This window comes from Billgrantia aerodenitrificans, from assembly GCF_021404405.1.
GTDB classification, from domain to species: Bacteria; Pseudomonadota; Gammaproteobacteria; order Pseudomonadales; family Halomonadaceae; genus Halomonas; species Halomonas aerodenitrificans.
On the sequence record NZ_JABFTV010000002.1, the window covers coordinates 115344 to 171247 of the forward strand.

Consider the following 55904-nt stretch of genomic DNA (forward strand, 5'->3'; position numbering starts at 1 on the left):
CCAGGCCCCGCTCGCGGCAGGCGCGCTCCACACCGTGCATCACCGCCACCGAGAAGGGGTTGCGAATGTCCGCCACCAGCATGCCGATCAGCCGCGAGCGGCCCCCCTTGAGGCCCCGGGCCATCTGGTTGGGGCGATAATCGAGACGCAGGGCGGCCGCGGCGATGCGCTCGCACAGCGCCGGCGACAGCTTATCGCGCTCGCCGCTGAAGTAGCGCGATACGCTGGTCTTGGAAACACCGGCTTCACGGGCGACTTCGATGATGGTGGCGCGACGTGGCATGAGGCGACTCGATGAATGGGAACGTTCCCATCATAGGTCGAGACGGTGCTAGCGACAACCGCACGACTACAGCCTGAGGTGGTGGCTCGGCGTTAACTCTCGCCCCACACGCTGCTCAGCACCTCCAGCGCTGCGGCCACGGCAGGTTCCTCACTGCGCTCTCTGCGCCAGATGAAGCACAGCGCGCAGGGCAGGCGGACGCCCTCGACCACCACCAGACCGCGCTCCTGACGCTCGGCCATCGCCAGGGCGTCGCGGGCCAGGCTCAGGCCCACGCCGGCGCGCACCAGATCGAGCATGCACGCTTCCTGATCCACCTGGGCCACGCCGTGAGGCGTCACCCCGAGCGGGTCGAGGGCGCCGCGCAGCAGGCGGTGGTGGGCCGAAAGCGTCGGTGTGACGATCCACGGCTGGGCGGCCAGGCTCTTCCAGTCGCTGCTGGCCACCCGACTGCCCCAGCCGGGTGGGGCCACTACGTGGTAGTGGAAGTGGGTCAGCTCGCGATGACCGATATCCGCTGCGTCCGGCCCGGGACCTTCGCCGGGCGGCGCGAGGAAAAAGCCGACATCGAGCTCGTCGCGGCGAATCCACTCCAGCACGCTGCCGCTCATGCCGTGCTGCAGCTCGGTTTCCAGCTGCGGTGCGCGCTCCACCAGGCGATGCAGAAAGGCGCCGAGGCGAATGAACTCGGGGTCGACGATGGTGCCGATGCGCAGCCGGCCGCGCAGGGTGCCGTGCAGGGCGCGAGCGCTCTGCTCGAAGGCGGCCATGGCGGCCAGTGCCCGCTCCGCCGCGGGCAACAGGGCGTGGCCGTCGGCGGTCAGCGCCAGGCCCTGTGGGCGACGGCGAAACAGCGTCAGTCCCAGGGCTTCCTGCAGCTGCTTGAGCTTGAGGCTGACTGCCGGCTGGGTCAGATGCAGGCGCTCGGCGGCGCGGGAGACGCTGCCCTCATGAGCCACGGTAACGAAGGCGCGAAGCGTGGGTAGGTCGTGCATGGCGGAGAGTCGGTCAGGATATAAAAGAAGCTTATATCTGGCTTTTGAATTACTCAATTGATCCTTGCTCTCGGCGCGGTAGTCTAGACAGTCACAGCCGTGTGCCTGTTCGCTGGACGTGCCGAAAGACGTGCCGTCCAACCGAGGGCAGCTTACGACAAGAGGAAGCACCCATGACTCAGAACACCATCGCCCATTATATCGCCGGACAAATGACGACCGGCGAGTCGGGTCGTCATCAGAGCGTCTACAACCCGGCCACCGGTCAGGTCACGGGGCAGGTGGCGCTGGCTTCCCGTGCCGACGTAAACACCGCCGTGGCCGCCGCCAAGGCCGCCTTCCCGGCCTGGGCCGATACCCCGCCGATCCGTCGCGCGCGGGTGCTGTTCAAGTTCCTCGAGCTGCTCAACGCCAACAAGGACGAGCTGGCCCGCGCCATTACACTGGAGCACGGCAAGGTCTTCACCGACGCCCAGGGCGAAGTGGCCCGCGGCATCGACATCGTCGAGTTCGCCTGCGGCATTCCGCAGCTGCTCAAGGGCGACTTCACCGAACAGGTGAGCAACGGCATCGACAACTGGACCGTGCGTCAGCCGCTGGGCGTGGTAGCCGGTATCACACCGTTCAACTTCCCGGCCATGGTGCCGATGTGGATGTTCCCGGTGGCCATAGCCGCTGGCAACACCTTCATCCTCAAGCCCAGCCCCACCGATCCTAGCGCCTCGCTGCTGATCGCCGACCTGCTCAAGCAGGCCGGCCTGCCCGACGGCGTGTTCAACGTGGTGCAGGGCGACAAGGAGTCCGTCGATGCGCTGATCGAGCATCCCGACGTGCAGGCGCTCTCTTTCGTCGGCTCCACCCCCATCGCCAACCTGATCTACGAGAACGGCGCACGCCACGGCAAGCGCGTCCAGGCCCTGGGCGGTGCCAAGAACCACATGGTGGTGATGCCCGACGCCGATCTCGACAAGGCCGTCGACGCCCTGATCGGGGCCGCCTACGGCAGCGCCGGCGAACGCTGCATGGCGATCAGTGTGGCGGTGCTGGTGGGCGACGTGGCCGACAAGGTCGTGCCGCGCCTGGCCGAGCGTGCCCGCGCACTCAAGGTCAAGAACGGCCTCGAGCTCGACGCCGAGATGGGCCCCATCGTCACCGCCCAGGCTCACCAGCGCATCACCGGCTACATCGAGAAGGGCGTGGCCGAGGGCGCCGAGCTGGTGGTCGACGGCCGTGAGTTCGATGCCGCCACCACCGGCGACGGCTGCGGCGAAGGCTTCTGGATGGGCGGCTCGCTGTTCGATCACGTCACCCCGGAGATGACCATCTATAAGGAAGAGATCTTCGGCCCGGTGTTGGCCTGCGTGCGGGTCCCCGACGTGGCCACAGCCATCCAGCTGATCAACGACCACGAGTTCGGCAATGGCGTGAGCTGCTTCACCGAGAGCGGCAGCGTGGCCCGCGAGTTCGGCCGTCGCATTCAGGTCGGCATGGTCGGCATCAACGTGCCGATTCCGGTGCCCATGGCGTGGCACGGCTTCGGTGGCTGGAAGCGCTCGCTGTTCGGCGATACCCACGCCTACGGCGAAGAGGGCGTGCGCTTCTACACCAAGCAGAAGTCGATCATGCAGCGCTGGTCCGACTCGATCAACGCGGGCGCCGAGTTCGCCATGCCGACCCATAAGTGAGTCCTGCTGACGGATACGCACGGCGTCAGTGAGAGGCGCCGAGGGGAGACCGAAGAGGAGGTCATTTGCCAGGGAAGGCAAATGTAGCGCCCAGGGATGGGTTCACAGCGCCTCCTCGCAGGTCTTCCCCTCGGATCAGCCTCGAACGGGCATCAACTGCCGTACATAAGAGAGAGGCTTTGCTGTCGGCTAAGGGCGCCGGTGGCATGCCGAGAGAGAGCACGCCATGGCAGAGCAGGAATTCGACTACATCGTAGTGGGGGCCGGTACCGCTGGCTGCCTGCTGGCCAACCGCCTCAGCGCCGACCCGGCCAACCGGGTGCTGCTGATCGAAGCGGGCGGCCGCGACAACTACCACTGGGTGCACATCCCGGTGGGTTATCTCTACTGCATCAACAACCCGCGCACCGACTGGTGCTTCAAGACCGAGCCGGACAAGGGGCTCAACGGCCGCTCGCTGATCTACCCGCGCGGCAAGACCCTGGGCGGCTGCTCCAGCATCAACGGCATGCTCTATCTGCGCGGCCAGGCCCGAGACTACGACGGCTGGGCCGAGCTGGTGGGCGACGACGACTGGCGCTGGGAGAACTGCCTGCCGGACTTCATGAAGCACGAAGACCACTACCGCCTGGACGAGGGCGGCGATGCCGATGCCGCCCACCGCGACTATCACGGCCACGGCGGCGAGTGGCGGGTCGAGAAACAGCGGCTCAAGTGGGAGGTGCTCGATGACTTCGCCGAAGCGGCAGTGGAGGCGGGCATTCCGCGCACGCGGGACTTCAACCGCGGCGACAACGAGGGCGTCGATTACTTCGAGGTCAACCAGCGCGACGGCTGGCGCTGGAACGCCGCCAAGGCCTTCCTGCGCCCGGTGTGCGAAAAACGCAGCAACTTCACCCTGTGGCACTCCGCCCAGGTGCACCGCCTGCTGTTCGACACCGATGAGAGCGGCAAGCCCCGCGCCACCGGCGTCGAACTCGAACGCAACGGCAGCGTCAGCCGGGTGAAGGCGAAGCGTGAAGTGATCCTGGCCGCAGGCGCCATCGGTTCGCCGCAGCTGCTGCAGCTTTCCGGCATCGGCCCGGCCGCCCTTCTGGCCGAGCACGGCATTCCGCTGGTTCACGAGTTGCCCGGGGTAGGGGAGAACCTGCAGGATCACCTGCAGATCCGCTCGGTCTACAAGGTCACCGGAGCCAAGACCCTCAACACCCTGGCCGCCTCCTGGCTGGGCAAGGCGAAGATCGGCATGGAGTACCTGCTGCGCCGCACCGGGCCGATGAGCATGGCCCCCTCGCAGCTGTGCATCTTCACCCGCAGCAGCGACGAATACGAACACCCCAACATCGAGTATCACGTCCAGCCGCTCAGCCTCGAGGCCTTCGGCCAGCCGCTGCACGATTACCCGGCGATCACCGCCAGCGTGTGCAACCTCAACCCCACCAGCCGCGGCAGCGTGCGTATCAAGAGTCGCGACCCGCGTCAGGCCCCGGCCATCGCGCCCAACTACCTCAGCACCGAAGAGGATCGCCGCGTGGCAGCAGACTCGCTGCGGGTCACCCGGCGAATCGCCGAGCAACCGGCGTTCGCCAAGTACCGTCCCGAAGAGGTCAAGCCCGGTGTGCAGTACCAGAGCGACGAAGACCTGGCGCGTCTGGCGGGCGATATCGGCACCACCATCTTCCATCCGGTGGGCACGGCCAAGATGGGCCGCGACGACGACCCCATGGCAGTGGTGGACTCGCATCTGCGGGTGCGCGGCGTCGAGGGACTGCGGGTGGTGGACGCCAGCGTGATGCCCACCATCACCAGCGGCAACACCAATTCGCCGACGCTGATGATCGCCGAGAAGGCGGCTGCCTGGATTCTCGAATCGAGGTAACATTAACGTCACCTACACAAAATAGTGTTTGACGTGTGGGGACGAAGAGCGCAAGATGCGTGCAGTTGGTTAGCAAGTCGAACATCGCAAGTGGTTATCGAAACGCTCATGGCGTCTTGATTTCCCGGTGAAAAGTTTCTTGTTTTACCCACTGCAACTCGGGTATTTCCCGGAAAATCAATGCTATTAGAGGAATTCGATAATGGCTACCGGTACTGTCAAGTGGTTCAACGACACCAAGGGCTTCGGCTTCATCTCTCCGGACGACAACGGTGACGACCTGTTCGCTCACTTCTCCGAGATCCAGGCTGACGGCTTCAAGACTCTGCAGGACGGTCAGAAGGTCTCCTTCGACGTCACTCAGGGCAAGAAAGGCCTTCAGGCTTCCAACATCAAGGTCATTGGCTAAGCTTCGGCTTACCATGAGTTGATGTGCCACCTCGGTGGCGACGAAAGGCCCGCGCAAGCGGGCCTTTTGCGTTGCTGTGCATGCGTTTCTCGTGTGCAAGGTATATGCATTTTTGGCATTAATGAATTTCTAAAAATAACTTTTTAGAATATGCGGCAGCCTTCACAATGGCTCAGCACCTTTGTGAACGGAACCCTCGCACATGCCGCTGGATGCTTGGATCTCATTGGCCGTGGTCATGGCCGTTTTCCCTTTGATGGCCTTTTCGCGCCTCGGCCCGGACATCGTTCTGCTGGGGGCGGTCATCCTGCTGCTGACGCTCGGCATCATCGACCCGAGCCAGGCCCTGGGCGGTTTCTCCAGTACCGGTCTGTTCACCGTGGCCTTCATGTACGTGCTGGTCGCCAGCATCCGTGAGACCGGCGGTATCGACTTGATCATTCGCCATGTGCTGGGGCGTCCTCGTCGCGAGGGTGGCGCGCTGGTGAGGCTGGTGGTGCCGGTCGCTGCCCTCAGTGCCTTTCTCAACAATACTCCGGTTGTCGCTACCTATATCCCCGCCGTGCTCAGTTGGAGCCAACGCCTGAAGCTGCCGGCGCATCGGCTGCTGATGCCGCTCAGTTTCGCCTCGATCCTGGGCGGCACCGTCACGCTGATCGGCACCAGTACCAACCTGGTGGTGCATGGCCTGCTGGTGGAGCGCTATCCTGGGCTGGCGATGGGGCTGTTCGATCTTGCCTGGGTGGGGCTGCCGGTGGCCCTGATCGGAGCGCTCTATCTGATCGTCATCGCGCCGCGCCTGCTGCCGGAGCGTCGTGGTACGGCGTCGGCGTTCGAGAATCCCCGCGAATTCACCATCGAGATGGAGGTTGACCCGGAGGGCCCGCTGGTAGACCGCACCGTGGAAGAGGCCGGCCTGCGCCACCTCTGCGAGCTGTTTCTGGTGGAGATCGAGCGCGAGGGCAACGTGGTCAGCGTGGTAGGGCCGGGCGAACGGCTCAAGGGCGGTGATCGGCTGGTCTTTGCCGGCACCTCCGACGGCGCCGTGGAACTGCAGCAGATTCGCGGTTTGATGCCGTCGCGCCATGGCGAGTCGAGCCTTGAAAAAGACTTCAAGGAGCGGCGGCTGGTGGAGGCGGTGGTCTCCGACCAGTGCCAGTTCGTCGGCAAGCGCATTCGCGACGGCCACTTTCGCACGCTGTATGGCGCCGCGGTGCTGGCGGTGTGTCGGGGCGGCGAGCGAGTGGCCGGCAACCTCGGCCAGGTGCGCCTGCAGCCCGCCGACGTGTTGCTGCTGGAAGCACGCCCGCCCTTCATCGAGCGTCACCGCCAGTCGCGCGACTTCCTGCTGATCAGTCAGGTCAACGGTCAGGCGCGTCCCAAGCACGAGAAGGCCTGGCTGGCCTGGAGCATCCTGGCGGGGGTGGTGGCTCTCGCCACCTTCGGCGTGATGAGCATGATGAACGCCGCCATGCTGGGCGCGGTGCTGGTGCTGGTCACCGGCTGCTGCTCGGTGGGGGCGGCCAAGCGCGGGCTCGATACTCAGGTACTACTCACCATTGCCGCTTCCTTCGGTCTGGGCGCGGCGTTGGAGAGTTCCGGTGCGGCGGCCACCCTGGCGGGGCTGGCACTGGGTGTGGCCGACGGTAACCCCTTGCTGCTGCTGATCGGCACCTATCTGCTGGTGGCGTTGCTGACCGAGCTTGTGACCAACAACGCGGCGGCGGTGATCACCTTCCCGGTGGTCATGGCCAGCGCCGAGAGTCTTGGCGTCAATCCCATGCCTTTCGTAGTGGCGGTGATGTTCGCCGCCTCGGCCAGTTTCCTCACGCCCATCGGCTATCAAACCAACTTGATGGTGCACGGCCCCGGTGGCTACCGCTTCGGCGACTTCCTGCGCGTGGGCGGCCTGCTCAACGTGCTGACGGCGATCGTCGCCCTCGTGCTGATTCCGCTGGTGTGGCCGTTCTGAGCCGCCCGGCGCTCGCCGTGGTCATGGCTTTGCGGTAGGGTGTCGGGTTGATACGAACCACGACGAAGGAACCCGCCATGAGCCATCCCGGCGAACTGATCATCGAGCCCAGAAGCGGCCGTCCGGCCGACGCCTGCGTCTTCATTCTTCATGGCCTGGGCGCCGACGGCCACGACTTCGAGCCCCTGGTGCCGGCGCTGACGCTGAAAGAGGGGCTCGATGTGCGTTTCATCCTGCCCCATGCACCGCGGCTGCCGGTGACCATCAACGGCGGCATGGTGATGCCGGCGTGGTACGACATCTACGAGATGAGCCTCGACCGCCGTGTCGATACCCGGCAACTGGTGGCCTCGGCCGAGCGCATCCAGGCGCTGGTGCAGGAGCAGATCGACCACGGTATCGACAGCCGGCGCATCATTCTCGCCGGCTTCTCCCAGGGCGGGGCGGTGGCCTATCAGGCGGCGCTCTCCTTCCCGGCCCCGCTTGGCGGCCTGCTGGCCATGTCCACCTACTTCGCTACCGCCGAGACCATCGAGCTGAACGAAGCCAACCGCGGGCTGCCCATCGAGATTCACCACGGATCCTTCGACCCGGTGGTGCCCGAAGCGCTGGGCAAGGCCGCCCAGCAGCGCCTGCAGTCGCTGGAGTATCCGGTCAACTACCGCAGCTATCCCATGGCACATGCGGTATGCCCCCAGCAGGTCGGCGATATCGCTGCCTGGTTGAATGCCCGGCTGGGCTAAGGCCGACAAGCTCCATGACGATCTCTGCGACCACGGTACAGGCCTGCCTGCGCAGCAGTCGGCCGAACTTCCTCGTCCTGGCGCCGCTGTGCGCGGGCCTGGCAATCACCGCGGCCTGGGCCGACGGCCATACGTTGGCCACGCTGGATGCCCTGCTGGTGCTGCTCGGGGCGCTGCTGGCCCATGCCGCCGTCAACCTGTTCAACGAGCATCACGACTTTCACTCCGGGCTGGATGAGCTGACCGAGCGCACGCCGTTCTCCGGTGGCAGTGGCTCGCTGCCCGAGCGCCCCGAGGCCGCCGATGCGGTGCGCAAGGCGGCCATGCTGTGTCTGACCGGTGTGGTGGCGATAGGCTTCTGGTTCCTATGGCGGGAGGGTCCGGTGATGCTGCTCTACGGCTTGCTGGGCATCGGCCTGGTAGTAGCCTATACCGCCTGGTTGACCCGCCGCCCCTGGCTCTGCCTGCTGGCGCCCGGCGTCGGTTTCGGCCTGCTGATGGTGGCGGGCTCCTACCAGGCACTGACCGGCACGCTCAGCGCCACGGCGGTCGCCGCCGCTCTCATCCCCACGCTGATGGTCAGCGCGCTGCTGCTGATCAATCAACTGCCCGATATCGACGCTGACCGGCGGGTCGGGCGCGACCACTTGGCGATACGCCTGGGGCCGCTGCGCTCGGCGCGGCTGGTGGCGCTGCTGCTGGCGGCCGCCTTCGCCGTGGTGCCGGTGGCCTGGCTGTTCGGCGCGCTGCCCGGTGCGGCCTGGCTGATGTGGCTGGCGTCGCCCGCCGTCGCTTGGCTGGTACGTGGCCTGTGGTTGCTGCCGGCGGAAGTCGAGCAGGGCGAGCTTGCAGCGCTGCTGCCGCTGATGGGGCTCAACGTCGCACTGCTGCTGGCAAGCTTGGCGCTGCTCAACATTGGGCTCTTTCTGGCGGCCTGAGACCGGCACTTCCTGATCAACCTATCCGGGCGGGGCGACAGGGACGCCGACCATGTGGCAGATAAGCTCGGACTCTGACAGGCTTAAGAACAGAAGGCCGCCTGCCTGAATTGGCCTTCCAGGGTTGAGTCAGGCAGGATAAGCCCCAAGGTATTGAAAAGAGTGCTGGTCTTAAAGGTCATTGAACACAAGGAGACTGTGATGATGCCCGATACGTCCGAAGACATTCGTCTGCCGGTGGCCTGCCCTTCGTGTGGCAGCCATCTCTATCGCGTCAATCAGGTGCGCAACCCCACCGATGAGGTGCACTGCGCTTCCTGCAAGCGTTACCTCTGCGACTATCACGAAGCCGTCGATATGCTCGAAAAAGGTCCAGGTGACGAAGCCGAGGCCTTGATCGAGAAGGTGGTCAACCGGCGGCATCACTGAGGCACTGGCCTATGCCGCCACTCCTGGATGCGCTGCTCGCACTGACCATGGTGGCATTGGCCGCATCGGCGTTGCTCGATCGCCAATTGGTGAGGGCCTGCTCCTGGTTCGTGGCTTTTGCCGTGAGCGTGGCCCTGACCTGGTGGAGCGTTGGCTTTGCCTGGCTGGCGCTGCTCGAGCTGCTGCTGGGAGCGCTGCTCACCGGTGCCTTTCTGTTTCATGCCCTGGATGTGAAGCTGTGGGCCGGAGTGCCCCGGAGGCGCCTGGTTCGCTGGCGTGATCCTGTACCGCTGACCTGGCGCCGCGGGCTGCTGCGCCTGCTGCCGGCGCTGGCAGTGTTGGCGATGCTCGGCATGGCGCTGGTAAGCCTGGCCGACAGCACTGGGCCGCTGCAGGTCAGCGGTTTGGTCCTGATCGGGCTGGGCCTGTGGGCTTTCGTGCTGCATCGGCATCTGCTGCGTCGGCTGTTGGCATTCAACATCATCGGCACCGGCATCTTTCTGATCCTGATGGGTCTGGTAGGTGAGCAGCACCCAGCTGCAGGCCATGGTTTGGTAGTGACCGGGCTGCTGGTCGCCTTGTTCGGCACTGCCCTGGGTGCGCTGCTGATCAGGCGGCTCAGCGCACTCGAAGTTCGTAGCGCGCATTGCGCTGCCGGGGCAGAGCGGGGCGGCGCATGATCGAGAGGCTGGGCGGCGATTTCAGCGTCGTGCTGCTGGTGTTGGGATTGCCGGTGCTGTTGGGCGGGCTGGCAGCGTGCTGGCAGCCTCGACGCAGCTGGCCGATCGTGGCGTTTTCTCTATTGCCGTTGCTGGCACTGGCGGGGCTGTTTTACCAGGTACTCCCACAAGGAGAGCAGACCTGGCTCATCGAGCTTGGCTCCCTGACGTTGCAGTGGCGCGCCAATGGCTTGACCCTGCTGCTGCTCTTGCTGACGCAAGTCATCACGCTCTCCAGCGCTGCTTACGCACCGGCGTACTTGATGGAAGAGATCGGGCGAGAGGGCAAGCAGGTCTGGTTATGGCCGCTGCAAGGCGTGCTGGCCACAAGCCTGTCCCTCATCTGGTTGGCCGGCGACCTATTGACCCTCTATATCGGCCTGGAATTGATGGGGCTTGCCGCGGTGGGCCTCATGCTGCTACCCGGTCGTGTGGATGCACTGGCGGCCGGCATGCGCTATCTGCTGCTGGCGCTGGTGGGCTCGCTGGCCTTTCTGCTGGGCGTGGCGCTGCTGCTCGGTGCCTGGGGGCGGCTGGATCTGGCTGGGCTGGCGCTGGCCGCGGAGCCAGGTATGGTGCTGTGGGTGGCCGTGGCCCTGCTCAGCGCCGGGCTGCTGCTCAAGGCTGCCGCTTTCCCCCTGCACGCCTGGCTGGCGCCGGTACACGGCTCGGCCTGGACGCCGGTAAGCGCCCTCCATGCCTCCCTGGTGGTCAAGGGCTCGTTCTTCATCGCGCTGCAGCTGTGGCTGGTATTGGTGCCAGAGGCTCGTGTAGCCGCCTGGCTGGTGGGCGGGCTAGGTGGAGCGGCCGTGATATGGGGCGGATTGTTGGCCTGGCGGGCGGCCAAGCTCAAGGACGTGGTGGCTTGGTCCACGGTGTCTCAGCTCGGCTATCTGCTGCTCGGCTTCTCGCTGCTGATCGGCACCGCTCCCCAGGTGGCGGAGGTGGCCTGGGAGGGCACCTGGCTGCAGTTGGCGGCGCACAGCCTTGCCAAGGCCGGCATGTTCCTGGCTACCGGCAATCTGATCTACTCCACTGGCGAATCCCACGTAAGGGGCCTGGCCGGCGCCAGCCGCCGCATGCCGCTCTCGCTGCTCAGCTTCGGTATCGCCGCCATCAGCCTGATCGGCTTGCCGCCCAGCGCCGGTTTCACCGCCAAATGGCTGTTGCTGCATGCCTCGTTGGCGGCGGGCTACTGGCCATGGATGGCGGTGCTGGCGCTGGGCACGCTGCTCAGTGCCGCCTATATCTTCCGCGTGTTTCGCTACTCTTTCGTCGAGGACGCCGAGCCGCTGGATTACCGCCGGGTGCCTTGGAGCATGGAGCTCTTCGCGCTCATGTTGGCGCTGGCGTCGCTGCTGCTGGGGCTGGTGGCGGAGTGGCCGCTGATGCTGCTGCGGGCAGCGGGAGGTGGGTCATGAGTCAGGCCTGGCTACCGCTGGCAACGCTAGCCACCTCACTGCTGGTGGTGCCGGTGATCTTCGCCTTGCCGGAGCGAGCGTGGCATGCGCGCACTGCACTCAACCTCGGTGCCGCCGTGATCAAGGTGGTGCTGGTGGCGCTGATGGTTTGGGGGCTCTATCAGGGCGAGAACTACCGCTTCAGCTTCACCGTGGTGCGGGACGTCACCTTCCTGTTGCAGGTGGACGCGCTGGGGCTGATGTTCGCCGGCCTCTCCTCATTGCTGTGGCTGGCAACTACGGTCTACGCCATCGGCTATCTGGAGGACTCGCCCAACCGCAAGCGCTTCTTCGGCTTCTTCAGTTTGTGCGTGGCCAGTACCGTCGGCATTGCCCTAGCCGGTAACCTATTCACCTTCCTGCTGTTCTATGAACTCCTCACGCTCTCCACCTATCCGTTGGTGGTGCACCGAGGGCATGCCAAGGCGTTGAATGCCGGCACCACCTACCTGCGCTATACCCTCACCGGTGGACTGGTGCTGTTGCTGGGCGTGGTAGCGCTGCACGTCATGGTAGGCGATGTGACCTTCGGCGAGCGCGAAATACTGGCCGATCTCGGTCCCGAGGCGCATGGACTGCTGACCGTGCTGTTCCTGATCATGCTGCTGGGGCTCGGGGTGAAGGCGGCGCTGGTGCCCCTGCACGGCTGGCTGCCCCGGGCCATGGTGGCGCCGGCGCCGGTGAGTGCGTTGCTGCACGCGGTGGCGGTGGTGAAGGCGGGGGCCTTCGGTATCGTACGGCTGGTGTACGATGTCTACGGCATCGGCCTGACCTATCAGTTGGGCCTGCTCACCCTGCTGGCGGTCATCGCCACCGTCACCATCCTGTACGGTTCGATGCGCGCCCTGGCGCAGCAGGAACTCAAGCCGCGGCTGGCTTTCTCCACGGTCAGTCAGGTCTCTTACATCGTGCTCGGTATCAGCCTGTTCGGACCCTTCGGTACCATCGCCGGGCTCGTGCACCTGATGCACCAGGGGCTGATGAAGGTCACGCTGTTCTACTGTGCCGGCAACTATGCCGAGGAGCTCGGCATCCACCGGATCGATCAGCTCAACGGTGCCGGGCGGCGCATGCCACTGACCAGTATCGCCTTCACCGTGGGAGCGCTTGGCATGATCGGACTGCCGCCGGTGGCCGGCTTCATCAGCAAGTGGTATCTGGGTATGGGGGCGGTGCAGGCGAACATGCCTTGGGTGATTCTCGTCCTGGTGGCCAGTAGCCTGCTCAACGCGGCGTACTTCCTGCCCATTCTCTATCGCCTGTGGTTCCGCCCGGGGCCGGCCCACGGTGTCGGCGAGTGGCCTGAGGAGCGCCATCTCGGACGCTTCGAGACCAGCGGCTGGCTGCTGTGGCCGGCGGTTGCCACGGCCCTGTTCAGCATCATGGCGGGGCTGTTCGCCGGGCTGCCGTTCAGTCCTCTGGATCTGGCCACCTTCGTGACCGCCGAGGAGTACACGCCATGATGCCGAGCCTGCTGCTGGCCGTGACGCTGCTCTGGCCGCTGGGGCTGGCGCTGCGCAACGTGCTGCTCCTTGTCGTGGAAAATGGGGCTTTGGGGCGCCCCGGCCCGCGCCCGGCACTGCTCGATTACTGGTGGATCTCCGCTCCGATGCCAGCCCTGCTGCTGGCACTATGGCCGGGTGAAGCGCAGCTGCTGATGGAAGGGTGGTTGCTGGGCGGAAATTGGCAGCTCGACGATGGCCGCCGTCCCTGGCTGTTGTTCAGTGCCTTGCTGTGGGGCCTGGCCGGCCTTTACGCCCGGGGATACCTGATTGTCGAGCAGCAGGCTGCTGAATCGGGCGATGGCGATGCCTTTCGTCGCCTGCTGGGGTTCGCCCTGTTATGGCCGTTGACCCTGGCCGGCAACCTGCTGCTGATCGTCGCCGAGGACATCCCCAGTTTCTATCTGGGCTTCGCGCTCATGACCTTTGCCGCCTACGGCCTGGTGGTGCACGCCAGCAACCGCGACGCCCACCTGGGTGGACGTGCCTACCTGATCATGGCTGTGCTCGGCGAGGGGCTGATACTCGGCGGGCTGCTGTGGTCGGCCGGTACCGCCCAGGTGCTCACCCTGACCGAGCTGCGCGCAGGTATCGCCACGGCTGAGCAGGGCGCCTGGATGGCGACGCTGCTGTGGCTGGGGTTTGGTGTCAAGGCCGGGGTGATCGGGCTGCACGTATGGCTGCCCCTGGCACATCCGGTGGCACCGACGCCGGCCAGTGCAGTGCTCAGCGGGGTGATGATCAAGGCTGGCTTGGTCGGCTGGCTGAGCACGCTGCCGCTGGGAGCGACCGGACTCGAGCCGTTGGGCAGGTTGGTGATCGTGCTGGGTCTGACAGGGGCTCTGGGCGCGGCGCTTTACGGCGTGATACAGCGCCATCCCAAGGCGGTCTTGGCTTATTCCAGTGTCAGCCAGATGGGCATGATCACGACGCTGGTCGGGGTCGGTATGGTCTCACCGCCGCTGTGGCCCGGGCTGCTGGTCGCCATCACCCTGTTCGCCGCCCATCACGGCCTGACCAAGGGTGCCCTGTTCCTCGGGGTTGGCATCAGCGAGCATCCGCCCCGGCTGCCTGGCTGGCTGGTCTGGCTGCTGCTCATGTTGCCGGCGCTGTCGCTGGCGGGGGCCGTGACCTCGGGGCTGGCGACGAAATGGACCTTCAAAGAGCTGCTTTATGACGCCGGCCATGGAGCGCTGGTCACCTGGCTCAGCGTGGCCGCCGTCGGCACCACGCTGCTGATGTCGCGCGCCCTGTGGCGGCAGTGGCAGGAGCGGGGCCGCTACCGTATCCCCTTGCACGCGCCTATGCCGCTGGCCTGGCTGGCCAGCATCGTGGCTGCCTCGAGCGTGCCGCTGTGGCTGCCTCTCGCCGGCCGGCACCCCAACTGGCCGCCGTTGGCGGAATGGCCGGGCCTGCTGTGGCCTGTTTCGCTGGGGCTGGTGGTGGCAGCGCTGATGCTGTTGGCTACCTTGCGCAGCAAACGCAGGTGGCGTCGTGCCCAGCGGCTCCTGCCGGGGGATCTCTGGTGGTGGTATGCGCAGCTGGCAAGCCGGCTGCTGAGCCTGCTCAACGATCTGGCTGAAGCCGGAGAAAGTCGCGGCTCGCGGCTGCGCGGTCGCCTGCAAAAGTGGGAAACGCGAGCCACCGCGACGATCAGCGAACTGCCGCGTTTCGAGCGCAGCTTCCGCCGCCTGGCCGTACCGCTCATGGTAGGGGTGGCCTTGGTTCTGTTGATGGGGCTGTGGCTGGGTTAATCGCTGTGGCCGAGCCAACCAAAGGCATCGGGCCCGGCGATGCCAGGCCCGATGCTGCGCTCCTACTGTATTGCTCGAGTCTACAACAGCTCCTCACCGGCCAGTGCCAGGCGCGAGCGCTCAACGCTGCGCAGCGTCACGTGGCCGGCATGGGGCCAGTTGCTGAAGCGCTGCACCACCGCCGCCATGCCGCAGGTGTTGGCAGTGAGGTAGGGCGTATCGATCTGACCGACGTTGCCCAGACAGACGATCTTGGTGTTGCGTCCAGCGCGGGTGAGCAGAGTCTTGAGCTGCTTCGGGGTGAAGTTCTGCGCCTCGTCGATGATCAGAAAGGTGTCGTTGAGGGTGCGTCCGCGCATGAAGCCAGGGGCGCGGATTTGCACCCGTGAGCCGATCAAGCTGCGGGTGGCATCCTGGCTCCAACTGGTGCTGCCGTCATGCTCGTCGCGTAGCAGGTTGTCCATGTTGTCGTGGAAGGCGCCCATCCACGGCGACATCTTCTCCTCTTCGGTGCCTGGCAGGAAACCGATGTCTTCGCTCATCGAGATCGGCGCACGGGTGAAGACGATGCGCTCGAAGCGCTTGGCGTCCAGGGTCTGTTGGAACGCCGCGGCCAGAGTCATGAAGGTCTTACCGGTACCGGCGCTGCCGGCGATGGTGACCAGGTCGATATCGTCGTCCATCAGCAGGTTGAGGGCGAAGTTCTGCCGGCTGTCGTGGGCATGTACGCCCCACACGCCATCCTTGTGGCGATAGTTGGTCAGCAACTGCAGCCGCGCCTGGTTGGGGCCAAGTTCGCGCACGATGGCTTCGAAGCTGGCGCCGTTCTCGCTGTCGGAAACCAGCATGCCCAGGTGCCAGTCGCTGGGTATCCGACCCTCGAGGCGATAGAAGGTATGGTGGTCGACTCGTTCCACCTCGACTTCGACCTCTATCTGATCCCAGGGGCCGCTGCTGCCTTCGGCGTCGGGATAGATACGCACCCCTTCGAGCATCACGTCGCTGTCGCTGAAGGCGCGGTCGGTCAGGTAATCTTCTACCGGCACGTGCAGGGCGGCGGCCTTGACTCGCAGGTTGATGTCCTTGGAAACGAGGATCACCGAAGCATCGGGGCGCTCGTCACGCAGCCGGCAGGTCTCGGCCAGCAGCACGTTGTCGGGGCTCTCCTCCAGGTGCTCCAGCGGCTTCAGCTCCGGGTAGCAGAGAAAACGGAGCTTACCGAGGGTGGTACCGCCGGCGCGGGGTATCGGGATGCCCCGTTGGATTTCGTCGAATGTGACCTGATTGGTCAGGTCGGAGAGGGTGCGGCTGACCTGGCGGGCGGTGCGGGCAATCTCACGCAGGCCGTTCTTGAGCTTGTCGAGTTCCTCGAGCACGGTCATGGGGATGACCACCTCGTGTTCCTCGAACTGGTACAAGGCAGCGGGGTCGTGCAGAAGAACGTTGGTATCCAGCACGTACAACCGCTTGGCTTTCTTGTCGAGTCGTACCATCGGGGTAGCACTCCTGAGTTGACGGCACCAACAACACTGGCCTTCACATCATTCCATGGCGTGACAGTTCGCTACTGGCGACCAGCGTCACGTGAATGGCAGGGCTCCTCTTCTGCTCGAGTTACCCTTAGCATGGAGTCTCTCGCTCCGCGCTGCCATCGAAATGCTTCAACGCAGCGTAATGCGTTTCCTATGGTAAAGTCGTGAGCTCGCCTTGGCCGGCCTCCAACGTTGAGAAGACGGCATGCACGGCGTGGCAAAAGGGCGTAGCATTACGTAAAATAACAATGGCTACACGTTTGCCCATAGGGTGCGAGCAGGTGGCAGGGGTAACATCGTGGGCCAGTGAAGGTCGAGGTATGCAGGATGGATCCGGTCGTAAGCGTTTTGATCGTGGCGGGTGTCGCGCTGTTGCTGGCGCTGCTGTGTTTCGTGGCGTTCATCAAGAGCCGACGTCAACGCGAAGATGCCGAACTCGCTCCGCGGGTTCAGGCCCGGGTAGTCGACACTCAGCCAGTGCCGCCTACTCAGTCCACTGAGCCAGTGCCGTCCGCTCAGCCAACCGAGCCTGAGCCGATGCGCCGTTTTCAGGTCGTGTCGAGCAAGGATATCAAGCAGTGCCTGTTCGTGATCCTCGACTGGCCGGGCCTGGATACCAATCGGCGTCTTGCCCGCCTGCTCAAGGAATACAACGCGCACTACGACGCTAAGCTCGGCGTCTACACCATCCGCGACCCTCTCGCCGGTTACAAGCTGACCATCGCCAACTCGTCGCCGCCGGGCACGTTGCCGCCCATTCACGATGGCGATGACCAGCCCACCGTGGCCGGGGTCTCCATCCTGATTCACTTCATCAGCAAGCGCAGTGTGGCGCGCAATCCCGAAACGCTGATTCAGATCACTCAGGCCATTGCCGACATTGGCGGCCATATTCTCGATGCCGAGCGCAATGCCGTCAGCGTAGAGGAGTTCGAAGCGCTGAGGCAGCAGGCGCAGAGGATGGCTCGCTAAGCCAAAGAATGGTTCGATAAGAGAGCGCTCAGCCCATGCCCCCCGATGCCTTCATCCTGACCCAGCTAAATCCCGGCGACACGGCGTTGATGCACGAGCTGCTCACGGTTTTCGGCGAGGCCTTCAACGAGGTGGAAGCCTATGGCGCCGCGCGCCCGGGGCAGGCCTACATGGAGCGATTGCTGGGCAGCGACACCTTCATTGCCCTGGTGGCTCGCCAGGGGGATGAGGTAGTGGGCGGTCTGGCTGCTTATGTACTGCACAAGTTCGAGCAGGCGCGCAGTGAGATCTATATTTATGATCTGGCCGTTGGAAAAGCGTATCGCCGGCAGGGTATCGCTACCGCCTTGATCGAGCATTTGCAAAGCATCGCCGCTCAGCGCGGTGCCTACGTGGTCTTCGTACAGGCGGATCATGGCGATACTCCTGCCATCGAGCTCTATTCGAAGCTCGGCACGCGGGAGGAGGTGCTGCACTTCGATATTGCCGTACCCGTGACACCAGGGCCATCCAGCCGACACCGATAAACGAGCGCTACCAGGGAGGGGGACCATGTTCGAATTGGAAACGCCGCGTTTACGGCTGCGGCCGCTGGCCACCGCCGATGTGCCCGCGCTTGCCGATATGCTTGCCGACCCGGAAGTCATGCGTCATTCGCTGCACGGCGTTTGCGACGAAGCAGCGACCCGCCTGTTCCTGGATTGGTGCTTCGACTGCTATATCCAGCACCGCACCGGCCCGCTGGCCATGGTGAGCGGCGAAAGCGACGAGTTCGTCGGCTTCTGCGGTGTCTCGCCCGAACAGGTGAAGGGCACTACCGAGTGGAACCTGGGCTACCGTCTCGCCAGGCCCTACTGGGGTCAGGGCCTTGCTACCGAGGCGGCCGTCGCCGCTCTCGATCACGCCTTCGAAGAGCGGCGCTTCGATTCGATCATCGTGCTGGTGGAGCCGGATCATGCGGCGTCACTGCGGGTGGCCGAAAAGGTAGGATTCAGCCGTTTCGATACGCTGAGCTTCAACCATCAGCCGGTGCGTCTCTACCGCATGCGTCGTAGCCAGTGGCAGCATAAGTGCTCGGCCTCCCGTGCCGAGGCTGAGCTTCCGGCCATACTTAGCAAATAGCAGATCTCGCGCTGTACGGGAGGCCACATGAAGCCACGAATCAGCATGATCACGCTCGGCGTACGCGATCTCGCGGCATCGATTCGTTTCTACGAAGAAGGGTTGGGCCTGCCGCGTATGGAATCGCCGCCCGAGGTGGCCTTCTTCACCCTCAACGGCACCTGGCTGGGGCTCTATGGCCGCGAGGCATTGGCCGAGGATGCCGGCATTTCACCCGAGGGCAGCGGCTTTTCCGGCATCGCGCTGGCGCACAACCTGGCTTCGGAGGCGGAGGTCGACGAGCTGCTGGAACAGGCGGTCGCTGCCGGCGCCAAGCTGGTCAAGCCCGGCCAGAAGGTGTTCTGGGGCGGCTACTCGGGCTATTTCGCCGATCCGGATGGGTATCTGTGGGAGGTTGCCCACAACCCCTTCGTCTGGGTCGGGCCAACGGATGAGTGAAAGGCGAAGCCTTACCCCTCTTTTCGGTACGGTGGGTAGTCTCCTGCGTGAAGCCGCCAAGGTGTACTGGACACTGCTCAAGGTGATGGTGCCGGCGCTGCTAATCGTGAAAGCGCTCGAGATGCTGGGCATGACCGAACTGCTCAGCCAGTGGCTGTCTCCGCTGATGTCACCTCTGGGGCTACCGGAACCGCTCAGCGTGGTGTGGGCCGCTACGCTGCTGACCAACATCTACACCGGCCTGGTGATCTTCTTCGAGGTTACGCGGGATACGCCGCTGACCGTGGCGCAGGTCACGATACTGGGCACCTTGATGGCCGTGGGGCACTCACTGCCGATAGAGGGGGCGGTGGCCCGTTTGGCTGGGGTACCCTGGTGGTTGACCATCGTGCTGCGCGGAGGCGGTGCCTGGCTGTTGGGCTGGCTGCTGCATCTGAGCTATTCGTGGGGTGGCTGGCTGCAGCATGCCAACCAAGTGGTGTGGGAACCCTCGGTTCAAGACGCGACGCTGACGGCCTGGCTGCAAGGTCAGGTCGTGACACTGGCGACCATCTTCGTTGTGATCTTCGCGCTGATGAGCCTGCTCAGGCTGCTAGGTTGGCTGGGCGTGGAGCGGCTGATCCACAAGCTGCTCTATCCGCTGCTGCGGTTGCTGGGCATCGGTCCGGCGGCAGCCAACATCACCGTCATCGGCATTACCCTTGGGCTCACCTTCGGTGCGGGCCTGCTGCTGCGTGAGGCGCGCTCGGGGCGCCTGACCCCGCGGGACATCGTGCTCACGCTCTGTTTTCTTGGCCTGTGCCACAGCCTGATCGAAGACACGCTGCTGATCATGCTGATGGGAGCGGACCTCTCCGGTCTGCTATGGGCGCGGCTCGCTTTCGCACTAGTGATCATTGCCGTGTTGGCAAGATTGCCATGGCTGAGCCGCGCAGAGCTGCCTTCCTGGATGTTTGCGTCGCGGGCAGTGGCGGAGCGCGAGGCGAGCAGAGAAGGGTAAGGTAATACAGCGCTGCTCGCTCACGCAGAATGATAGCGTGTTAACATTTCGTAGGTTGTCCCATGGTGTCGCTGTCTGTCTCAACCGATAGCCAGTGATGCTTACCTACTTTGTTCGGCTGCGGCGGAGATGGCATGAAGCTGTTGCGCGGTTTCCTCTGGCTACTTGGTTTCCAACTGCTCGGCCATGCCTTCGTCGAGCTGCTTTCACTGCCAGTTTCCCATGCCATGGCGGGGCTTTTGTTGCTGCTGACATGGCTGCTGGTCAAGCGGCGTTTGAACGAGAGCGTGGCCACCGCGAGCCAGGCGCTGATTCCTCTGCTCGCCATGCTGATCATGCCTGGAGTGGTGGGGGTGTTCTTCGTCATCGATGAGTTCGCCGGCCACTGGACGGCGGTAATGGTCGCGCTGGGGGTGGGCACCTTCCTCAGCGTGCTCACCACGCTGTGGCTGATGCTGCGATTCATGCCCAAGGAAGCCGATAGCGGCAACGAGCGGGAGCGCCTGTCTTGAACGCGCTGTACGACTCACTGCTCGACACACCCACCCTCGCCGTAGCGCTGACCCTGGCCGCCTACCTCGGCGGCGTGACCCTGTTCGAGCGCATGGGCCGGCCGAGCTGGTGTCCGGCGGTGCTGATCGGAGCCGTATTCACGGCAGCCGGCCTGTGGCTGCTACGCTACGACTTCGCCGACTACCAGCGCAACGTCGCCTGGCTCACTCTGCTACTGGGCCCAGCCACCGTGGCCTTGGCGGTACCGCTCTATCAGCAGCGTCAGCATATCTTCGCCCTGTGGAAGCCGATTCTCTGCAGCCTGCCGCTCGCCGCCGTGCTGGCGGCCTTCTATGCCGTACTCATTGCCTGGCTGCTGGGCGCTCCCCCCGCGGTGTTGGCCTCGCTGGCGCCCAAATCGGTTACCGCACCGCTGGCCATGGGCATACAGGAGCAGATCGGCGGCTCGCTCTCGCTGATGTTGGGCGGCCTGCTCATCACCGGCGTGCTCACCACCATCTTCGTCTCGCTGCTGGCGCGTCTGCTCAACATCACCGACCAGCGCATTCTCGGCTTCGCGCTGGGGGTGAACGGCCACGCCATCGGCATCGTGCGTGCCTTCGAACTCGGCCCCAAGGCCGGCGCGTTCGCCTCCCTCGGCATGAGCCTGGTCGGCGTATTCAGCGCACTTTTCTTGCCGCTGGCGTGGCGACTGCTGGCATAGCGTAGGCCATTAGGAAAGCTTTGCTCACCGGGTTGGTGCGGCATGCCTCTGGCTAGCGTTACAACACACGACAAGGAGTAGTGAACATGGAAAATAGAATTCATATCTTCGGTGCGTCAGGTGTCGGAAGTACGAGCCTGGGCGCGCTTGTGGCGGCGCGTCTCCAGGTGCCGCACCTGGATGTGGATGACTACTATTGGAAACGCACCGATCCGCCTTTCACACAAAAGCATTCTCCAGAGCAACGTGTGGCCTCGATCCTTGCCGATATGCAAGGCCACGATAGTTGGGTGCTGTCCGGTTCTCTCGTCAACTGGGGCAAGCCGCTCGAAGGCATGTTCACTTTGGCTGTATTTTTGCACCTGGATCCTGCGCTGCGAATGGAAAGGCTCCGCGAGCGTGAGCGTCGACGATACGGTAGCCGAGTCCATCCCACGGGTGATCTGTATGCACAGCACCAGGAGTTTCTCGAATGGGCAGCAAGTTACGATACTGCTGCTCCACCGATTCGCAGCCTGGCGCTACACGAAGAGTGGATCGAACAACTGCCGTGTTCGACTCTTAGACTAAACTCGATCCAATCAGCTAATGAATTGGCCGATGCGGTGCTTCAGAAATTGGCTGTTGAGTAGGTGATTTCCCGACTGTTCCGAGATATCGCCCCTCCCTGGTGACTTCGAGCTAGCTCCGTTCGTGGCTCGATTGGTGCTGCTGTCAAGTTTCTTGCTTGTCCGACGGGGAGGGTGGCGAGCTTTTTGTTCCCACTGACAATGGCAACGCTGTTTTTCTCCTCATGGGAGTGCACCCTTTTGTAGCTTTTTTATGAAAATTTTGTAGGAAATCAGCTATGCAGATGTAAGAAAAAGGCCCGTTCCATGCTGGGGATGGGTTTTTCCTATATTTAACAATTGCTTACGAAGTTAAGCTCTGAGGGTCTCAAGTGACCAGGCAGCGGGGTGATACTGAAAGAGTTTTTTGAGCTTTTGCGAATAACGGGCATGTTTTAAAATGGCAAAGTTAAAGCATAAAAAATGAGCAGGGTGGGTTTTTTTAATTTTCTTCTGGAAAAAGAAGATTTACGTCAAGGGAACTAGAATGAAAGATCAAGGGCTTGAATATGCAGGTTTTTGGGTCAGGACGGGAGCGACTATCATTGATGCCATTCTTCTTATGATGGTTACTTTTCCGGTGCTGATCTCAATTTATGGCTGGGGATATTTCGATCCGAATTTGTACGGGTTCGTTGCAGGGCCGGCTGATTTTCTAATTTCCTGGGTGCTTCCGGCAATAGGTATCGTTCTCTTTTGGGTCTACAAGCAGGCGACTCCAGGAAAAATGGCAGTGTCGGTGAAGGTTGTGGATGCAAGAACGGGTAACTCTCCCAGCGTTGGGCAGGCCATGGGGCGGTATCTCGCATATATACTTTCTAGCTTGCCTCTTGGCTTGGGCTTTCTGTGGGTTGCTTTCGATGGTAAAAAACAGGGATGGCATGACAAGCTGGCGGGCACTTTGGTCGTGCGTGAGGCTAAAAATGCTGTGCCTGTAGAGTTTGTGCAACCTAAGTCAGAGTAAAGATGCTATCACCTTGCTCCATCGGAGGTTCTCTGCCGGCTATTGATTATAGCCGGCTTTTTTTCTCTTATTATGCGAAGCGAATGCATTTTTGTATGCCTTGGCCAGAGGGAGAAAGAGCTGTAACGTACGTGAAGTTTGCTTGACCAGATAATGGGGAGACCATGTCCGAAAAACAGAAGATGCTGGCCGGTGAACTCTACGATCCGCGGGACGCCCAGCTCCTGAGCGAGCGTCACCGTGCCCGCCTGTTGACCAAGGCCTTCAACGACACCAGCGACGCACAGGGAAAGGAGCGCAAGCGGCTGTTGAGCGAGCTGTTCGGCGCCATGGGCAAGGGCTGTTTCATCGAGCCGCCTTTCCACTGCGACTACGGCGGCAACATCACCCTGGGCGAGAAGGTCTTCTTCAACTTCAACTGCGTGATCCTCGACGTGGCGGAAGTCACCATCGGCAACCACACCATGTTCGGCCCGGGCGTGCAGATCTATACCGCTACCCACCCGCTCGATGCCGATGAGCGCCGCAGCGGCCTGGAAGCCGCCAAGCCGATCACCATCGGCGACGACGTATGGATCGGCGGCGGCGCGATACTGTGCCCCGGCGTCACCATCGGCTCCCGCACGGTTATCGGTGCCGGCAGCGTGGTGACCAAGGACATCCCCGAAGACGTGTTCGCCGCCGGCAACCCTTGCCGGGTGATACGCACGCTCAAGGAAGAAACTCCTAGCTGAGGCTAACTGAGGAGTAGGGCATGATAATCGGCATCAATCACCTTACGCTCGCAGTTCGCGATCTCGAAGGCTCGTTCGACTTCTACACACGGGTGGTAGGGCTCCAACCGGTGGTGAAATGGGCTCGGGGTGCCTATCTTCAGGCTGGCGATGACTGGATCTGCCTGTCGCTCGACGACGAGGCGCGCACCGGCCCGCTGCCTGAATATACTCACGTCGCCTTCAGCGTCAGTAGAGAGGCCTTCGCCCGCTGTACCGACGCCATTCGCGAGCAGGCCGTGACGATCTGGAAGGAGAATCGCAGCGAAGGCGACTCCCTCTACTTTCTCGACCCGGACGGCCATAAGCTGGAGATTCACTCCGGTGATCTGCAAAGCCGCCTGGCGGCATTGAGAGATAACCCCTATGAAGGGTTGGAGTGGTTCATATAGCGGGGCCCAGGAGTGAGTAAGTACTGACTGGGTAGCCTCGTCGCCAATAATGAGAACAAGGACAATGAACGATACCAATCCAAAAGTGGAAGCTTTGCTGAGCCAGCCGCAATGGCATGACGAGCGCAAGAGGCTGCGCGCAATAGCGCTCTCATGCCAACTGACCGAGAGTGTGAAGTGGGACAAGCTTTGCTACTCGGTGCAGAACGGCAACGTAGCCATAATCTTCAGTATGAAAGACTACTGCGCACTCGGCTTTTTCAAGGGCAGCCTGCTGAAGAATTCTGAAGGAATTCTTGTTGCCCCTGGCGAGCACTCCCAGGCGATGCGCCAGGCTCGCTTCACACAGCTGGGCGAGATCGAAGCGCAGGCTGCCATATTAAAAGCCTATCTCCTCGAGGCCATCGAGCTGGAGAAGGCCGGTGCCAAGGTGGACTTCAGCGAGAAGCATGAGCTGACGTACCCGATAGAACTTCAGAGAGCGCTGGATGGAAACACTGCCCTGAAAGCTGCCTTCGAAGCGCTCACCCCCGGCCGTCAGAGAGGCTACATTCTGCATTTTTCCGGCGCCAAGCAATCGAGCACGCGAGCGTCACGAATCGAGAAGTGCATGCCCGATATTCTGGCCGGAAAGGGGTTAAACGGTCGTTGATACCGGGCGTGATGGGTTAGTGAGTACTGACTGGGGTTGGTTGCGCCATTAGGAGGTGTCATGGTCGATCTTGAGTTAAGACGCGCGGAATTTGCCAGACTTCATGAGTCCGGTTGCTTCGTGATTCCCAATCCCTGGGATATCGGTACGGCGCGCTTTCTCCAGCACTGCGGTTTTCGCGCGCTGGCAACCACCAGCGCAGGATTTCAATTCAGCCAGGGCCAGGCCGACAGCGTGCTCGGTCTTTCTTGCGAAGCGGCACTTGCCCACATCACCGAAATGGTGAACGCCACCGATCTGCCGGTGAATGCGGATTTCCAGTCCGGCTATGCACACGAGCCCGAAGGCGTGGCGGCCAATGTCGCCCGCTGTGTCGGAACCGGCGTGGCCGGGCTCTCCATCGAAGACGCCACCGGAGAACCCGGGCAGCTATACGACCTGGCGCTTGCCGTGGAGCGCATCCGCGCTGCCCGCACTGCGATAGATGAGGCGGGAGCTCAGGTTCTGCTCACTGCACGGGCAGAAAGCTACCTGGTGGGCCAGCCGGAGCCCCTGAAGGACGTGTTACAACGTCTGACAGCCTACGCGGAGGCGGGCGCTGATGTGCTATTCGCCCCAGGGCCGCGAACGCGAGAGGAGCTGAGCGCCATCGTCAGTGCCGTCGCGCCCAAGCCGGTCAACGCCATCGTCATGGGCAATATGGGACTGACGGTGCAGGATCTCGCGGAACTCGGCGTACGGCGTATCAGCGTCGGCTCGGCCCTCGCGCGCACCGCATGGGGTGCCTTCATACGGGCCGCCAGAATGATGGCAGAGGGAGGGAGTTTCGAAGGCCTGGACGGCGCGGCGAGCTTCGATGAGTTGAACGCCATTTTTGAAACGCGGAAGGCGTAAAAGATAACGGGAGGATGAGTGCATCAGGAAGCCATCAAGTGGATCGCAGGTTTGCTGAGAAACAGAAACATCCCTTTTCTGATCTGTGGCGGACTGGCAGCAAAGGGGTATGGATCCGAACGCGATTTAAACGACGTCGACTTGTTCGTTCCCGGTGAGCGCTTCTTAGAAGTGGTAGAGGCGGGCCAGGAATTCATAACCAAGCCTGCTGCCCACTATCGGGAGGAAGGCTGGGACCTGACCTATGTACAGTTCAAATATGAAGGCATCAAGATCGAAGTAGGATGTGCCGCTGGAGCGAGCATCTTCGATAAGGAAAGCCAGACATGGATTCCGCTTGATATCGATTTCTCTCGCTATGAGACCAGGTACCTCCTCGGCGTGGAGCTTCCGCTGATGTTAAGAGAGGATCTGGTTCGCTATAAGCTGGCATTGTCACGACCGGTGGACGAGGAAGACGTCCGGGCAATTTGTGGGAAAGGGTAGGAGGGCCATGTTGAAAGTCGGTCTTAGAAGGCCTTTTCCGGGTTAGTAAGCACTGACTGGAGGGGCTGGCATAGCCTCGCTATGCTGGGGCGAAACACAACGCCAGGGAATACCGATGCTGATCGAGATAATAAGAAACACACCGCTATGGGTATGGCCGCTGCTGCTGTTTTTGCTCTACCGGGGCTATCAGCAGAGCCAGGACAGAACCATCGGCCTTTCCAAGCTGGGTATCATCCCGGCGATTTTCCTTTTCCTCGGGCTCTATGGCCTGATCAATGCGTTTGGCGCCGAGCCGGTACACCTGGCCCTCTGGGCAGTTGGCATCGGTCTCGCCGTGCTGCTCCATCTCAAGCTCGAGCTGCCCAGAGGCGTGCGTTTCTCACCGCAAGACCAAACCTTCCACGTGCCGGGCAGCTGGCAGCCGCTCGCGCTCATGCTGACGATCTTCTGCGCCAAGTTTGCCGTCGGCGTAATAGTCGGCATGCGGCTTCCCCTCGCCGGTACGGCCGCCTTCGCTGCTACGGTCAGCCTCGTATACGGCCTGCTCGGCGGAATGTTCCTGGGCCGAGCCGTGGTGGTCTGGCGCGCCGCGCAAATCACCTCTCATGGCGCCAATACATAGCTTCCCGGCGCGTCGGTCAGGGGAGGGTACTGTTGGCTACCCATGCCTGGCGGCGGTACCTGCTCAGTAGAATGGGCCGCTAGCCACTGATGCCACGCCGGCCACCAGGAGCCATCCTGCTCGGGCGTGATCTGCTGCCAGGTTTCCGGATCCAGGTACGCCTTTTCATGTTGTGGCGCAGACATCCGAAAGCGGCGGCCCGGATGCCCCGGCTCACTGACGATACCCGCGTTGTGCCCACCGCTGGTGAGCACGAAGGTTACCTCGTCGGTATCCGCCAGCAGATGGATCTTGTAGACGGACTTCCAGGGAGCCACGTGATCGGTGGTGGTGCTGACGACGAACAGCGGCGCCCGAATGTCCTGAATCACGACCGGTCGGCCATCCACCCGATAGTGCCCATTAGCCAGATCGTTGTTCAGGAACAGCTGGCGCAGATACTCGGAATGCATGCGGTAGGGCATGCGAGTCAGGTCTGCATTCCAGGCCATGAGAGCATTCATGGGCTGACGTCCGCCGAGGAGGTAGTCATGCACGATGCGCGACCAGATCAGATCGTTGGAGCGCAGGATCTGGAAAGCGCCGGCCATCTGGTAGCCGTCGAGATAGCCCTGATCCCACATCATGTTTTCCAGATACGAGACCTGGCTTTCGCCGATGAACAGCATCAGTTCGCCGGCTTCGGTGAAGTCCACCTGAGTGGCCAGAGTGGTCAGGGAAGCCAGCCTCTCGTCGCCATCCCGCGCCATGGCCGCCGCCGCGATGGAAAGCAGCGTACCACCCAGACAGTAACCCACCCCGTGAACCTTGTGGCTGCCAGTGATGGCACAGATTGCATCCAGCGCCGCCATCGGCCCCAGCCGACGATAATCCTCCATGCCCAGATCGTGATCCTCCGAGCCCGGATTGCGCCAGGAGATCATGAAGACGGTATGGCCTTGATCCACCAAGTATTTGACCAATGACTGGGCGGGCGTGAGGTCGAGAATGTAATACTTCATGATCCAGGCAGGCACGATCAGCACCGGTTCCGCGTAAACCTGCTTCGTCGTTGGTGCGTACTGGATCAGCTCGATCAGGTGATTCCGATAGACCACCTTGCCGGGAGTGACCGCCAGGTTCTTGCCTACGCGGAACGCCTCGGCACCGACCGGTGGCTTGCCGGATACGGCCCGTTCCCAGTCCTCGATGAAGTGCTGCCAACCCACCACCAGATTCTGTCCGCCGGTCGCCATCGTGGTAGCAACCACTTCAGGGTTCAGCCACGGAGAGTTGGATGGCGAGTACCGGTCGAGTATCTGGCGTGTGATGAAGTTCACCACCCGCTCGCTCTCCGGCGACAGGCCGTCGATCTCGCTGGTGGCGTTGTGCCACCACTGCTGGGTCAGCAGAAAAGATTGATAGATCAGGTTGAACGGCCAACGCTGCCACTCCTCGCCGCTGAAGCGCTGGTCCTGCTCCAGCGGCTCGATACAGGCAGCGGCACCGGACCCAGCCGCCACGCGATTGAGGTATTGCCCGAAACGGGTGAGCTTGCGGGTGTACTTCTCGCCCAGCTCCAGTTGCTTGCCCGGGGAGAGCATCATGTGAACCAGCCACTCGTAATAGACGCTGGCCAGGCCGGCCGGGGTGATGCCGGCGGTCAGCCTGGCCAGGTTTGCCTTGAAGGCCCGGTCCAGGGCATGGGTGGAGTAGAACCCCGGGTTGGGGCGCTCCACGATAGAGGGGAGTTCCGCGCACCGCGCGGGCCTTGGGGCGATATCGGGAGCGGCCGGGTTTCGAGTATCCTGCGACATGACATGACCCCCGGTTCGAGGAGGAGCGACCGAAGGCGACGGCGGCCGCAGTGTACGGGAATGGTTGAGCGCGAGGATTGCAGAAATCTCAGTGTAGGGTCGTATGATGAAATTTACAGGCAATATCCTTCGGTACGATAAGGATCACGAATCTGAGTTGATCGCACTTCTGGAATCTGAGCCAGACTGGAACTCTTTGGCTGCATTGTTGAGCAGCGCCCCCTCTCGCTCGACACCGGATTCCGCAATTGGGCCGCGAACGCAGTTCCGTCCACTCGCCTTGGCCTGGTACAGCCGTTTATCGGCGACTCGGCTGAGCGTGTCCAGGTCAAGCCCGTCGGGGCCATATTCGGCGACGCCTATGCTGACGGTGAGTTTGAGGATCTTGCCCTGATATTCGATATCGAGTTGTTCCAGGCTCTGCCGCAGCACCTCGGCTACGGCGAAGGCTCGCTTACCATCGGTGTTGTTCAGTAGTACCAGGAATTCCTCGCCGCCAAAGCGTGAGATCAGGTCGATCTCCCTCAGGCGCTGCTGCAGCATACGAGCGAAGGCGACCAGCACCGCGTCTCCGGCCTCGTGCCCGTACTCGTCGTTGATCCGCTTGAAGCGATCAAGGTCCAGCATCAGCAACGAGAGTGGGGTCCCATTGCGCCGTGCCTGTGCCTGTGCCTGCTCCCAGAGGAAGACGTCGATGAGGCGCGCGCGATTGGCCAGCCCGGTCAGCGGGTCGACCGTGGCCAGACGCGTCAACTTCAGCTCGGACCGTTCACGAGTACGTTCGTAGAAGTGTGACATGCCAAGGGTAGTAAGCGCGGCGATGATGGCGTTGGACATCACCTCTACCCTAACGAGTTCGGGGCTGCCGCCAAAGCGGTACAAGAAGAGGGCGGCGCCAACCCCCATATAGCCCACCGAGAGCAGCAGGCCCAGCCTGGAACCGAGCAGAAGGTGCGTGACGAGCGGGATGACCAGCAGCCAGATGAAGGCGAACGGCGAGATCTCTGGTCGGCTCAGCAGCAGGATCGTGACCGACAGCAGTATCAGCAAAAAGCGCAGGCACCATGCCTGGACTCGCCGTGTGCGACGAACCACGACCAGCAGGCCGGCGGCGAGAGCGGCAAGGGCGACCTGGATACCGCCGACGAGAATCATGCCGTCGGGAAAGTTGAACGCCGCAAAGACCAGTGCACTTGCGATGGTGACCAGCAGCATGGCTTGCAGCACCGCCCGGCGATGTTCTTGATCTTCTTGATATGGGTGCATGCACGAAACCCTGCTCAGGTTTTGAACGCAAAATCGGCAGTCAGCACATCCATGCAAGCCAGCGTGCCAAGGCGTGAGGGCCACGAGCCAATTTGCCATATTGCGTGGCGTTTCTCGTGGTTCCTTTGGTCAGCCTGGCGTAAGCCGTTTCTTACATCGTATAGGCTTTCGACTACCCCGAAGCGACTCAGATCAATATCCAGTCTCGTTACGTAGAATTACACGATAGAAAGCGCTAGCTTAACCTAAGCAGGCTGAACCAAACGTCCCTAGCCAATCGCTGAAGCGAGAGGAAGCCTTTGGACTATTCGATCCTCTTTGAAGCCGCTAGGCCGCTATGGTGGGTGCTGCCCCTCCTGGTGCTACTCGGCATACTCAAGTCCCGCTGGTTCAAGGGCATGTTCGGCGAGGCCTTCGTCAAGCTGATCGCCAAGGTGCGGTTGCCGGCGGATGAGTACCGCGGCGTTCACAACGTCACGCTGCCCACGCCCGACGGCACCACCCAGATCGACCACGTGCTGGTCTCCCGCTACGGCATCTTCGTCATCGAGACCAAGCATATGGCGGGCTGGATCTTCGGCAGCGAACGCCAAGCCCAATGGACCCAGAAGCTCTACCGCAAGAGCTTCAAGTTTCAGAACCCGCTGCGCCAGAACTACAAGCACTTGAAAGCGCTGGAAGCCCTGCTCGACGTGCCGCCAGATACCCTTCACTCGCTGGTGGTCTTCTCCGGCAGCGCCGTATTCAAGACCAGCATGCCCGAGAACGTCACCATCGGCGGCGGCTACGTGCGCTACATCAAGTCGTTCCGCGAGCCCGTGCTGACGCAAGCCCAGGTAGAGCAAGTGCTGGAAAGCATCACCACCGGCCGCCTTGCACCGACTCGGGACACGCACCGCCAGCACGTGAAACAGCTCAAGGCCCGCTTCGAATCCAGCTCCGACAGAACCTGCCCGAAGTGCGGTAGCGTCATGGTGCTGCGCACCTCGAATCGAGGGGCAAACGCCGGCAATCGATTCTGGGGCTGCTCGGCCTATCCCAAGTGCCGGGAGGTGCGGGATGCAGCGTAGGGCGGAGTATCAGGCTCAAGATGCCACGGCACGTGCCGATAGTTAATTTAACAAGGCTAGTGTGAATAAGTGCTTCGAATCGGATTCCAACATCGTCAGATGAAGCATGTCGGCGGCTAGTAACCGCCTGAGTGGGAGGCCGATGAGCGGCATTCCCAGGCGGTAGCGTGCCTGAATGCCAGGTGTCCTCCTATCCCAGAGGGCTGCGCACGCCATGGGAGCGAATGAAGTAGCGAACCCAGTAGCAGTAGGTTTTCTCGGTACGCGGGCTTTAGCGCTTCACCCGCATGATGGCCTTCACACGGTCCATCAGCTTTGGCGGTCTGTTGTGCGTATCCATACAGCAGCTCTCTTGTGATGTGGATATGCATACAGTGTTATTGGCTCTGGCAAAACGCGCAAGTGCACGAATCCTGCATAGGTGGTCGAGCTATACTTAAGCTTAAAAAAACAATGAGTTGGAAGAAGATGTTCATTCAATATCAGGACGTGAAGTCCAATCACTGTTAGTGGCTCTACTAGGAAGAATTTATGGGCGAAGAAAAGGGCAATGATGAGTTACAGATCAAGGTTTGGGAGAAAACCGTTGATGTACAGATGCATTTTAATGACCTATGCTTGAAAGTTAGGTCCTTAGCTGTTTCTATCCTTGGTGTTCTTCTTGGTGCGTCGGCAATTTCCTACAGATTTGGAGGGATTGTTACTGTTAACGACTTGGAGTTCCACATAGCTGCTGTATTTATCGCTCTGTCTATGATGATTTGGGCGGCTTTTTACTCTATGGATAGATATTGGTACCACGAACTGCTTAAAGGGGCTGTTCGGCATGGCCGCGAAGTGGAAAAGGCGCTTTCCAAAAGCTCCCTGATAATTTCTCTATCGGATTCTATTAGAGACGCAAGCCATAATTCTTTAAATAAAAATGCTGCTTCAAAGTTAAACTGGTTTTATATGTCGATTTTATTGGTGCAGTTTGCCATGTTTCTGGTTGTGTTTTTCGGCTCTTTGAAAATTGCTTAGGAATATCCAAAGAGTTGGGGTCTGTCCAATACACGAACGCTAACCAAGCGCATCACTACGCGGTGGAGTTCCCCCACTCCAGTGGACACGCATCGATAACTCCCCAACAGGAGAGAACCGATACCCGAGATGATCACGGGGAAGAAAACGCAACGCTATAGCACCGAGTTCAAAGTCAAAGCGGTGGAGTGGAGCCACCAGGCCCACCGGAGCGTCAAAGGCGTTGCCGAAGCACTGGATATTTACCCCTTCATGCTGTCACGTTGGCGAAAGGAATACCGAGAGGGACAGTTCTATGATAGTCATCGGCTGCACAGTAGCCTTGGTTACCGGACCCCGATAGAGTTCGAGGAGATGAGCTGATGGTGACGTGTCCACTTTTTTTGGGGGAATTCCACGCATCGCGCTCCACCGGACGCGGCTAACGCCGCGCCGCTTAGCTTAGACGTTAAGTTTCAGTCAGAGTATATATGGGAAAGAAGAGCAAGGACAAATGGCAATTGCCTAGAACTGAAGTTACTTGGCACGGTAGCGGCAGCACGTCTACCCACCGCAAGAAGCGGTCGGTAGCATCTCGTGCAGTGGATGATCGAAGTTGGCACTTTACTTTGGTTCACGTTCCATCGGGCATTGAGGTATCGGGTGAAGTGCCCAAAGGAAATTACTCACAGAAAAAAAATGCAGCAAGAAAGGGAAAAATTATTATCGCAATTATGGGGTCAGCTGGAGCTTAAAGTGGCCCGTCATTTGAGGCTTCCAGGTTGGTGAACTTAACAAGGCGCATCAATTCGATCCGGCCTTCGGCCTACGCTGGACGGCCTCCTGCATCGGCCGCCGTTGTGCGCGACGTTATCTTTGTCAGGTGAGAATATCGATGATGATTTGGGTAAGAGTGTTTTTTGCGGCTATGCTGATATCGCCATCCATTTTGAGCCATGCGGCCACTGTACAGAGTGCTGATGCACTTGATCTTCTTTTAAAAAGCAATATAGTTAATCGTGACTCTGGTGAAGAAGTTACGAGAAGGTTCCTATCGGAATGTTTGAGCAAAGAAGGCCCGGCGCGCTACCGGCTAGAATGCGATGATGTCTTGTTTGTATATCACATCTCATACTTCGATAACATTTCCGGGCAATCGGAAGTTGCTCTAATCACTGAGGATGGAGTATCCGTTGAAAATAGGTGGGTTTTTGAAGTTGGTGACGGTGTATATGTTGATGTGACAGAGAAAATCTGGCCTACCATAACGGAAAATATGATAGGCAAGCTCCTTGTGCAGGAAACTGGAGACAGTAGTTACACCGCTGAGTATATTCGGGGCGTGGCACACTCCAGTTATCGGATTTCGTATGGCGCCGATACAGCTATAATGGTCGGGTCCGGGATTCCTGATGTATCATATGGCGTTGAATTAGGTAGAATTGTGTGGGATGGCCGTGAATTTGTTTTTTTACCAAACAGAAGATAGCGAGCAGTTGAGTTCGCTCCCTGCGCTCCCTGCGCTCCCTGCGCTCCCTGCGCTCCCTGCGGTCGCCGGTCGCTTGTACCTCGCGCCGATTATTGCGAGTGTTGGCAATGCGAGGCAAGGGGTTAGTGTATCGATCAGCCAAATTTTTGTTGCTTTCTTTTCTGGTCTTGCTGTTTCTTTCTGAAGATGGCAGGAACATATGTTGGTGATAACTTTGTTTATCCTGCATGGTCATGAAAAGCACAGTCACGGCGACCGCTGGCGCGGTGCATGCGTTGGGCGCGGCCTCGGAAGGTCAAGACGCTCGTCAATACTATCAATTCGCTATTTACTGAGAAGCTATCGGAGCAGCAGCTAAGCTCAATTGTGAAAGATTTGGAGCAGCGCAAGTATATAAGGGTGAATAGTGGCAATATCTCCTATCAGTTGCCACAGTAGCCTTCACAAATCCAGACAAGGGGCGCTCTGCCGACGCGCTCCTGCCGCCAAAGCCTGACACCACCCCCCCTGTCGATTTCGGTCAGCTCCGTTCGACATTAGATTGCCCACCCACAGCAATCACCGACAGAAGGGAGCTGATCATGAAGCACATGGCAAAGAACACGATCTGCCTTTGGTACGATAGCGCCGCTGAGGAAGCTGCACGATTTTATGCCGAGACCTTCCCCGATTCATCGCTCGACGCGGTGCACCGGGCCCCAGGGGATTTTCCCTCAGGCAAGGAAGGCAGCGTGTTGACGGTCGAGTTCACCGTACTGGGCGTGGCGTGCTTTGGGCTGAACGGCGGACCTACGTTCAAGCATAGCGAGGCGTTCTCGTTTCAGGTGGCGACCGAAGACCAGGAGGAGACGGATCGCTACTGGAACGCCATCGTCAGCAATGGCGGCGAGGAGAGCCAATGCGGGTGGTGCAAAGACAAGTGGGGCATCTCCTGGCAGATTACCCCGGTTGCGCTGACGAAGGCCTTCACCAGTCCCGACCGTGCCGCTGCCAAGCGGGCGTTCGAGGCCATGATGACGATGAGGAAAATCGACATCGCCAAGATCGAGGCCGCCTTTCGCGGTTGAGATGAGAGCGGTCTTACCCAAAGCCGCCGACGCTTCCCAGCGTCGGCGGCTTTTTGCTTTTCTGGGACTGAAAACTTAGGCCTCGATCCACACCTCGTCGCCCTTGAAGCTCACCTTCCAGGTGCGCAGGGTGACGCTTTCGTCTTCCAGACACTGGCCGTCTTCCAGGCGGAAGTGCTGCTTGTAGATCGGTGAGGCGACGACGGGCTGACCCTTGAGGTCGCCGACGATGCCGCGGGCGATCACGTTGGCGTTGGAGAAGGGGTCGTGGTGGTCGATGGCGTAAAGTTCCTGCGCGTGGCCTGGCAGGTAGAAGACGGCCACTTGGGCAGGGCCTTCTGGGGTTTCCACCCAGGCGGCGACGCCGGAGAAGGGCACCAGGTCGGCGCGGGTGCAGAGGGTTTGCCAGGTCTGGGTCATGGTCTTCGCCGCAGTTGCTGTGCTCATTTCGAATCCTTTTTGATCTTTTCTGCCAGTAGCGGTTAGGGAAGGGCGGCGCGCTGGGCGCCGCCATTCTCCTTAGGCTGGCCTAAGCTGGCCGCGCTCGGTGGTGTAGATAATGTCCGGATCCGGGCGCGCGTCGTTGACGAAGCTGCGGAAGCGCTTGAGTTTCTCCGGGTCGCTGATGGCGTTGGCCCATTCGCACTCGTAGGTGTCGACCACGGCCTGCATCTGCCGCTCCAGCTCTTCGCCGATGCCGAGGCTGTCTTCGAGGATCACTTCCTTGAGGTAGTCCAGGCCGCCTTCCAGATTCTCGCGCCACACCGAGGTGCGCTGCAGGCGGTCGGCGGTGCGGATGTAGAACATCAGGAAGCGGTCGATGTAGCGGAACAGCTCTTCGTCGCTGAGGTCGGTGGCGAACAGTTCGGCGTGGCGCGGGCGCATGCCGCCGTTACCGGAGACGTACAGGTTCCAGCCGTTCTCGGTGGCGATCACACCAATGTCCTTGCTCTGGGCTTCGGCGCACTCGCGGGTACAGCCGGAAACCCCGAACTTGATCTTGTGCGGCGCGCGCAGGCCCTTGTAGCGGTGCTCCAGCCGGATTGCCATGCCCACGCTGTCCTGCACGCCGTAGCGGCACCAGGTGCTGCCCACGCAGGATTTCACCGTGCGCAGCGACTTGCCGTAGGCGTGGCCGGTTTCGAAGCCGGCTTCGATCAGCTCGCCCCAGATGGCCGGCAGGTCTTCCAGGCGGGCGCCGAACAGGTCGATGCGCTGGCCGCCGGTCACTTTGGTGTAGAGGTTGTACTTCTGCGCCACCTGCCCCAGCACCACCAGCTTGTCGGGGGTGATCTCCCCGCCGGCGATGCGCGGCACCACCGAGTAGGTGCCGTTCTTCTGCATGTTGGCCATGAAGGTGTCGTTGGTGTCCTGCAGCGGGATGTGGGCCGCGTCGGTAATCGGCTCGTTGAAGCAGGAAGCGAGTATCGAGGCCACCGCTGGCTTGCAGATGTCGCAGCCGAGGCCGTGACCCACCTTGGAGCCGTGCTTCTCCATCAGCTCGCTGAAGGTCTTGATGCCCTCCACCCGAACGATGTCGTAGAGCTCCTGGCGGGTGTAGTGGAAGTGTTCGCAGATCGACTTGTCGACCTCTACGCCGCGGCTTTCGAGTTCGTGATCCACCAGGGTCTTGAGCAGGGCGGCACAGCCGCCGCAGCCGGTGCTGGCCTTGGTTTCGCCTTTCACCGCGCCGAGATCCACCGCGCCGCCGTCGATGGATGCGCATACATCCGCCTTGGTGACGTTGTGGCATGAGCAGATCATGGCGGTGTCCGGCAGGGCGTCCGGCCCCAGCGCGGGGGCGGCGCTGCTGCCGGCCGGCAGGATCAGCGAGGCCGGGTCCTCGGGCAGTTCGATGCGGTTGGCGTAGTACTGCAGCAGGGTGTCGTAGTAGCTGTTGTCGCCCACCAGCATGGCACCGACCAGGCGCTTGCCGTCGCTGGAGACCACCAGCTTGCGGTACTGCTGCTTGAGCGGGTCGAGAAAACGGAACTGGCGTGCTCCGGGTGTACGGTCGCCGTGGGCGTCGCCGATGGAGCCCACGTCGACGCCCATCAGCTTGAGCTTGGTGCTCATGTCGGCGCCCTTGAAGGGCTCGTTGCCTTCTAGCAGCGTGGCGGCAGCGGCCTTGGCCATCTGGTAGCCGGGGGCAACCAGGCCGAAGATGCTGTTGTTCCACAGCGCCACTTCGCCGACGGCGAGGATGGCCGGGTCGCTGGTCAGGCAGTTGTCGTCGATCACCACGCCGCCGCGCTCGCCGATCTCCAGGCCGCAGTCGCGGGCCAGCTCGTCGCGGGGACGAATGCCGGCGGAGAAGACGATCAGGTCGGTTTCCAGCACTTTTTCGTCCTGGAACACCATGCGGTGGCGGCTGCGTTCGCCGTCGACGATCTCCTGGGTCGCGCGGCCGGTGAGCACCTGCACGCCCAGCGATTCGATCTTCTCGCGCAGCAGCTCGCCGCCTTCGGTGTCCACCTGCATCGGCATCAGCCGCGGTGCGAATTCCACCACGGCGGTGTCGAGGTTGAGCCCGCGAAGGGCGTTGGCGGCTTCCAGACCGAGCAGGCCGCCGCCCACCACCACGCCGGTGGCGGCGCTTTCGGCGGCTTCGCGGATGGCGTCGAGGTCTTCCAGGGTGCGGTAGACCAGGCAGCCCTCACGGTCATTGCCGGGGATCGGCGGCACGAAGGGGTAGGAGCCGGTGGCCAGTACCAGGCGGTCGTAGGGGTAGCGATCCTGGTCGGTGACCACCTCGCTGGTATTGCGGTCGATGGCGAATACCGCTTCGCCCAGGCGCAGCTCGATGCCGTGCTCGGCGTAGTAGTCGGCGGTGGAGAGCGCGAGCGAGGCGGCGTCGCGGCCGCTGAAATACTCGGAGAGGTGCACGCGGTCGTAGGCCAGGTGACGCTCCTCGCCGAACACGGTGATGGCGTAGCGCTCGGTGGCGCCGCGCTCGACCAGCTGCTCGACCAGGTGGTGGCCGACCATGCCGTTGCCGATGACGATCAGTTGCGGTTTGACGGGCGTGTTCATGCGGCCTCCTTCGCGGGGCGTTGCGGTGATTCGTTCGATGCGTCGTCGAGCAGGGCCTGGGCGTCGGCGGCGCCGAGCAGCAGGGCGGCGCGACAGTCGCTGAGATCGCGCCCGGCCAGGGCCTGCTCGAAGTACCAGGGGCCGGAGGCGGTGTCGCCGTAGAGCACGGCACCTTCCAGGCGGCCGTCACGCAGCAGCAGGCGGCGGTAGTCGCCCTGCTGGGGGTCGCGATAGCTGAGCACTTCGTGTTCGGGCTCGGGCTCGGTGGGGCCGAAGGCGTAGAGCGAGATGCCGCTTACCTTGAGCTTGGTGGCGGTCGGTTTCTCGACGTAGCCCTGGGCACGCTCGGCACTAGCGCGCTCGGCGTTAGCGCGGCAGAGTTTGTCGGCTAGCACTTCGACCTGGCGCCAGATCGGCTCGACCAGGCCGTAGAGATTGCCGCGGTGCTCGCAGCACTCGCCCAGGGCGTAAATGGCCGGGTCGCTGGTGGTGAGCCACTCGTCGACGATTACGCCGCGGTTGACCTCGAGCTCGGCCACCCGGCCAAGCTCGGCCTGAGGCACGATGCCGATGGCCACCACTACGCAGTCCGCGGCCAGGCGGGTGCCGTCGGCGAGCAGGGCGGCGCATACCTGGCCTTCGGCATTGGCTTCCAGGCGCTCGAGCTGGGCGTCGGTGTGAATGTCGAGCCCGCGACCGCGCAGCTCGCTTTCCAGCAGCCGGGCGGCGGTGAGGTCGAGCTGGCGGTTCATCAGGCGGTCTTCACGCTGCAGCAGGCTCACCTGCATGCCGCGTTTGCGCAGCCCTTCCGCCGCTTCCAGGCCGAGCAGACCGCCGCCGATCACCACGGCGTTGCGGCCGGCTTCCGCGGCGCGTGCCAGGGCGTCGGCATCGTGCAGGTCGCGGAAAACGTGCACACCGGGTAGCTCCAGCCCCGGCACCGGCGGGCGGGCCGGGGTGGAGCCGGTGGCCAGCACCAGGCGGTCGTAGTCGAGTTCGCGGCCGGCGTCGGTGGTCAGCCGCCGTGAGGTGCGGTCGATGCTCTCCACCCGTTCGCCCAGCACCAGCTCGATGCCCTGCTCGGCGTACCACTCGGCGCTGCGCAGGATCAGGGCGCTGCGCTCCATTTCACCGGCCAGCAGCGGTGAGAGCAGGATGCGGTTGTAGGCCGGTGCGGTTTCGGCGCCGATCACGGTGATCGCAGGTCGCTCGGGCCGGGCGAGCAGCGCTTCGACCAGGCGGTGGCCGGCCATGCCGTTGCCGACGATGACCAGACGGTCGGTTGCCGATGTCTCGGGATGTCGCTGTGGCATGCGAACACCTCCTTTCGCTGCGCTTGTCGTGGTGGTGGCCCAGTGGCTGGGCACAAACGCAACGACGCCTCGGCGCTGCCCCTGTCGATGCGATGATCGAACCGGGTGCGCAGAGACGTCGTTGTCGCTTGCTGTGTGTGGCGACCTTCTTTGATCGCCGTTTGCCCATCGGTTTTCAAGAAGCCGGCCAGGATGTGCCTGGCGGATGATTTTCTCTTCTATTTCATTGGGCTGGGATAGCTGAGCAGGGCCGGTACGGACATTGGTCCATACCGGCCGTGCACATCAATGGTGCGTTGCGGCATCGAAATGCACAGGGCTGTAGCACGCGGCCAACTGACCGGGCGAGAAGCGCCCGCCCTGGGCTTCCAGCTGTCGGGCAATGGGCTCGGCGAAGTGCAGTGCATCCTGCGGGGTGGGGCGCAGCATGCCGGTACCGTAGAGGCGCTGCCGAATGGGCGCTGCGTTGAGTCCGAGCGATTCGAGGTGCCGTACTGAATGGTCCAGGTAGGGCGGCAGGGCGAGCCATGCCAGCGCCTGGCGGCGGTTTTCCGGCGAGGCGGCCAGCCATTCGCTGGCCGCTACCAAGGCGCGCAGCAGGGCGCCCAGGGTGGCCGGGTAGCGCTCGGCCCAGGAGCGGGTCACGCCAAGCACTTTCTCCGGGTGGTCGGGCCATAGCTGGTCGCCGGTGGCCACCAGCCGTCCGGCGCCGCAGTGCCGGGCCAGGGTGCCCCAGGGCTCGCCGGCGCAGAAGCCGTCGATCTCTCCGCTGCGTAATGCCTCCACCATGCGCGGCGGTGGCAGGGCCACCAGTTCCACGTGGCGCTCAGGGTCGATGTCGCCGAGGGTCAGCCATTCGCGTAGCTGATAGTGCTGGCAGGAGTAGGGATAGACCATGGCCAGGCGGGGGCGCTTGCCGCTGCCGGGGCCGCGCAGCCAGTTGCCCAGTGCCAAGGCGCTGACGACCGGGGCGTCGCCTAGCGTCGCGCCGCTGGCCTCGCTCAGCGTTGCAGAAAGCGTCACGGTATTGCCGTTACGGCTGAGCAGCAGCGGGGCCAGGGTGTCGCAGGGCGCCCGGCCCAGCCCCAGGCTCATGGCCAGCGGCATGGGGGCGAGCATCTGGGCGCCGTCGAGCAAGCCGGCGGCGACCTTGTCGCGCAGGGTGGCCCAGGCGTTCTCCCGCGAGAGGGAGACGTCGAGCCCCTGATCGGCGAAGCAGCCGCGCTCACGGGCGACGATCAGCAGGGCGGCATCGAGCAGCGGCACGAAGCCGAGGGTGAGGCGTTCCAGTTCCGGCGAGGTGGCGTGATGGTGCGGGTGGCTCATGAGCGGGGACCCCGTTTGTCGGCGGTTCGCCCCTGGGGCGATGTCAGGTTCAGGCGTTCGAGAACGTCAATGACGCTGTCGGCGACCTCGGCGATGCGCTGGCCACGGTCCATGGCCAGCTTGCGCAGCATGCGGTAGGCCTGCTCCTCGTCGCAGGATTGATGCTTCATCAGCAGGCCCTTGGCGCGTTCGATGCGCTTGCGTTCGGCCAGTTGGTTGCGTGCCTTGTCGAGCTCCTGGCGCATGCTGTGAAAGGAGTCGAAGCGGGCAATGGCCACCTCAACGATGGCTTTGACCCGCTCGGGCACCAGGCCGTCGACCACGTAGGCGCTGACCCCGGCCTTGAGCGCGGCCTGCAGCATGTCGGAGTCGTGCTGATCGGCGAAGAACACCACCGGTCGTGGGTTCTCGCGGTTGAGCAGGGCCATGCTCTCCAGGGTGTCGCGGTCGGGGCTCTCCATGTCAATGATCACCACGTCGGGCTGGTGGCGCGCGACCATCTCGTTGAGGCTGGCGGGGCTGGTCAGCCGGCAGATGACCCGGTGCCCCTCGGCCATCAGCGCCTCCTCGACCATGGCGGCGCGAACTACCTCGTCGTCGACCAGCAGGATGTTCAGGGGTGAGGGCATAGGCGTCGCTCGTGTCTGGCGTTATCGGGTCTGGCTCTGGTTTCGCTACCGAGTACCTGGCAAGAAACATGCAAGAGATATTCCAGTTGCGCATTTTCACGCCCATGCGCCCGCCAGGCGCCACTCTCCTGGTGAGTGAAAGGCCACACGGCGGCAGCGGTATTGGCCACTCGGCACCAGCCTGGTGCATGGCCGTGCCGGGGCGCCGGGTCATGGTGCGAAGCAGCATGAAGCACGACGCTGGGCGGGAAGGCAAAGCGTGACATCTGCCTGAAAGGGGATGGTTATTTTCGCCATGGCACGCTTTCTGCTTGATACACATCAGTAAATATCGACATGGGCGCACCGTCAGCGCCCGAGCGGCAACGACGCCCGCTAACCTTCCCACAGCTATATCCGGGGAAGCGTTGGCGGGCGTCGTCGTTTCGAGATCGTCGTTTCAAGAGTGCTCCAGAGGAGATCGACATGCGCGAAGCCCGAACCACCTGCCCCTACTGCGGCGTTGGCTGTGGCGTGGTGGCCAGCGTCGAGAAGAATGAGATCGTCGACGTGCAGGGCGACCCGCAGCACCCCGCCAACTTCGGCCGCCTGTGCGTGAAGGGCTCGGCCCTGCACGAGACGCTGGGTCATGGCGGTCGCCTGACCCGGCCCATCGTCGACGGTGTGGAGAGCGATTGGGACACCGCACTGGATGCGGTGGCCAGCCGCCTGGGGGCGGTGCGCGATGCCCACGGTCCCGAAGCACTTGCTGCCTACCTATCCGGGCAGTTGCTCACCGAGGACTATTACGTTGCCAACAAGCTGTTCAAGGGCTTTCTCGGCACGCCTCACCTGGATACCAATTCGCGCCTGTGCATGGCCTCGGCGGTGGCGGCCCACAAGCGCGCCTTCGGCGCCGACGCGGTGCCGTGCTGCTACGAGGATCTCGAAGAGGCCGAGCTGGTGGTGCTGGTCGGCTCCAACCTGGCCTGGAACCATCCGGTGCTCTATCAGCGGCTGAAGGTGGCCAAGCAGCGCAACCCGCTGCTGCGGGTGGTGGTGATCGACCCGCGGGTGACCGACACCTGCGAGCTCGCCGACCTCTACCTGGGGCTCAAGCCGGGCAGCGACGCCCGCCTGTTCACCGGGCTGCTGGCGTGGATGGCTGCGCGCAACAAGCTCGACCGGGTCTATCTGGAGGCGCATACCCAGGGCTTCGAGGAGGCGCTGGCCGCGGCGCAGGAGCAGAATGCCGGCGTGGAAGCCATCGCCGCCGACTGCGACCTGGATGCGGAGCGTCTGGAGACTTTCTTCTACTGGTTTGCCAGCCACCTGCACGTGGTCACGATGTTCTCCCAGGGGGTGAACCAGTCGAGCAGCGGTACCGACAAGGGCAACGCCATCATCAACTGCCACCTGGCCGGGGGCAAGATCGGCCTGCCGGGGGCGGGGCCGTTCTCGATCACCGGCCAGCCCAACGCCATGGGCGGGCGCGAGGTGGGCGGGCTGGCCAACCAATTGGCCGCCCACATGGATTACGACACCCCCGGGGCGCGGGACCGCGTGACGCGTTTCTGGACCACCGCGGGGCTGGTGCCGTGCCTGCCCGAAGGACCAGGCCACAAGGCGGTGGCATTGTTCGAGGCCATCGAGCGCGACGAGGTGCAGGCGCTGTGGATCATGGCCACCAACCCGGCGGTGAGCCTGCCGCGTACCGACCGGGTACGCGCGGCGCTGGCGAAATGCCCGCTGGTAATCGTTTCCGACTGCATGGCCAATGCCGACCTGCTGGCCTATGCCGATATCGTGCTGCCGGCTTCGAGCTGGTCGGAGAAGGACGGTACGGTGACCAACTCCGAGCGGCGCATCTCGCGCCAGCGCGGCATCCTGCCACCGCCGGGCGAGGCCCGGCACGACTGGTGGGCGCTGTGCGAGGTGGCCAAGCGGCTGGGCTTCGGCGAGGCCTTCGGCTACACCCACCCCAGCGAGATCTTCGACGAGCACGCCCGGCTCTCCGGCTTCGAGAACGGCGAGGGGCCGGGTGAGCGGCGGCGGCTGTTCGACATTTCCGGCCTGGCCGGGCTCGGCCGCGCCGCCTACGATGCTTTAGAGCCGATCCAGTGGCCGGTCAATGTCGCTGCCCCCCGCGGCACCGCGCGACTCTTCACCGACGGCCGCTTCGCCACGCCCGATGGGCTGGCGCGGATGGTGCCGGTGCGTTCGCGTCCGCCGACTCAGGCGCTGGACGCAGCGCGCCCGCTGCGGCTCAATACCGGGCGCATTCGCGACCAGTGGCATACCATGACCCGCACCGCCCGCTCGCCGCGGCTGATGAACCACCGTGCCGAGCCGTTCATCGAGATCGCCCCGGAAGATGCCGCTGCGCTGGGGGTGGAAGAGCAGGGTCTGGCCTGCCTGCAGGGTGTCGGCGGTCGCTATGTCGGCCGCGTGCGGGTGTCGCGCGGGCAGCGCCGCGGCGAGGTGTTCGTACCGATGCATTGGAACGGCCATTTCAGCGGATCGGCCTTTTCCGGAGCGCTGATCGATAACCATGTCGACCCGGTTTCCGGCCAGCCGGAATCCAAGCACGGGGCGGTGGCGCTGGCGCCGCTGCCGGTGGAGTGGGAGGCTACCCTGCTGGTGGCGGACGACCTGGGTGTGGCCGAATCGCGCTGGTGCGACCGCAGCCAGTACTGGGCGCGGATTCCGCTGGGCGCCGCTCAGCGCTGGCAGCTGGCCGGCGGTCAGCCAAGCGCCGGTGGCGGAATTGAAAGCGCAAGTGGCGAAGTCGAGAGCGCCCACGGCGAGATGGCCCACGGTGAGATGGCCCGCGGCGAAATGGAAACCGCCTCGCCGGAGTGGCTGAGCTGGCTCGAGGCGACCCTGCCGGTGCCGCCCACCTTGTGGTGCACCGACCCGGCTAGCGGGCGCCTGCGTGCCGCGGGGGTCGATGACGCCGGGCGCCTGCGCTGGTGGTTCATGTCGGGGCCGCCCAAGGAGCTGCCCAACCTGGCCTGGCTCGCCGAGCGTTTCGGCGAAGCAGCAAGTGGCGAGAGCATGGCCGCCGAGCACCGCCGCCGCCTGCTGGCCGGCTGCGACGATGGCGCCGCCAATCAGGGACCGGTGGTGTGTAGCTGCCATCAGGTGGGTCAACGCGCTATCCTAGGAGCCATCCGTGAAGGCGACGACAGCGTCGAGGCGCTGGGCGCCCGGCTAGCCTGTGGCACCCAGTGCGGAAGCTGCATTCCCGAGCTGAAATCGCTGATCGAAGAGGAGAAGGCCCATGCGCTCGCTGAGCCAATTGAAGACCCTGCTGTCGCCTGAGGCCTGGCTCAAGGCGCTGCTGCCGAAAGCGCTGGGGCAGGCGGCACTGTCGCGCCTGCATGGCCTCGGCCATATCGTGCGCTCGCCGTTCGGTGGATCGCGCACCACGCCGGCGCCCACCGTGACCTTGGATGGTGAGTGTCGTGCCGGCTGCGTCTACCTGGTGGGGGCGGGCAGCGGCGACGTCGAGCTGCTCACGCTGAAGGCCGCGCGCCTGCTGCAACAGGCCGATGCGGTGGTCTACGACCGCCTGGTGGGCGACGACGTGCTGGCGTTGATTCCCGCCGGCCACGAGCGCTACTACGTGGGCAAGGAGCGCGGCCACCACAGTGTGCCCCAGGCCGAGATCGGCGCGCTGCTGGTGAAGCTGGCACAGGAAGGGAAATCGGTGGTGCGGCTGAAGGGCGGCGATCCCGGCGTGTTCGGTCGCATGGGCGAGGAGCTCGCTGCGCTGGCGGAGGGCGGCATTCAGGCCGAGATCGTGCCGGGTATCACCGCCGCCTCGGCGGCGGCGGCCGATATGGGCATTCCGCTCACCGACCGCGCCCACGCCCAGCAGCTGCGCTTCATCACCGCCCAGCTGTGCCGCAAGGACGGCGAGCCCGACTGGGCCACCCTGGCGCGCCAGGACGAGACGCTGATCTTCTACATGGGGCTGACCAAGGTCGAGGCTATTTGCGCCGGGCTGCGGCGCAACGGGCTGCCCGACGACTGGCCGATCATGCTGGTGGCCAACGCCAGCCTGCCCGAACAGGCCTCGCTGGTGGGCACCCTGGCCGACATGCCCGCCAAACTGGCCGCCTCGCCGCTGCCTTCGCCCTGCCTGATCGTGGTCGGCAGCGTGGTGCGCATGACCGAGACGACCCCCGCCGCCGGAGACAAGGCTCTGGCAGCGCCGCCGACACCGTAACGCTCGTCACTCAAGAACACGCTCGCAGCTTCTGCTTATTAGGCGCAGCTCGCTGAAGGGGACTAGGCTGATTCTCGACCTCGACGCAGTCGGGCTGGATGCCCTCTCTCACGGCAAGGAGCTGCCATGCAAGAAATCGAGCGGAACGAGAGTGCGCTCTCACGTTTCACCCGACGCACGCTGATCGTCATCGGGCTTGCCAGCCTGGTGGCGGTGCTGTTGTTCTTCGCCAGTCAGCTCATCGATGTGATGCTGCTAGTCTTTGCCAGCATTCTGGTTGCCGTGGCCATCGACGGTGCGGTGCGGCTGTGTCAGCGCTATCTGCCCTTGAGTCGACCCTGGGCGCTGTTGCTGGCGCTGCTCATGATCTGCCTGAGCATGGTGGGCTTGGGGGCGCTGATTGGCCCACGTATCGGCGAGCAGCTGCCGCAACTGGTGGCTGAACTGCCCCAGGCGTTCCAGCAGTTCCTGAACAACTTCCGTGAGCTGCCCGGCATCGAAACGGCGATGGCGGAAGTGGAGGAGCCGGCGCAACTGATCGGCGAGCCCGTCATCGACTATTTCACCAATTTCTTTGCCACCACCTTCGGCGCCATTGCCAGCTTCTTCCTGATCTTGCTGATCGGCTTCTATCTGGTGCTCAGCCCGGCCAAGTACATCGGCAACGTGTTGCTGCTGTGCCCGCCCGCGAAACGCGACCGGCTGGCCCAGGTGCTGTGCATGCAGGGCAGGGCACTGCGCCTATGGCTGCTGAGCCGGCTCGTCTCGATGGTGTTCGTGGGCGTTTCCGTGGCGTTGGGGCTGGTCCTGCTCGGCGTGCCCATGGCTGGCGCCCTTGGCCTGGTGGCGGGGCTGTTCACCTTCATTCCCTACCTGGGGCCGATCATCGGTGCCATCCCGACGATCCTGATCGCCTTTCTCGAATCGCCCCAACTGGCGCTGTATGCCCTGATTCTCTATTTCGTGGTCGAGACCCTGGAGTCGAACCTGGTGATGCCGCTGGCCGCCAAGGGGCTGGTGCGACTGCCACCCGCCTATACCGTCATCGTGCAGCTGGCCGGGGCGGCCGTGGCCGGTGTGGCCGGCGTGATTCTCTCGACGCCCCTTGCGGTGGTTGCCGTGGTCACGCTGCAGGCGCTCTACATCAACGACGTGCTGGGGGACGACATCGAGGTTCTCGGCGGGCGCTAGAGGGCGGCCGGCTCACGCCTATCCCCCTCGACCGGTATCGTCGTGCAGTGAGACGGCCTCGCGTACGGTCTGGTGCACGATGAGGCGCAGTTCGTCATCGTCCCAGGGCTTGGTCAGGAACTTGTACACGGCGCCCTCGTTGATGGCTTCGGTGACCGTTTTCAGGTCGGTATAGCCGGAGAGCAGGATCTGCAGCGTTCGCGGGTAGAGTGCCTTGATGCGCTTGAGAAACTCCGTGCCGTTCATCTCGGGCATGCGCTGGTCGCTGATGACCAGGGCAACCTCCTCGGTGGCCAGCAGCTCGAAGGCCTGCTGGGCGCTGCTAGCGGTCAGGATGCGGTAGCCCTCGCGGCGCAGTGTGCGGGTCAGGGCGCGCAGGACGTTGATCTCATCGTCGACCAGCAGGATCGTCGGGGTCGAGGCGTCGGGCTGGGCAAGGTCGGTCTCGTGAGCCCTCGCGTTATGTTCTCTCATGAACGCGACCAGATCGTCGAAGGGCATGGGGCGAGCGAAGTAGAAGCCTTGGAAGAGATCGCACCAGAGCCTGCTGAGATAGGCATGGTGAGCCTGCGTCTCGACCCCCTCGGCGATGACCTTGAGCTGCAGGCGGTTGGCCATGGCGATGATGCCCTGGACGATGGCGGCATCGCGATGGTCGCTGATCACATCCTTGATGAAGGAGCGGTCGATCTTGATCTTGTCGATGGGCAGATGCTTGAGATAGCTCAGGCTGGAAAAGCCGGTACCGAAGTCGTCGATGACCACGCCGATACCATGCTGGCGCAGGGCGGACAGGGTCTCGATGGCCTTGTCGGTGCTGTCCATCAGGATGTTCTCGGTGAGCTCCAGCTCCAGCAGGGCGGCCGGCAGGCCGGTCTCTTCCAGCATGGCCAGCACGGCCTCGACGAACCCGCTGCGATGGAACTGCGTCGGCGAAAGGTTGACCGCCATCGGGAGCTGCCCCAACCCCATGTCCATGAGGCGGCGATTGTCCTGGCAGGCGGTGCGCACGACCCAGTCGTTGATGGCGACGATCTGGCCGGTTTCCTCGGCCAGGCCGATGAATTCTCCCGGCGGGATGAAACCACGCTCGGGATGGTGCCAGCGAATCAGCGCCTCGTAGCCGACCACGCGGCTGCTGGCACCGTGGAACTGCGGCTGATAGTGCAGCTCGAACTGACCCTCGTCGATGGCGCGCTGCAGGGCGCTGCGCAAGGCAACGCGATGGCTGACTCTGTCATCGAGCTCGCGCGAGAACCAGTAGTAGGTGTTGCGGCCGCGGCGCTTGGCCTGGTACATCGCCAGATCGGCCTGCTGAATGAGCTGGTCGGGTGCACCGCTGCCATCGTGCAGGGCGATGCCGATGCTGGCGGTGAGATGCAGCTCGCGCTGGTCGATGAGATAGGGGCGGGCGACGGCTGTGAGCAGGCGTTCGACGATGGCGATGATGTCGTCCGGTTCGGGCAGCATCACGATGAAGGCATCGCCGCCAATGCGCGCCACGGTATCGCTGCGGCGCACCTGCTGCACCAGTCTGGCGGCAACTTCGATCAGGATGCGATCGCCCTGCTCGTGACCCAGGCTGTCGTTGATCGACTGAAAATCGTCCAGGTCGAGGTAGAGCAGGGCGATACGCTGCGGCTGCCCCGGCGAGGGCGTGCAGCTCTGGCGCAGGCGCCGCTCCAGATAGTGGCGATTGGCCAGGCCGGTGAGAACGTCGTGGTCGGCATGATAGGCCAGCCGCGATTCGTACTCCCGCTCCGCCGAGATGTCGTTGAGGATGCCGATGTAGTGGCTGATCTGCTGCGTATCGTCCCTCACCGGAGAAATGTGTAGATCGTTCCAGAAGGGCGAGCCATCCTTACGATAGTTGCACAGGGTCATGTGGAAATCGCGCTGTGCGTCGAGCTCGCGACGAATGCGCTGACCCAGGGCAGGGTCGGGCTGGTCGCCCTGCAGAAAGCGGCAGTTACGCCCCATGACCTCGTCGCGGCTGTAGCCGGTGATGCGTTCGAACGCGGCATTGACGTAGACGATGGGCAGGTCGGGCGCGCGGGCATCGGCAATGACCACGCCGTTGACGCTGGATTCGATGCCTCGCTCGAGGATGCGCAGCTTTACATCGGCTTTCTTGCGCTGGCCGATGTCCTGGAAATAGATCGCCAGCCCCTCTTCGTTGGGGTGGACGTTCACCTCCACCCACAGATCGAGCTTGGCATAATAGGCCTCGAAGCTGGCCGGTACCGACTCGTCGAAGGCGCGACGATACTCCGTTTCGAAGCGGGTGCCCTTGACATCGGGAAAGGCGTCCCACAGCAGCTGGCCGACCAACGCTTCCCGAGGGCTTCCGATGATGCGCTCAGCCGCCGGATTGACGTTGGTGATGCACCACTCCTTGTCCACCTTGATGAAGCCATCGGTGATGCTTTCCAGTAGGCGATTCAGGCGCGCCTCGAGGCGCTTGCACTGCTCCTGGCAGCTTGCAAGCTGAAGCTCGAGAGCGTTACTCATCGTCCTTGTCCTCGCGATACACCAGGATCGTGTAGCGCTGATTCTCGGCTTCTTCGAGCAACATCAGCTTCTCGATCAGGTGGGCCGTGAGCTCCTTGCCCTCATGCAGCAGCAGCATGCCGCTGGTGGAACGAATGTCCTGAGCGAGTACCATCCTGGGCTGAAGCTGGCGGGTTTCCAGTGCCGTCACTGGGCGGCCATGGCTTTCGAGGTCGGGCGCCTTGTCCTGGCACAGGGCAATGAAAGCCCGGCACAGGCTGGGGTCGTAGAGGCGCCCGCTGAACTTGCGCAGCAGTTCCAGCGCACGTGGGCGAGTCACCTGCTGCGGCAGGATCATGCCGCGCTGCAGCTCGATGAAGTCGACGGCGAGCCCCAGCAGGCGGGAGCCATAGGGAATGGCTTCGCCCTGCAGTCGGTCGGGAAAGCCATTGCCGTTCCAGTGCTCTCGGTGATGGCGAATCAGCCGTGCTGTCCCTTCCATGTGCTCCAGGGACATCAGCAGGTTTTCCCCGGTGGTCGGGTAACGGCGATAGAGTTCGCGCTGCTCGCCCGTGAGCTGCTCGGCGGGGGAAGCGATCATGCGGTCGCTCCAGGCCAGCTTGCCCAAGTTGTAGAGGGCGGCGGCCAGTTCCAGTTCATGCTGCAGCTTTTCGTCCAGGCCGTGCTCTGTGGCGAAGGCTTGTACCAGGGCGCCTACCTTGGCATTGGTTTGATAGCGCGGCGGGAAACGCTGACTGAGCAGTGACGAGAAGACCTTGGTGGCCGTCACGTAGCTCTTGCGCAGCTCCTGGAAGGCCACTTCCAGCATGTCGGAGGTCTGCTTGAGCTCCTGGGTACGCGCTTCGACGCGCTGCTCCAGCGTCGCGTTGAGCGCGGCGAGCTCCTGGTTTTGAGTTCGCGTGAGTGCTTCCAGCCGCTTTCTCTCACTCTCGGCGTGCTGATGCTGAAGGGCCTGACGCAGGGTCAGGCGTAGCCCATCGTCGTCCCAGGGCTTGGCCAGATAGCCATAGATGTGACCGTCGTTGATGGCACGCACGGTAGCGGCCAGATCGCTCTGACCGGTGAGCAACAGGCGCTGACAGTTCGGCCATTGCTGGCGAACCCGTGTACACAGCTCGGCGCCGTCCATGTCGGGCATCAGGAAGTCGCAGAGCAGTAGATCGATCGGTTCGCGTTCGAGTATCGCCAGGGCGGAAGGGCCATTTTCTGCGGTGTGCAATACATACCCTTCATGACGCAGCACTCGGGAGAGCGAGGCGAGCACATTGGGTTCATCGTCGACCAGTAGCAGCCTGGCGGGTACGGGTTCCTGTGCCACGTCTTCCATGCAGCTTCCTCCCATCCTGGTGAGAACTGTGCCGAAACGGCTTTATTAACACTTATCGGCAGATGAAGAGGAAGCTTTAGGAAATTCAGCCCGGGAGGTGCTCGAGAATGGTATCGACGCTGCTCTTGTCGATCACGCCACGTTCGGTATCGATGCCTACGTAGCTGACGACACCATCCTCGGCGATCAGCGCGAAGCGCAGGCTGCGGATGCCCATGCCGGCGCCGCTGGCGTCTTTCTCCATGCCCAGGGCACGGGTCAGCTCGGCATTGCCGTCGGCCAGCATCAGAATCGCCTGGGCGTTCTGATCCTTCTGCCAGGCGCGCATCACGAAGGCGTCGTTGACCGACATGCAGGCCAGCGTATCCACTTTTTCCAGCACCTTGTCGGCCTTGATCACGAAGCCTGGCATGTGGGTATTCGAACAGCCCGGCGTGAAGGCCCCGGGTACGCCGAACAGCACCACGCGCTTGCCGCTGAAGATGTCGCCGGTGGAGATATCCTCGGGGCCGTCGGGGCCGATGGTCTTGATCGTTACGTCGGGGATCTTGTCGCCTACCGAAATGGGCATGGGCAGCTCCTTGTCTGGGGATGGGGTCTTGGCATCGCCTGGATACTGTAGAGCAATTCCTGGATCAGGGTCGTTGCCGAATGTAGCGAGTTTCAACTGCCCTGATAGGCATCGAAGACTTCCTGGCCGGTCATGTTGTGGGTCTCGTTGGCAAAACGGTAGTACTCGGGTTTCTGGTCGATGAAGATCTGGGTGTCGAAGGTCCAGGCTTCGCCGCCATCCACCAGGCCTACCGGAACGGCATAGTGATCGCCGGTCTTCAGCCGGTAGAAGAGGTGGGTGCCGCAGCGCTTGCAGAAACCTCGCTCCGCCCAGTCCGACGATGGATAGACGGTGACGTTCTCCTCGCCTTCGATCTCGATGTCGCTGACCGACTCCAACGCCAGCAGCGGCCCGCCGCCCCAGGTGCGGCACATGCTGCAGTGGCAGGCGCCGACATTCTGCTTATGGGCGGCCACCGCCACGTTGACGGCACCGCACAGGCAGCTGCCGCGCGCGTTCATTCCATCCATCATCCATTTTCTCCTGCGTTACACGACGGAAAGGGTTACCGACTCCAGCAGTGTAGCCATACCGGCGCCAGGCCACTCGTCTCCTTTTCAAACTGTATGGATGGATATCCAACGCTGCCTGACCAGAGGCGAGGGAGCGATGTTTGCTACGGTGTGTAGAGTCAAATGACGTCAGGGAGACGGCACATTGCAGCGACGCAAGAAGCTCAAATGGATAGGAGCCACTGCACTGACGGTTGCGTTACTCTTCGCGATCGGTGCGGTCATGATGTCCAACCTCACCCCCAAGCCCAAACGTTTGGTCGAGCCGATAGTGATCGATCATGGCCTCGACGACCCACGCTTCATGCGGTCGTTGGGACAGATCCTTCCGCATCCCCTCGTTGGCGGCAACGGTATCGACCATATCGAGGGTGGCGAGGCGATTTATGCGGCCAAGCTCGACGCCATCGCTGCGGCGCAACATTCCATTAACTTCGAGGTTTTCGAATTCTTTGGTGACGAGGCGGCGGCGGCCTTCGCCGACGCGCTGGCCGAGGCGGCCGAGCGGGGCGTGGCCGTACGCGCATTGCTCGACTACGTAGGTACCATGCCCGCCGAGGAGGAACATCTCGAACGCATGGAGGAGGCCGGGGTGGAGGTGATTCGCTGGCGCGAGCCGGCCTGGTACCAACTGCCGCAGTTCAATCACCGCACCCATCGCAAGCTGCTCATCGTCGATGGTGAAATCGGCTTTACCGGGGGCGCCAACGTCACCGACAGCTGGCTGCCGGAAGACGACGCGCCGGGTTACCGCGACCACCACTTCCGCATTACCGGACCGGTAGTGGGCAACATGCAGGCGGCCTTCGTCGAGGTCTGGCTCGAGGCGAGCGGGGAGCTGCTGCACGGCGAAGACTACTTCCCCGAGCTAGAACCTCAGGGAGAGCTGCTCATGCAGATGGTCAGCAGCAAGCCTCGCGAGGGCATGCATCGGATTCGCATGATGTTCAAGTACGCCATCGCTGCCGCCCAGGAGCGCATCACGATCTCCTCGGCCTATTTCTACCCCGACCCAAGCTTCCTCGATGCGCTGACCGAAGCCGCCGAGCGAGGCGTCGAGGTGCGTATTCTGGTGCCCGGCGACAGCATCGATTACGGCTTCGTCCGGCATGCCTCGGTGAACCGCTGGCGCCCCATGCTCGAAGCAGGAGTGGAGATCTACGAGTATCAGCCTGCCATGTACCACGCCAAGCTGATCAGCATCGACGACCGCTGGGCCAGCATCGGCTCCACCAACATCGACAACCGTTCGTTTCGCATCAACAAGGAGGGCAACGTCAACGTCTACGACGAGGACTTCGCCCGCTACGTTCGTGGCCTGGTAGAGGACGATCTCGACGACGCCATTCTCTATACCGTCGAGCGCTGGGAAGAGCGCCCCTGGCACAAGCGCCTGGCGGGCTGGGTGAGCATGATCGCCGGCGCGCATTATTGAGCCGGCGGCGCATGGGGGGAGCTAGCCGAGCGATTCCTGCGCACGTTCCTGAATCAGGATGCGCAGCGCGGCGGCGGCGGCCGAGAGCGGGTGGCGGTGGCGGATGACGATACCCAGCGGCCTTTCCACGTCCGGCGCCGTCAACGGCCGGTACTCGATGCCCTGAGTGGATATCTGACGAAAGCTGAGCCGCGGCAGCACGCTGATGCCGAGCCCGGCGGCGACCATGCGCCCCACGGTGGCGATCTGACTGGCATCGCAGAGGATCTCGAGCGGCTCGCCCACCTCGGCCATGATGCGGTCGATCTCCTGGCGCGAGCTGGAGAGACGGTTGATGCCGATAAACGGGTGACCGGCCAGCTGCCGCCAGGCCAGGCTCTCGTGTGCCAGCAGTGGGTGGCCGCTGGGGCACACCGCCACGTAGCGGTCCATCAGCACCGGCTCGAAGGCCAGCTCCTCGGTGTCGTGGGGCGCCACGGAAAGGCCCAGGTCGGCGCGCCCCTCACGCACCATCTGACTGACCTGCTCGGCCAGCACGTCGTGCAGGCTCAGGTTGATGCGCGGGTAGCGGGCATGGAAGGCGGCGATGATGCCCGGCAGCAGGCCCGCCGCCAGGGTGGGCAGGGCAGCCACGGTGACCTTGCCGCGCTGCTTGGAGAAGCGCTCTTCGAGATCCTCGAAGGCCTCGGACCAGTCGTTGAGCAGACGCACCGCCACCGGCAGGAAGGCCTCGCCCTCCGGGGTCAGGGTCAGCTGGCGCGTGGTGCGCGAGAACAGCGCGCCGCCCACTGCCTCTTCCAGTTTGCGCAGGGCGATGGAGATCGCCGGCTGGGAGAGATGGATGCGTTCGCTGGCTTCGGCCAGGCTGCTCGACTGGGCCACGGCGACGAAGGCGCGCAGCTGCTTGATGCTGGGTTTCATTTAGAAAGTAAAACACAATTTAAAAACAATTCAATATACAAAATAGTTGGCCCAATCCAAGCTGCTTCATGGGGAAACCCACGTGCAACACGACAAGAACAAGCCCGCAAGCCGGGCCCAAGGAGCCACTCATGAAGCCAACGCTGAAGACCCTGCTGGCCGCCGCCGCCAGCGCCACCTTCCTTACCGCGGGCATGGCGCAAGCCAACGAGCGCCTGCTGATCGGTTCGACCTCCAGCTCGTCGAGCCACTACGGCTACTTCGTCGCCGTCAACCAGATCATCAACAGCCAGGTCGAGGGCGTGAGCGCCTCGGTGGCGGAAACCGGTGCCACCGTCGACAACCTGCGCCGCCTGAGTCGCAATCAGATCGACATGGGCCTGGTCACCACCAACACCGGCTACCACGCCTACGCCGGCCAGGAGGACTTCGACGGCCGCCCGGTCGACAGCCGCCTGCTGTGGGTCTATACCGTCGCTCCGCAGAACGTGGTGATGCGTCAGGATGCCGGCGTCTCGACCCTCGAGGACCTCGATGGTGTGCGCTTCAACCCGGGCATCACCGGTTCGGCCACCGAGAAGACTACCGAGGCGGTAATGCGTACCCTCGGCATCTCGCCCAACTACGTACGCGGTTCCACCACCGACATCGTCGATGCGATGAAGGATGGCCGGGTGATGGGCTCGGCCAAGTCCGGCGTCGGCAACCGTCTCGACGGTTCGAGCATGGACATCGCCACCTTCACCCCGATCAGCGTGATCTCGCTCACCGACGAGCAGGCCGCCACGCTGCGTGAGGAGATGCCCGACGTGGCCATCATCGACGTGCCCGAAGGTGCCGGTGAGGGTATTCCGGCCTACACCACCTGGGCCTTCGGCGTGGCCGTACACGCCCATCCGGATCTCGACGAGGAGACCGCCTACCAGATCGTCAAGGCGGTGATGGAAAACCCCGAGCCCCAGGCCAACGCCTTCTCCGCGGTGCGCGACGCCGATCTGGCGCAGATGACACTGGAAGTGGGCACCGTGCCGCTGCACGCCGGGGCGGCCCGCTACTTCGAGGAGCAGGGCCTGGAGATTCCCGACGCGCTGCGGCCCGTCGAGTAACGGCCAGGGGAGACGATTGCCATGCGCGAGAACCTGACCAAGCTGCTGGCCCTCTTGCTGGGCGGGCTGATCCTCTACACCTCGGCGACCGGCCCCTTCGAGAGCATGGTTCAGCGGGGCATCTTTCTTGCGCTGGTGATCCTGCTGGGGCTGACGCTCTATCCGCTGGGCGCGGGCAAGCGCTGGCGCCCGCTGGGGCTGGCCTGCGACCTGGGGCTGGCAGCCGGCGTGGTGCTGGCCTGCGGCTACGTGGTGATGAACTACGAACGCATTCTCGTCGAGCTGCCCTGGGCCACGCCGCGGGACATGCTATTCACCGCCGTGCTGGTGGTGGCGGTGCTGGAGCTGTCGCGGCGTGCCATCGGCGTTATCTTTCCGCTGCTGGTGTTGGCGGGGCTGGCCTACGCCTGGCTCGGCGCGGCGATTCCCGGACCGCTGGGGCATCGCGGCTTCGATCTCTACTACATCACCGAGACGCTCTATCTCGGCGATCTCGGTGTGTGGGGCATGCTGGTGGGCGTGGCCGCCACTACCATCGCCGCCTTCGTGCTGTTCGGCTGCCTGCTGTTGCACACCGGCGGCGGCCAGACCTTCATGGACCTGGCGCTGCGTATCAGCGGGCGCTCGCCGGGAGGTGCGGCCAAGGTGGCCACCGTGGCCTCGGGGCTATTCGGCATGGTCAGCGGCAGTGCGGTAGCCAACGTAGCCACCACCGGCAACTTCACCATTCCGATGATGAAGCGCCTCAAGTACCCGGCGCCCTTCGCTTCGGGGGTGGAGGCGGTGGCCTCCACCGGTGGTCAGATCGCGCCACCGATCCTCGGTGCGGCGGCCTTCATCATGGCCGAGATCCTCGGCGAGAGTTACCTGCGCATCGCCCTGGCGGCGCTGCTGCCGGCCATCCTGTTCTATCTCGGTGTGTTCCTGACCATTCATCTGGTGGCGCGGCGGCGCAACCTGCAGGTGGTGCCCGACGAGGAGCTACCCACCTGGCCCGAGGTGCTACGGCCGGAGCGGATCATCCCGATCCTGGCGGCGTTGGGCGGGCTCTTCTACGGCGTGCTTTCCGGGCGCTCGATCCAGATGTCGGCCTTCTACGGCATTCTGATGACGATACTGACCTTCGTGCCCTTTGCCCTGCTGGCGCGTACGCCGCTGCGCGAGATCGCCGGCAAGCTGCTCTCGGGGCTGATCGATGCCGGCAAGGGCATGGTGATCATCGGCGTGCTGCTGGCCGGCGCGCAGATGCTGGTGGCGATGATCGGCATGACCGGCATCGGCGTGACCCTGGCCAGCCTGATCGTCAACGTGGGCGGGCAGTCGCTGTTCCTGGTGGCCTTCATCGTCGGCGGGGTGTGTCTGATCCTGGGCATGGGCATTCCCACCACGGCGGCCTACGTGCTGGTGGCCTCGGTGCTCGCGCCAGCGCTCACCAGCATCGGCGTCGAACCGCTGATCGCCCACCTGTTCGTGTTCTACTTCGCCACCCTGTCGGTTATCACGCCGCCGGTGTGCGTGGCGGTATTCGTCGCGGCGGGCATCGCTGGGACCAACTGGCTGCCGGCGGCGGTAGAGGCGGTGCGCCTGGCGGCGGCGATCTACGTGATCCCGTTCCTGCTGCTGATCTATCCCGCCCTGGCCGGCT

At 63.1% G+C, this 55904-nt stretch carries 52 protein-coding genes (2 of these 52 cut by a window edge); 37 read left to right on the top strand and 15 right to left on the bottom strand.

Features of this window, described 5'->3' with window-relative positions; genetic code table 11:
- Both HOP59_RS03850 and HOP59_RS03855 read right to left on the bottom strand, forming a co-directional pair.
- Nucleotides 1–283: the start of a LacI family DNA-binding transcriptional regulator gene (locus HOP59_RS03850; protein ID WP_234252883.1), read on the bottom strand. It extends 743 nt beyond the left edge of the window; only the first 283 of its 1026 coding nucleotides appear in the window; it begins with the start codon at nucleotides 281–283; the stop codon falls past the left edge of the window.
- A 92-nt stretch (nucleotides 284–375) separates the two neighbouring features.
- Nucleotides 376–1278, bottom strand: a complete 903-nt coding sequence (locus tag HOP59_RS03855; protein WP_234252884.1) for a LysR family transcriptional regulator — start codon at nucleotides 1276–1278, stop codon at nucleotides 376–378.
- 173 nt (nucleotides 1279–1451) lie between these two features.
- On the opposite strand from HOP59_RS03855, the gene HOP59_RS03860 reads away from it, so the two are divergent.
- The 11 genes from HOP59_RS03860 to HOP59_RS03910 all read left to right on the top strand — a co-directional run bounded on the left by HOP59_RS03860 (nucleotide 1452) and on the right by HOP59_RS03910 (nucleotide 14768).
- Entirely contained in the window at nucleotides 1452–2963 is a 1512-nt protein-coding gene (locus tag HOP59_RS03860; protein ID WP_234252885.1) for a CoA-acylating methylmalonate-semialdehyde dehydrogenase, read from the top strand.
- A gap of 226 nt (nucleotides 2964–3189) precedes the next feature.
- A complete protein-coding gene (locus HOP59_RS03865) occupies nucleotides 3190–4842 on the top strand; it encodes a GMC family oxidoreductase (RefSeq protein WP_010629502.1) in 1653 nt (550 codons plus the stop codon).
- Between the two features lie 202 nt (nucleotides 4843–5044).
- A complete protein-coding gene (locus HOP59_RS03870) occupies nucleotides 5045–5251 on the top strand; it encodes a cold-shock protein (RefSeq protein WP_010629501.1) in 207 nt (68 codons plus the stop codon).
- 202 nt (nucleotides 5252–5453) lie between these two features.
- Nucleotides 5454–7223 (top strand): SLC13 family permease, encoded by a 1770-nt coding sequence (locus HOP59_RS03875; protein ID WP_234252886.1) that lies wholly within the window; start codon nucleotides 5454–5456, stop codon nucleotides 7221–7223.
- Nucleotides 7224–7300: 77 nt separating this feature from the next.
- A complete protein-coding gene (locus HOP59_RS03880) occupies nucleotides 7301–7966 on the top strand; it encodes an alpha/beta hydrolase (protein WP_234252887.1) in 666 nt (221 codons plus the stop codon).
- A 14-nt stretch (nucleotides 7967–7980) separates the two neighbouring features.
- Entirely contained in the window at nucleotides 7981–8904 is a 924-nt protein-coding gene (locus tag HOP59_RS03885) for a prenyltransferase (protein WP_234252888.1), read from the top strand.
- A 201-nt stretch (nucleotides 8905–9105) separates the two neighbouring features.
- On the top strand, nucleotides 9106–9333 hold the full coding sequence (locus HOP59_RS03890) for a hypothetical protein (RefSeq protein ID WP_234252889.1): 228 nt from the start codon (nucleotides 9106–9108) through the stop codon (nucleotides 9331–9333).
- An 11-nt stretch (nucleotides 9334–9344) separates the two neighbouring features.
- The gene (locus HOP59_RS03895; RefSeq protein ID WP_234252890.1) at nucleotides 9345–10013 is read left to right on the top strand and encodes an NADH-quinone oxidoreductase subunit K; all 669 of its coding nucleotides are present in this window, start codon (nucleotides 9345–9347) and stop codon (nucleotides 10011–10013) included.
- Nucleotides 10010–11473 (top strand): complex I subunit 5 family protein, encoded by a 1464-nt coding sequence (locus tag HOP59_RS03900; RefSeq protein WP_234252891.1) that lies wholly within the window; start codon nucleotides 10010–10012, stop codon nucleotides 11471–11473. The genes HOP59_RS03895 and HOP59_RS03900 overlap by 4 nt, the downstream gene beginning before the upstream one ends.
- Complete coding sequence (locus HOP59_RS03905) at nucleotides 11470–12975, top strand: proton-conducting transporter transmembrane domain-containing protein (RefSeq protein WP_234252892.1); 1506 nt, start codon at nucleotides 11470–11472, stop codon at nucleotides 12973–12975. The genes HOP59_RS03900 and HOP59_RS03905 overlap by 4 nt, the downstream gene beginning before the upstream one ends.
- Nucleotides 12972–14768: a proton-conducting transporter transmembrane domain-containing protein gene (locus HOP59_RS03910; protein WP_234252893.1), complete on the top strand. Its 1797-nt coding sequence runs from the start codon at nucleotides 12972–12974 to the stop codon at nucleotides 14766–14768. The genes HOP59_RS03905 and HOP59_RS03910 overlap by 4 nt, the downstream gene beginning before the upstream one ends.
- An 80-nt stretch (nucleotides 14769–14848) precedes the next feature.
- On the opposite strand, the gene HOP59_RS03915 is transcribed toward HOP59_RS03910, so the two are convergent.
- Nucleotides 14849–16261 (bottom strand): PhoH family protein, encoded by a 1413-nt coding sequence (locus tag HOP59_RS03915; RefSeq protein ID WP_234252894.1) that lies wholly within the window; start codon nucleotides 16259–16261, stop codon nucleotides 14849–14851.
- A gap of 366 nt (nucleotides 16262–16627) precedes the next feature.
- Between HOP59_RS03915 and HOP59_RS03920 the strand changes: the two genes are divergently transcribed.
- The 15 genes from HOP59_RS03920 (at nucleotide 16628) to HOP59_RS03990 (ending at nucleotide 26442) form a co-directional block, all read left to right on the top strand.
- On the top strand, nucleotides 16628–17272 hold the full coding sequence (locus HOP59_RS03920; protein WP_234252895.1) for a cell division protein ZipA C-terminal FtsZ-binding domain-containing protein: 645 nt from the start codon (nucleotides 16628–16630) through the stop codon (nucleotides 17270–17272).
- A gap of 35 nt (nucleotides 17273–17307) precedes the next feature.
- Entirely contained in the window at nucleotides 17308–17799 is a 492-nt protein-coding gene (locus HOP59_RS03925; protein ID WP_267965845.1) for an AAC(3)-I family aminoglycoside N-acetyltransferase, read from the top strand.
- Nucleotides 17800–17824: 25 nt separating this feature from the next.
- Entirely contained in the window at nucleotides 17825–18394 is a 570-nt protein-coding gene (locus HOP59_RS03930) for a GNAT family N-acetyltransferase (RefSeq protein WP_010629489.1), read from the top strand.
- A gap of 27 nt (nucleotides 18395–18421) precedes the next feature.
- Nucleotides 18422–18832, top strand: a complete 411-nt coding sequence (locus tag HOP59_RS03935) for a VOC family protein (protein ID WP_010629488.1) — start codon at nucleotides 18422–18424, stop codon at nucleotides 18830–18832.
- Entirely contained in the window at nucleotides 18825–19832 is a 1008-nt protein-coding gene (locus HOP59_RS03940; protein ID WP_051004675.1) for a nucleoside recognition domain-containing protein, read from the top strand. The genes HOP59_RS03935 and HOP59_RS03940 overlap by 8 nt, the downstream gene beginning before the upstream one ends.
- A 134-nt stretch (nucleotides 19833–19966) precedes the next feature.
- Nucleotides 19967–20344 (top strand): CidA/LrgA family protein, encoded by a 378-nt coding sequence (locus tag HOP59_RS03945; protein WP_010629486.1) that lies wholly within the window; start codon nucleotides 19967–19969, stop codon nucleotides 20342–20344.
- On the top strand, nucleotides 20341–21048 hold the full coding sequence (locus HOP59_RS03950) for an LrgB family protein (RefSeq protein ID WP_010629485.1): 708 nt from the start codon (nucleotides 20341–20343) through the stop codon (nucleotides 21046–21048). Before HOP59_RS03945 ends, HOP59_RS03950 begins: the two co-directional genes overlap by 4 nt.
- Nucleotides 21049–21134: 86 nt before the next feature.
- Nucleotides 21135–21680 carry a P-loop NTPase family protein gene (locus HOP59_RS03955; protein WP_010629484.1) on the top strand — a complete coding sequence of 182 codons (546 nt, stop codon included), beginning with the start codon at nucleotides 21135–21137 and terminating at the stop codon, nucleotides 21678–21680.
- A gap of 463 nt (nucleotides 21681–22143) precedes the next feature.
- On the top strand, nucleotides 22144–22620 hold the full coding sequence (locus HOP59_RS03960; protein ID WP_010629483.1) for an RDD family protein: 477 nt from the start codon (nucleotides 22144–22146) through the stop codon (nucleotides 22618–22620).
- A gap of 164 nt (nucleotides 22621–22784) precedes the next feature.
- Nucleotides 22785–23354 carry a sugar O-acetyltransferase gene (locus tag HOP59_RS03965; RefSeq protein ID WP_234252896.1) on the top strand — a complete coding sequence of 190 codons (570 nt, stop codon included), beginning with the start codon at nucleotides 22785–22787 and terminating at the stop codon, nucleotides 23352–23354.
- Nucleotides 23355–23374: 20 nt separating this feature from the next.
- Nucleotides 23375–23785, top strand: a complete 411-nt coding sequence (locus tag HOP59_RS03970) for a fosfomycin resistance glutathione transferase (RefSeq protein WP_010629481.1) — start codon at nucleotides 23375–23377, stop codon at nucleotides 23783–23785.
- A gap of 64 nt (nucleotides 23786–23849) precedes the next feature.
- Entirely contained in the window at nucleotides 23850–24437 is a 588-nt protein-coding gene (locus tag HOP59_RS03975) for a YdeI/OmpD-associated family protein (protein WP_010629480.1), read from the top strand.
- Between the two features lie 60 nt (nucleotides 24438–24497).
- Complete coding sequence (locus tag HOP59_RS03980; protein WP_010629479.1) at nucleotides 24498–25331, top strand: isocitrate lyase/PEP mutase family protein; 834 nt, start codon at nucleotides 24498–24500, stop codon at nucleotides 25329–25331.
- An 18-nt stretch (nucleotides 25332–25349) separates the two neighbouring features.
- On the top strand, nucleotides 25350–25817 hold the full coding sequence (locus HOP59_RS03985; RefSeq protein WP_234252897.1) for a nucleotidyltransferase: 468 nt from the start codon (nucleotides 25350–25352) through the stop codon (nucleotides 25815–25817).
- A gap of 115 nt (nucleotides 25818–25932) precedes the next feature.
- Nucleotides 25933–26442 carry a DUF6622 family protein gene (locus HOP59_RS03990; RefSeq protein ID WP_234252898.1) on the top strand — a complete coding sequence of 170 codons (510 nt, stop codon included), beginning with the start codon at nucleotides 25933–25935 and terminating at the stop codon, nucleotides 26440–26442.
- Here HOP59_RS03990 and HOP59_RS03995 read toward each other — a convergent pair.
- Nucleotides 26424–28160, bottom strand: a complete 1737-nt coding sequence (locus HOP59_RS03995) for a PHA/PHB synthase family protein (protein WP_234252899.1) — start codon at nucleotides 28158–28160, stop codon at nucleotides 26424–26426. The two genes, HOP59_RS03990 and HOP59_RS03995, sit on opposite strands and share 19 nt — an antisense overlap.
- A 222-nt stretch (nucleotides 28161–28382) precedes the next feature.
- Nucleotides 28383–29603 (bottom strand): GGDEF domain-containing protein, encoded by a 1221-nt coding sequence (locus HOP59_RS04000; RefSeq protein ID WP_338073320.1) that lies wholly within the window; start codon nucleotides 29601–29603, stop codon nucleotides 28383–28385.
- A gap of 200 nt (nucleotides 29604–29803) precedes the next feature.
- Here HOP59_RS04000 and HOP59_RS04005 point away from each other — a divergent pair, with 200 nt between their 5' ends.
- The 5 genes from HOP59_RS04005 (at nucleotide 29804) to HOP59_RS04025 (ending at nucleotide 34129) form a co-directional block, all read left to right on the top strand.
- Nucleotides 29804–30574, top strand: coding sequence for a nuclease-related domain-containing protein (locus tag HOP59_RS04005; protein ID WP_234252901.1), 771 nt, complete (start codon nucleotides 29804–29806; stop codon nucleotides 30572–30574).
- A gap of 531 nt (nucleotides 30575–31105) precedes the next feature.
- Nucleotides 31106–31594 (top strand): hypothetical protein, encoded by a 489-nt coding sequence (locus HOP59_RS04010; RefSeq protein ID WP_234252902.1) that lies wholly within the window; start codon nucleotides 31106–31108, stop codon nucleotides 31592–31594.
- Nucleotides 31595–31723: 129 nt separating this feature from the next.
- A complete protein-coding gene (locus tag HOP59_RS04015) occupies nucleotides 31724–31957 on the top strand; it encodes a transposase (RefSeq protein WP_422675900.1) in 234 nt (77 codons plus the stop codon).
- Between the two features lie 511 nt (nucleotides 31958–32468).
- On the top strand, nucleotides 32469–33062 hold the full coding sequence (locus HOP59_RS04020; RefSeq protein WP_234252903.1) for a hypothetical protein: 594 nt from the start codon (nucleotides 32469–32471) through the stop codon (nucleotides 33060–33062).
- Nucleotides 33063–33643: 581 nt separating this feature from the next.
- Nucleotides 33644–34129 (top strand): VOC family protein, encoded by a 486-nt coding sequence (locus HOP59_RS04025; protein WP_234252904.1) that lies wholly within the window; start codon nucleotides 33644–33646, stop codon nucleotides 34127–34129.
- Nucleotides 34130–34204: 75 nt separating this feature from the next.
- Here HOP59_RS04025 and nirD read toward each other — a convergent pair whose 3' ends face one another.
- The 5 genes from nirD to HOP59_RS04050 all read right to left on the bottom strand — a co-directional run bounded on the left by nirD (nucleotide 34205) and on the right by HOP59_RS04050 (nucleotide 40430).
- Entirely contained in the window at nucleotides 34205–34576 is a 372-nt protein-coding gene (gene nirD, locus HOP59_RS04030) for a nitrite reductase small subunit NirD (RefSeq protein WP_234252905.1), read from the bottom strand.
- Between the two features lie 72 nt (nucleotides 34577–34648).
- Nucleotides 34649–37162, bottom strand: coding sequence for a nitrite reductase large subunit NirB (nirB, locus tag HOP59_RS04035; RefSeq protein ID WP_234252906.1), 2514 nt, complete (start codon nucleotides 37160–37162; stop codon nucleotides 34649–34651).
- Nucleotides 37159–38475 carry an NAD(P)/FAD-dependent oxidoreductase gene (locus HOP59_RS04040; RefSeq protein ID WP_234252907.1) on the bottom strand — a complete coding sequence of 439 codons (1317 nt, stop codon included), beginning with the start codon at nucleotides 38473–38475 and terminating at the stop codon, nucleotides 37159–37161. The genes nirB and HOP59_RS04040 overlap by 4 nt, the downstream gene beginning before the upstream one ends.
- Nucleotides 38476–38760: 285 nt before the next feature.
- Nucleotides 38761–39801, bottom strand: a complete 1041-nt coding sequence (locus HOP59_RS04045; RefSeq protein ID WP_234252908.1) for a CmpA/NrtA family ABC transporter substrate-binding protein — start codon at nucleotides 39799–39801, stop codon at nucleotides 38761–38763.
- A complete protein-coding gene (locus HOP59_RS04050) occupies nucleotides 39798–40430 on the bottom strand; it encodes an ANTAR domain-containing response regulator (protein WP_234252909.1) in 633 nt (210 codons plus the stop codon). Before HOP59_RS04050 ends, HOP59_RS04045 begins: the two co-directional genes overlap by 4 nt.
- A gap of 465 nt (nucleotides 40431–40895) precedes the next feature.
- Between HOP59_RS04050 and HOP59_RS04055 the strand changes: the two genes are divergently transcribed.
- The 3 genes from HOP59_RS04055 (at nucleotide 40896) to HOP59_RS04065 (ending at nucleotide 45834) form a co-directional block, all read left to right on the top strand.
- Complete coding sequence (locus HOP59_RS04055) at nucleotides 40896–43733, top strand: nitrate reductase (protein WP_234252910.1); 2838 nt, start codon at nucleotides 40896–40898, stop codon at nucleotides 43731–43733.
- Nucleotides 43693–44643 (top strand): uroporphyrinogen-III C-methyltransferase, encoded by a 951-nt coding sequence (gene cobA, locus HOP59_RS04060; RefSeq protein WP_234252911.1) that lies wholly within the window; start codon nucleotides 43693–43695, stop codon nucleotides 44641–44643. Before HOP59_RS04055 ends, cobA begins: the two co-directional genes overlap by 41 nt.
- A 126-nt stretch (nucleotides 44644–44769) precedes the next feature.
- Nucleotides 44770–45834, top strand: coding sequence for an AI-2E family transporter (locus HOP59_RS04065; protein WP_234252912.1), 1065 nt, complete (start codon nucleotides 44770–44772; stop codon nucleotides 45832–45834).
- 18 nt (nucleotides 45835–45852) lie between these two features.
- Here HOP59_RS04065 and HOP59_RS04070 read toward each other — a convergent pair whose 3' ends face one another.
- The 4 genes from HOP59_RS04070 to HOP59_RS04085 all read right to left on the bottom strand — a co-directional run bounded on the left by HOP59_RS04070 (nucleotide 45853) and on the right by HOP59_RS04085 (nucleotide 50758).
- Complete coding sequence (locus tag HOP59_RS04070; protein WP_010629458.1) at nucleotides 45853–48345, bottom strand: EAL domain-containing protein; 2493 nt, start codon at nucleotides 48343–48345, stop codon at nucleotides 45853–45855.
- Nucleotides 48338–49672: a response regulator c-di-GMP phosphodiesterase, NosR family gene (gene nosR, locus HOP59_RS04075; RefSeq protein ID WP_010629457.1), complete on the bottom strand. Its 1335-nt coding sequence runs from the start codon at nucleotides 49670–49672 to the stop codon at nucleotides 48338–48340. Before nosR ends, HOP59_RS04070 begins: the two co-directional genes overlap by 8 nt.
- A gap of 85 nt (nucleotides 49673–49757) precedes the next feature.
- Nucleotides 49758–50243: a peroxiredoxin gene (locus tag HOP59_RS04080; protein ID WP_010629456.1), complete on the bottom strand. Its 486-nt coding sequence runs from the start codon at nucleotides 50241–50243 to the stop codon at nucleotides 49758–49760.
- Nucleotides 50244–50335: 92 nt separating this feature from the next.
- Entirely contained in the window at nucleotides 50336–50758 is a 423-nt protein-coding gene (locus HOP59_RS04085) for a GFA family protein (protein ID WP_010629455.1), read from the bottom strand.
- A 184-nt stretch (nucleotides 50759–50942) separates the two neighbouring features.
- Between HOP59_RS04085 and HOP59_RS04090 the strand changes: the two genes are divergently transcribed.
- The gene (locus tag HOP59_RS04090; RefSeq protein ID WP_234252913.1) at nucleotides 50943–52232 is read left to right on the top strand and encodes a phospholipase D-like domain-containing protein; all 1290 of its coding nucleotides are present in this window, start codon (nucleotides 50943–50945) and stop codon (nucleotides 52230–52232) included.
- Nucleotides 52233–52253: 21 nt separating this feature from the next.
- Here HOP59_RS04090 and HOP59_RS04095 read toward each other — a convergent pair whose 3' ends face one another.
- Entirely contained in the window at nucleotides 52254–53153 is a 900-nt protein-coding gene (locus HOP59_RS04095; RefSeq protein WP_234252914.1) for a LysR family transcriptional regulator, read from the bottom strand.
- A 131-nt stretch (nucleotides 53154–53284) separates the two neighbouring features.
- Here HOP59_RS04095 and HOP59_RS04100 point away from each other — a divergent pair, with 131 nt between their 5' ends.
- Nucleotides 53285–54259, top strand: coding sequence for a TAXI family TRAP transporter solute-binding subunit (locus HOP59_RS04100; protein WP_010629452.1), 975 nt, complete (start codon nucleotides 53285–53287; stop codon nucleotides 54257–54259).
- Nucleotides 54260–54280: 21 nt separating this feature from the next.
- Nucleotides 54281–55904, top strand: partial view of a TRAP transporter permease gene (locus HOP59_RS04105; RefSeq protein WP_234252915.1) — the 5' portion only. The gene runs 290 nt beyond the window's last position; only the first 1624 of its 1914 coding nucleotides appear in the window; the start codon lies at nucleotides 54281–54283; its stop codon lies beyond the right edge, outside the window.

Excerpts from the sequence above, each read along its gene's own strand:
- HOP59_RS04015 (WP_422675900.1), top strand. The coding sequence starts at position 31,724 with ATGATCACGGGGAAGAAAACGCAACGCTATAGCACCGAGTTCAAAGTC.
- HOP59_RS03915 (WP_234252894.1), bottom strand. The coding sequence starts at position 16,261 with ATGGTACGACTCGACAAGAAAGCCAAGCGGTTGTACGTGCTGGATACC.
- HOP59_RS04055 (WP_234252910.1), top strand. The coding sequence starts at position 40,896 with ATGCGCGAAGCCCGAACCACCTGCCCCTACTGCGGCGTTGGCTGTGGC.
- HOP59_RS03900 (WP_234252891.1), top strand. The coding sequence starts at position 10,010 with ATGATCGAGAGGCTGGGCGGCGATTTCAGCGTCGTGCTGCTGGTGTTG.
- nirD (WP_234252905.1), bottom strand. The coding sequence starts at position 34,576 with ATGAGCACAGCAACTGCGGCGAAGACCATGACCCAGACCTGGCAAACC.
- nosR (WP_010629457.1), bottom strand. The coding sequence starts at position 49,672 with ATGGAAGACGTGGCACAGGAACCCGTACCCGCCAGGCTGCTACTGGTC.
- HOP59_RS03945 (WP_010629486.1), top strand. The coding sequence starts at position 19,967 with ATGAAGCTGTTGCGCGGTTTCCTCTGGCTACTTGGTTTCCAACTGCTC.
- HOP59_RS03955 (WP_010629484.1), top strand. The coding sequence starts at position 21,135 with ATGGAAAATAGAATTCATATCTTCGGTGCGTCAGGTGTCGGAAGTACG.
- HOP59_RS03980 (WP_010629479.1), top strand. The coding sequence starts at position 24,498 with ATGGTCGATCTTGAGTTAAGACGCGCGGAATTTGCCAGACTTCATGAG.
- HOP59_RS04040 (WP_234252907.1), bottom strand. The coding sequence starts at position 38,475 with ATGCCACAGCGACATCCCGAGACATCGGCAACCGACCGTCTGGTCATC.
- HOP59_RS03885 (WP_234252888.1), top strand. The coding sequence starts at position 7,981 with ATGACGATCTCTGCGACCACGGTACAGGCCTGCCTGCGCAGCAGTCGG.
- HOP59_RS03960 (WP_010629483.1), top strand. The coding sequence starts at position 22,144 with ATGAAAGATCAAGGGCTTGAATATGCAGGTTTTTGGGTCAGGACGGGA.
- HOP59_RS03970 (WP_010629481.1), top strand. The coding sequence starts at position 23,375 with ATGATAATCGGCATCAATCACCTTACGCTCGCAGTTCGCGATCTCGAA.
- HOP59_RS03870 (WP_010629501.1), top strand. The coding sequence starts at position 5,045 with ATGGCTACCGGTACTGTCAAGTGGTTCAACGACACCAAGGGCTTCGGC.
- HOP59_RS04095 (WP_234252914.1), bottom strand. The coding sequence starts at position 53,153 with ATGAAACCCAGCATCAAGCAGCTGCGCGCCTTCGTCGCCGTGGCCCAG.
- HOP59_RS03890 (WP_234252889.1), top strand. The coding sequence starts at position 9,106 with ATGATGCCCGATACGTCCGAAGACATTCGTCTGCCGGTGGCCTGCCCT.
- HOP59_RS03860 (WP_234252885.1), top strand. The coding sequence starts at position 1,452 with ATGACTCAGAACACCATCGCCCATTATATCGCCGGACAAATGACGACC.
- cobA (WP_234252911.1), top strand. The coding sequence starts at position 43,693 with ATGCGCTCGCTGAGCCAATTGAAGACCCTGCTGTCGCCTGAGGCCTGG.
- HOP59_RS03920 (WP_234252895.1), top strand. The coding sequence starts at position 16,628 with ATGGATCCGGTCGTAAGCGTTTTGATCGTGGCGGGTGTCGCGCTGTTG.
- HOP59_RS04010 (WP_234252902.1), top strand. The coding sequence starts at position 31,106 with ATGGGCGAAGAAAAGGGCAATGATGAGTTACAGATCAAGGTTTGGGAG.
- HOP59_RS04070 (WP_010629458.1), bottom strand. The coding sequence starts at position 48,345 with ATGAGTAACGCTCTCGAGCTTCAGCTTGCAAGCTGCCAGGAGCAGTGC.
- HOP59_RS04045 (WP_234252908.1), bottom strand. The coding sequence starts at position 39,801 with ATGAGCCACCCGCACCATCACGCCACCTCGCCGGAACTGGAACGCCTC.
- HOP59_RS03855 (WP_234252884.1), bottom strand. The coding sequence starts at position 1,278 with ATGCACGACCTACCCACGCTTCGCGCCTTCGTTACCGTGGCTCATGAG.
- HOP59_RS03865 (WP_010629502.1), top strand. The coding sequence starts at position 3,190 with ATGGCAGAGCAGGAATTCGACTACATCGTAGTGGGGGCCGGTACCGCT.
- HOP59_RS03990 (WP_234252898.1), top strand. The coding sequence starts at position 25,933 with ATGCTGATCGAGATAATAAGAAACACACCGCTATGGGTATGGCCGCTG.
- HOP59_RS03880 (WP_234252887.1), top strand. The coding sequence starts at position 7,301 with ATGAGCCATCCCGGCGAACTGATCATCGAGCCCAGAAGCGGCCGTCCG.
- nirB (WP_234252906.1), bottom strand. The coding sequence starts at position 37,162 with ATGAACACGCCCGTCAAACCGCAACTGATCGTCATCGGCAACGGCATG.
- HOP59_RS03940 (WP_051004675.1), top strand. The coding sequence starts at position 18,825 with ATGAGTGAAAGGCGAAGCCTTACCCCTCTTTTCGGTACGGTGGGTAGT.
- HOP59_RS03925 (WP_267965845.1), top strand. The coding sequence starts at position 17,308 with ATGCCCCCCGATGCCTTCATCCTGACCCAGCTAAATCCCGGCGACACG.
- HOP59_RS03930 (WP_010629489.1), top strand. The coding sequence starts at position 17,825 with ATGTTCGAATTGGAAACGCCGCGTTTACGGCTGCGGCCGCTGGCCACC.
- HOP59_RS03895 (WP_234252890.1), top strand. The coding sequence starts at position 9,345 with ATGCCGCCACTCCTGGATGCGCTGCTCGCACTGACCATGGTGGCATTG.
- HOP59_RS03875 (WP_234252886.1), top strand. The coding sequence starts at position 5,454 with ATGCCGCTGGATGCTTGGATCTCATTGGCCGTGGTCATGGCCGTTTTC.
- HOP59_RS03910 (WP_234252893.1), top strand. The coding sequence starts at position 12,972 with ATGATGCCGAGCCTGCTGCTGGCCGTGACGCTGCTCTGGCCGCTGGGG.
- HOP59_RS04100 (WP_010629452.1), top strand. The coding sequence starts at position 53,285 with ATGAAGCCAACGCTGAAGACCCTGCTGGCCGCCGCCGCCAGCGCCACC.
- HOP59_RS04050 (WP_234252909.1), bottom strand. The coding sequence starts at position 40,430 with ATGCCCTCACCCCTGAACATCCTGCTGGTCGACGACGAGGTAGTTCGC.
- HOP59_RS03965 (WP_234252896.1), top strand. The coding sequence starts at position 22,785 with ATGTCCGAAAAACAGAAGATGCTGGCCGGTGAACTCTACGATCCGCGG.
- HOP59_RS03905 (WP_234252892.1), top strand. The coding sequence starts at position 11,470 with ATGAGTCAGGCCTGGCTACCGCTGGCAACGCTAGCCACCTCACTGCTG.
- HOP59_RS04025 (WP_234252904.1), top strand. The coding sequence starts at position 33,644 with ATGAAGCACATGGCAAAGAACACGATCTGCCTTTGGTACGATAGCGCC.
- HOP59_RS04085 (WP_010629455.1), bottom strand. The coding sequence starts at position 50,758 with ATGATGGATGGAATGAACGCGCGCGGCAGCTGCCTGTGCGGTGCCGTC.
- HOP59_RS04000 (WP_338073320.1), bottom strand. The coding sequence starts at position 29,603 with ATGGCAAATTGGCTCGTGGCCCTCACGCCTTGGCACGCTGGCTTGCAT.
- HOP59_RS04020 (WP_234252903.1), top strand. The coding sequence starts at position 32,469 with ATGATGATTTGGGTAAGAGTGTTTTTTGCGGCTATGCTGATATCGCCA.
- HOP59_RS03935 (WP_010629488.1), top strand. The coding sequence starts at position 18,422 with ATGAAGCCACGAATCAGCATGATCACGCTCGGCGTACGCGATCTCGCG.
- HOP59_RS04065 (WP_234252912.1), top strand. The coding sequence starts at position 44,770 with ATGCAAGAAATCGAGCGGAACGAGAGTGCGCTCTCACGTTTCACCCGA.
- HOP59_RS03975 (WP_010629480.1), top strand. The coding sequence starts at position 23,850 with ATGAACGATACCAATCCAAAAGTGGAAGCTTTGCTGAGCCAGCCGCAA.
- HOP59_RS04080 (WP_010629456.1), bottom strand. The coding sequence starts at position 50,243 with ATGCCCATTTCGGTAGGCGACAAGATCCCCGACGTAACGATCAAGACC.